This is a genomic window from Martinezella lusitana (assembly GCF_014207095.1).
In the GTDB taxonomy this organism is placed as follows: Bacteria; Pseudomonadota; Alphaproteobacteria; order Rhizobiales; family Rhizobiaceae; genus Rhizobium; species Rhizobium lusitanum_B.
Genome location: NZ_JACHBG010000007.1, coordinates 170968 through 228638, shown reverse-complemented (window position 1 = coordinate 228638; position 57671 = coordinate 170968). Strand labels below are relative to the sequence as shown.

The 57671-nt window shown below is 59.1% G+C and carries 46 protein-coding genes and 1 pseudogene (2 of these 47 only partly in view); 28 read left to right on the top strand and 19 right to left on the bottom strand.

Annotation, left to right across the window (positions count from 1 at the left end):
- The 4 genes from GGD46_RS17250 to GGD46_RS17235 form a co-directional block, all read right to left on the bottom strand.
- Window positions 1-550, bottom strand: the 5' portion of a protein-coding gene (locus GGD46_RS17250) for a sugar transferase (protein WP_184706019.1). Its footprint begins 143 nt before the window's first position; only the first 550 of its 693 coding nucleotides appear in the window; its start codon is at window positions 548-550; the stop codon falls past the left edge of the window.
- A 149-nt stretch (window positions 551-699) separates the two neighbouring features.
- Window positions 700-1989: a glycosyltransferase family 4 protein gene (locus GGD46_RS34410; protein ID WP_313206308.1), complete on the bottom strand. Its 1290-nt coding sequence runs from the start codon at window positions 1987-1989 to the stop codon at window positions 700-702.
- A 4-nt stretch (window positions 1990-1993) separates the two neighbouring features.
- Window positions 1994-5251 (bottom strand): glycosyltransferase, encoded by a 3258-nt coding sequence (locus tag GGD46_RS17240; protein WP_184706017.1) that lies wholly within the window; start codon window positions 5249-5251, stop codon window positions 1994-1996.
- Between the two features lie 30 nt (window positions 5252-5281).
- Window positions 5282-6619, bottom strand: coding sequence for a polysaccharide biosynthesis/export family protein (locus GGD46_RS17235; RefSeq protein WP_184706015.1), 1338 nt, complete (start codon window positions 6617-6619; stop codon window positions 5282-5284).
- Window positions 6620-6928: 309 nt separating this feature from the next.
- On the opposite strand from GGD46_RS17235, the gene GGD46_RS17230 reads away from it, so the two are divergent.
- The 3 genes from GGD46_RS17230 (at window position 6929) to GGD46_RS17220 (ending at window position 11427) form a co-directional block, all read left to right on the top strand.
- Window positions 6929-8125 carry a glycosyltransferase gene (locus GGD46_RS17230; RefSeq protein WP_184706013.1) on the top strand — a complete coding sequence of 399 codons (1197 nt, stop codon included), beginning with the start codon at window positions 6929-6931 and terminating at the stop codon, window positions 8123-8125.
- Window positions 8126-8334: 209 nt separating this feature from the next.
- Complete coding sequence (locus GGD46_RS17225) at window positions 8335-9315, top strand: sugar-binding transcriptional regulator (RefSeq protein ID WP_184706011.1); 981 nt, start codon at window positions 8335-8337, stop codon at window positions 9313-9315.
- 57 nt (window positions 9316-9372) lie between these two features.
- Window positions 9373-11427, top strand: a complete 2055-nt coding sequence (locus GGD46_RS17220; RefSeq protein ID WP_184706009.1) for a bifunctional aldolase/short-chain dehydrogenase — start codon at window positions 9373-9375, stop codon at window positions 11425-11427.
- 154 nt (window positions 11428-11581) lie between these two features.
- Here the strand turns inward: GGD46_RS17220 and GGD46_RS17215 are convergent, their stop codons facing one another.
- From GGD46_RS17215 to GGD46_RS17195, 5 genes and pseudogenes are all read right to left on the bottom strand, one after another.
- Complete coding sequence (locus GGD46_RS17215; protein ID WP_184706007.1) at window positions 11582-11938, bottom strand: type II toxin-antitoxin system RelE/ParE family toxin; 357 nt, start codon at window positions 11936-11938, stop codon at window positions 11582-11584.
- Between the two features lie 2 nt (window positions 11939-11940).
- Window positions 11941-12192, bottom strand: a pseudogene (locus GGD46_RS17210) (type II toxin-antitoxin system ParD family antitoxin).
- 239 nt (window positions 12193-12431) lie between these two features.
- Window positions 12432-13484, bottom strand: a complete 1053-nt coding sequence (locus tag GGD46_RS17205) for a substrate-binding domain-containing protein (protein WP_184706005.1) — start codon at window positions 13482-13484, stop codon at window positions 12432-12434.
- A gap of 52 nt (window positions 13485-13536) precedes the next feature.
- On the bottom strand, window positions 13537-14586 hold the full coding sequence (locus GGD46_RS17200; RefSeq protein WP_184706003.1) for an ABC transporter permease: 1050 nt from the start codon (window positions 14584-14586) through the stop codon (window positions 13537-13539).
- Window positions 14583-16100: a sugar ABC transporter ATP-binding protein gene (locus GGD46_RS17195; RefSeq protein ID WP_184706001.1), complete on the bottom strand. Its 1518-nt coding sequence runs from the start codon at window positions 16098-16100 to the stop codon at window positions 14583-14585. The genes GGD46_RS17200 and GGD46_RS17195 overlap by 4 nt, the downstream gene beginning before the upstream one ends.
- 145 nt (window positions 16101-16245) lie before the next feature.
- Here GGD46_RS17195 and mtnK point away from each other — a divergent pair, with 145 nt between their 5' ends.
- The 6 genes from mtnK to GGD46_RS17165 all read left to right on the top strand — a co-directional run bounded on the left by mtnK (window position 16246) and on the right by GGD46_RS17165 (window position 23433).
- Entirely contained in the window at window positions 16246-17517 is a 1272-nt protein-coding gene (gene mtnK / locus GGD46_RS17190) for an S-methyl-5-thioribose kinase (RefSeq protein ID WP_184705999.1), read from the top strand.
- On the top strand, window positions 17514-18608 hold the full coding sequence (gene mtnA / locus GGD46_RS17185) for an S-methyl-5-thioribose-1-phosphate isomerase (RefSeq protein ID WP_184705997.1): 1095 nt from the start codon (window positions 17514-17516) through the stop codon (window positions 18606-18608). The genes mtnK and mtnA overlap by 4 nt, the downstream gene beginning before the upstream one ends.
- A 4-nt stretch (window positions 18609-18612) precedes the next feature.
- Window positions 18613-19548, top strand: coding sequence for a transketolase (locus GGD46_RS17180; protein ID WP_184705995.1), 936 nt, complete (start codon window positions 18613-18615; stop codon window positions 19546-19548).
- A gap of 2 nt (window positions 19549-19550) precedes the next feature.
- Window positions 19551-20552, top strand: a complete 1002-nt coding sequence (locus GGD46_RS17175) for a transketolase family protein (protein ID WP_184705993.1) — start codon at window positions 19551-19553, stop codon at window positions 20550-20552.
- Window positions 20552-21670, top strand: a complete 1119-nt coding sequence (locus tag GGD46_RS17170) for a RuBisCO large subunit C-terminal-like domain-containing protein (RefSeq protein WP_184705991.1) — start codon at window positions 20552-20554, stop codon at window positions 21668-21670. The genes GGD46_RS17175 and GGD46_RS17170 overlap by 1 nt, the downstream gene beginning before the upstream one ends.
- Before the next feature lie 470 nt (window positions 21671-22140).
- Window positions 22141-23433, top strand: a complete 1293-nt coding sequence (locus tag GGD46_RS17165) for an NCS2 family permease (protein ID WP_184705988.1) — start codon at window positions 22141-22143, stop codon at window positions 23431-23433.
- A 578-nt stretch (window positions 23434-24011) separates the two neighbouring features.
- On the opposite strand, the gene GGD46_RS17160 is transcribed toward GGD46_RS17165, so the two are convergent.
- From GGD46_RS17160 to puuE, 3 genes are all read right to left on the bottom strand, one after another.
- The gene (locus GGD46_RS17160) at window positions 24012-24665 is read right to left on the bottom strand and encodes a hypothetical protein (RefSeq protein ID WP_184705986.1); all 654 of its coding nucleotides are present in this window, start codon (window positions 24663-24665) and stop codon (window positions 24012-24014) included.
- A gap of 359 nt (window positions 24666-25024) precedes the next feature.
- Window positions 25025-25510: an ureidoglycolate lyase gene (locus GGD46_RS17155; RefSeq protein WP_184705984.1), complete on the bottom strand. Its 486-nt coding sequence runs from the start codon at window positions 25508-25510 to the stop codon at window positions 25025-25027.
- A gap of 45 nt (window positions 25511-25555) precedes the next feature.
- Window positions 25556-27013, bottom strand: coding sequence for an allantoinase PuuE (gene puuE / locus GGD46_RS17150; RefSeq protein ID WP_184705982.1), 1458 nt, complete (start codon window positions 27011-27013; stop codon window positions 25556-25558).
- A 160-nt stretch (window positions 27014-27173) separates the two neighbouring features.
- Here puuE and uraH point away from each other — a divergent pair, with 160 nt between their 5' ends.
- Genes uraH through xdhC form a run of 4 tightly spaced genes read left to right on the top strand, consistent with a single transcriptional unit; the run spans window position 27174 to window position 32239 of the window.
- Window positions 27174-27539, top strand: a complete 366-nt coding sequence (gene uraH / locus GGD46_RS17145) for a hydroxyisourate hydrolase (protein WP_184705980.1) — start codon at window positions 27174-27176, stop codon at window positions 27537-27539.
- A gap of 6 nt (window positions 27540-27545) precedes the next feature.
- Window positions 27546-29027 carry a xanthine dehydrogenase small subunit gene (xdhA, locus tag GGD46_RS17140; protein WP_184705978.1) on the top strand — a complete coding sequence of 494 codons (1482 nt, stop codon included), beginning with the start codon at window positions 27546-27548 and terminating at the stop codon, window positions 29025-29027.
- Between the two features lie 4 nt (window positions 29028-29031).
- Window positions 29032-31386 (top strand): xanthine dehydrogenase molybdopterin binding subunit, encoded by a 2355-nt coding sequence (xdhB, locus tag GGD46_RS17135; RefSeq protein WP_184705976.1) that lies wholly within the window; start codon window positions 29032-29034, stop codon window positions 31384-31386.
- A gap of 4 nt (window positions 31387-31390) precedes the next feature.
- Window positions 31391-32239 carry a xanthine dehydrogenase accessory protein XdhC gene (xdhC, locus tag GGD46_RS17130; RefSeq protein ID WP_184705974.1) on the top strand — a complete coding sequence of 283 codons (849 nt, stop codon included), beginning with the start codon at window positions 31391-31393 and terminating at the stop codon, window positions 32237-32239.
- 103 nt (window positions 32240-32342) lie between these two features.
- Here xdhC and GGD46_RS17125 read toward each other — a convergent pair whose 3' ends face one another.
- The 3 genes from GGD46_RS17125 to GGD46_RS17115 all read right to left on the bottom strand — a co-directional run bounded on the left by GGD46_RS17125 (window position 32343) and on the right by GGD46_RS17115 (window position 34116).
- Entirely contained in the window at window positions 32343-32783 is a 441-nt protein-coding gene (locus GGD46_RS17125; protein WP_184705972.1) for a PIN domain-containing protein, read from the bottom strand.
- Window positions 32784-32785: 2 nt separating this feature from the next.
- Window positions 32786-33037 carry a type II toxin-antitoxin system Phd/YefM family antitoxin gene (locus GGD46_RS17120; protein ID WP_184705970.1) on the bottom strand — a complete coding sequence of 84 codons (252 nt, stop codon included), beginning with the start codon at window positions 33035-33037 and terminating at the stop codon, window positions 32786-32788.
- A gap of 140 nt (window positions 33038-33177) precedes the next feature.
- Entirely contained in the window at window positions 33178-34116 is a 939-nt protein-coding gene (locus GGD46_RS17115; protein WP_184705968.1) for a LysR family transcriptional regulator, read from the bottom strand.
- A gap of 140 nt (window positions 34117-34256) precedes the next feature.
- Between GGD46_RS17115 and GGD46_RS17110 the strand changes: the two genes are divergently transcribed.
- Together GGD46_RS17110 and guaD are read left to right on the top strand one after the other, a co-directional pair.
- Window positions 34257-35495 (top strand): urate hydroxylase PuuD, encoded by a 1239-nt coding sequence (locus GGD46_RS17110; RefSeq protein ID WP_184705966.1) that lies wholly within the window; start codon window positions 34257-34259, stop codon window positions 35493-35495.
- Window positions 35492-36835, top strand: coding sequence for a guanine deaminase (guaD, locus tag GGD46_RS17105; protein WP_184705964.1), 1344 nt, complete (start codon window positions 35492-35494; stop codon window positions 36833-36835). The genes GGD46_RS17110 and guaD overlap by 4 nt, the downstream gene beginning before the upstream one ends.
- A 62-nt stretch (window positions 36836-36897) precedes the next feature.
- On the opposite strand, the gene bhcR is transcribed toward guaD, so the two are convergent.
- Entirely contained in the window at window positions 36898-37722 is an 825-nt protein-coding gene (gene bhcR / locus GGD46_RS17100; protein WP_184705962.1) for an HTH-type transcriptional regulator BhcR, read from the bottom strand.
- 197 nt (window positions 37723-37919) lie between these two features.
- Between bhcR and gcl the strand changes: the two genes are divergently transcribed.
- The 5 genes from gcl (at window position 37920) to GGD46_RS17075 (ending at window position 44943) form a co-directional block, all read left to right on the top strand.
- The gene (gene gcl / locus GGD46_RS17095; protein WP_184705960.1) at window positions 37920-39704 is read left to right on the top strand and encodes a glyoxylate carboligase; all 1785 of its coding nucleotides are present in this window, start codon (window positions 37920-37922) and stop codon (window positions 39702-39704) included.
- Window positions 39705-39716: 12 nt separating this feature from the next.
- Window positions 39717-40532 carry a hydroxypyruvate isomerase gene (hyi, locus tag GGD46_RS17090; RefSeq protein WP_184705958.1) on the top strand — a complete coding sequence of 272 codons (816 nt, stop codon included), beginning with the start codon at window positions 39717-39719 and terminating at the stop codon, window positions 40530-40532.
- A gap of 5 nt (window positions 40533-40537) precedes the next feature.
- The gene (gene glxR, locus GGD46_RS17085; protein ID WP_184705957.1) at window positions 40538-41422 is read left to right on the top strand and encodes a 2-hydroxy-3-oxopropionate reductase; all 885 of its coding nucleotides are present in this window, start codon (window positions 40538-40540) and stop codon (window positions 41420-41422) included.
- Between the two features lie 117 nt (window positions 41423-41539).
- A complete protein-coding gene (locus GGD46_RS17080; RefSeq protein WP_184705955.1) occupies window positions 41540-42808 on the top strand; it encodes a glycerate kinase in 1269 nt (422 codons plus the stop codon).
- Between the two features lie 506 nt (window positions 42809-43314).
- Window positions 43315-44943 (top strand): MFS transporter, encoded by a 1629-nt coding sequence (locus GGD46_RS17075; protein ID WP_184705953.1) that lies wholly within the window; start codon window positions 43315-43317, stop codon window positions 44941-44943.
- A gap of 276 nt (window positions 44944-45219) precedes the next feature.
- Here GGD46_RS17075 and GGD46_RS17070 read toward each other — a convergent pair whose 3' ends face one another.
- Window positions 45220-46869 carry a dihydroxyacetone kinase subunit DhaK gene (locus GGD46_RS17070; protein WP_184705951.1) on the bottom strand — a complete coding sequence of 550 codons (1650 nt, stop codon included), beginning with the start codon at window positions 46867-46869 and terminating at the stop codon, window positions 45220-45222.
- Between the two features lie 244 nt (window positions 46870-47113).
- Here GGD46_RS17070 and GGD46_RS17065 point away from each other — a divergent pair, with 244 nt between their 5' ends.
- The 6 genes from GGD46_RS17065 to GGD46_RS17040 all read left to right on the top strand — a co-directional run bounded on the left by GGD46_RS17065 (window position 47114) and on the right by GGD46_RS17040 (window position 52945).
- On the top strand, window positions 47114-47461 hold the full coding sequence (locus GGD46_RS17065) for a VOC family protein (protein ID WP_184705949.1): 348 nt from the start codon (window positions 47114-47116) through the stop codon (window positions 47459-47461).
- Window positions 47462-47488: 27 nt separating this feature from the next.
- Window positions 47489-47932 (top strand): VOC family protein, encoded by a 444-nt coding sequence (locus tag GGD46_RS17060; protein ID WP_184705947.1) that lies wholly within the window; start codon window positions 47489-47491, stop codon window positions 47930-47932.
- A 170-nt stretch (window positions 47933-48102) separates the two neighbouring features.
- Window positions 48103-48918, top strand: coding sequence for a transporter substrate-binding domain-containing protein (locus tag GGD46_RS17055; RefSeq protein ID WP_184705945.1), 816 nt, complete (start codon window positions 48103-48105; stop codon window positions 48916-48918).
- Between the two features lie 135 nt (window positions 48919-49053).
- Complete coding sequence (locus GGD46_RS17050; RefSeq protein ID WP_184705943.1) at window positions 49054-49722, top strand: amino acid ABC transporter permease; 669 nt, start codon at window positions 49054-49056, stop codon at window positions 49720-49722.
- Complete coding sequence (locus tag GGD46_RS17045; protein ID WP_184705941.1) at window positions 49709-50431, top strand: amino acid ABC transporter ATP-binding protein; 723 nt, start codon at window positions 49709-49711, stop codon at window positions 50429-50431. The genes GGD46_RS17050 and GGD46_RS17045 overlap by 14 nt, the downstream gene beginning before the upstream one ends.
- Before the next feature lie 468 nt (window positions 50432-50899).
- Entirely contained in the window at window positions 50900-52945 is a 2046-nt protein-coding gene (locus tag GGD46_RS17040) for an SPFH domain-containing protein (protein ID WP_184705939.1), read from the top strand.
- A 324-nt stretch (window positions 52946-53269) separates the two neighbouring features.
- Here the strand turns inward: GGD46_RS17040 and GGD46_RS17035 are convergent, their stop codons facing one another.
- Complete coding sequence (locus GGD46_RS17035; protein WP_184705937.1) at window positions 53270-54361, bottom strand: porin; 1092 nt, start codon at window positions 54359-54361, stop codon at window positions 53270-53272.
- Window positions 54362-54792: 431 nt separating this feature from the next.
- Window positions 54793-54966, bottom strand: a complete 174-nt coding sequence (locus tag GGD46_RS17030) for a hypothetical protein (RefSeq protein ID WP_184705935.1) — start codon at window positions 54964-54966, stop codon at window positions 54793-54795.
- A gap of 349 nt (window positions 54967-55315) precedes the next feature.
- On the opposite strand from GGD46_RS17030, the gene GGD46_RS17025 reads away from it, so the two are divergent.
- Both GGD46_RS17025 and GGD46_RS17020 read left to right on the top strand, forming a co-directional pair.
- On the top strand, window positions 55316-55675 hold the full coding sequence (locus GGD46_RS17025; RefSeq protein ID WP_210325614.1) for an NIPSNAP family protein: 360 nt from the start codon (window positions 55316-55318) through the stop codon (window positions 55673-55675).
- 205 nt (window positions 55676-55880) lie between these two features.
- On the top strand, window positions 55881-57671 hold the 5' portion of the coding sequence (locus GGD46_RS17020; RefSeq protein WP_210325613.1) for a right-handed parallel beta-helix repeat-containing protein. It continues 390 nt past the right edge of the window; 1791 of the gene's 2181 nt are visible here — the first part of the coding sequence; its start codon is at window positions 55881-55883; the stop codon falls past the right edge of the window.

Genomic DNA, 57671 nt, shown 5'->3' with positions numbered 1-57671 from the left:
CGCAGCGGCTGACTTGCCAGAGGCCGGTAATGCCCGGCCGCAGCCCGAGATAGCAATAAAGGTTGGGGCCATAGCGATCGAGTTCCGAGACGACAACGGGCCGCGGCCCCACCATGCTCATCTCGCCGCGCTGAACGTTAAACAGTTGCGGCAATTCGTCGGCGCTGCTCATGCGCAGATATTTTCCCAGCCAGTGGACGCGAGGATCGTTGGTCAATTTCTGCGTCGATAGCCACTCGGATTTTCGCGTGTCGTCGCGCGCAAGCAGCTCCGTCAACTGCTGATCGGCATCCTTGCGCATTGTGCGGAACTTCAGGCACTCGAAGAGGCGGCCGTCGCGACCGACGCGTGTATGGCGATAAATAATGGGGCGGCCATCAACCAGAAGCAATGCGATGGCGATGACGAGCAACGCCGGTGCCAGAAGCAACAGGCCTGCACCGGAGAGAAGAAGGTCGACAAGGCGTTTGGAGCGGCCCAGGCGCTCGGCCTGCTTGAGGTCGAGACGCGGTCGCTCGCGATGGGCAACGCCGTCAACAGTTGATAACATATCCTGGATCCCTCAACGCTTCCATGCTTTGCTCAAAGGCTGCCAGCTACCCTCCTGCTTGACAATTGACCCTGCGGGCATCGGCCTAGTCCCAATGGCGTAGGGGGCCGGGCACAGAGCTAACCACAAGCCTCATCCGGTCTCATCGATCAGCCGATGGGAGGTTGAAAAACGCCGGGCACGGTCGATTTCGAGCTCGTACCGGCACTATTTGCACGGTCGAGAACGCGGCCGTACAGCGCCAGCAATGCTTCGAGCCATGATGCGGGCGTATGGGCCATTTCGCTGGACCGTCGGAGGCAATTCACACTCATCAAACGGAGTAGCATGTCATCGGAGGCAAGGCGGCGAATTCCGCTGGCAAGCGTCTCGACCTTGCCGCTTTGGAACGTCAATCCGCATCCCATAGCTGCCAGTTCCTCACCGAGGAGCGCCGCATCCGGCAAGATCACTGGAATACCGCTTGTCACCGCCTCGAGCGCAGCCAGGCCGAACGGCTCGGGCACGCGCGACGAAACGATCAGCGCACGGGCATCGCACAGAATGTCCCGCATCTCGTCCTTGGATTTCCATCCATGGATGACAACCTCCGGGAAGTCTCGCTCCAGGCGTATCCGACCGGCACCATCGCCGATGACATGCAGTTTCGCGCCGGCAAGCCGCGCTGCAATCGCTGCGTCCTCAAATCCCTTCTCCGGCTCCAACCGCCCGACAAAGAAGAAATTGCGCTTTTTCCACGGATCTGCCGCTCGATCGAGGAAAGGCTCAACCGGATTGCGGATCGTCTCGATATTGGCGAGCTGGACCTGCCCGCGCAGGAAGTAGTCGCGCATGCGCTGATGCACGACGATGATATTGGCGGCAACCTCTTGAATGGGATAGTAGCGCTCCCGCATGAGATGCCTGACCGACCGCCAGAGTTTCTCGTGATAGCCGCGCTTGTCGCAGTTGGTCGTCAGGCAGCTCATCGACATAGGCGTCAAAGGGCAAACCTGATTTCTGCGATAGTTGGCGAATCCCCCGTTCGGGCAGGACAGAAAATAGTCATGCGCGTGCAAGACGACACGCGAACGAACAGGCCATAGGGCGCGAAAAATCGAGGGAGACAGGATCTTCGACCAGCCATGAAGGTGATAGATCGTACCCGGCGTATCGACGCGCGAAATGACGGCATTAAGGCCATCATGCGCATGGCTGTTGTAGAGACCGCTTGTCAGTGCGCTGAGGCGAGGCTGCTGCATCAGCGGTCGCGCGGCGAGATTGATGGTATCAGGCACCGGCTGATCGGCACCGGCGACATCGCCGGCGAAGAAGGTGACGGCGACACCCGCGTCCTGGAGCAGCCTGGCTGACAGGATTGCCAGGTTGGACGCTCCGCCCACCCGCGCAGAACGATCGTTGATGACGACGACGCGATCGATGCCGGATGGGTTTGCCACTGAACTATTCCAATGCTTCGATGTTCTGGGGTGCCAATCTGCCTTTGAGAAGATCGCGCAATGCAATGAAATTGCCTCTGAGGCGCCCCTTGCGATCAACCCAGGGCTCCGGCCGCCAGACCTTGATGAGATTGGCTGTGAGATTGCGACCGATCTGCATCGTCGCTTGCCGCACACTCATGGTACGCTTGCGCATCAGATAGAGCGGGTTTGCAACCTGCGAATAGCCCAGACGGATACCACTTGATCGGCCGCCCTTCGTGCCAAGATGAACGCCTTCGAGATGCTTGACGCTGACGACCTGACCATAATGGGAAACGAGCCTGCTGAAATCGACATCCTCGAGCCAGCCATAGAACGGCAGGTTCTCGTCGAAGCGCAAGCCGGCGGCTTTGACGATAGCCATTCGGATCGCCATGTTGCAGCCATAGGCGTTATAGACCTGGCGGAACTGCAAGGTTGGCTCGGATCGACGACGGCGCTTGCCCTCCACCAAACGCAGACCGTCACGAACGGAAATGCCCGGTCCGGTGACGCCGTCGGCCAGAACCGTGCCGGTGCATATCGCCACATCCGGCTGAAGCTGAAACAGCCGCTCCGCCTCTTCGATGTAAGTTGACGTCATCAGGAAATCGTCATCGAGAAAAAGGACGATGTCAGCATCCTGTATGCTGTCGAGAATACGATTGCGCTGGCGGCACAGCCCACGTTCGCAAATAAGCACGCGTACCGGAAAGTCGAGATTTCGCAGGCAGCTGGGATCGATATCCTCGGGCGATGATAGACAGACGACGATCTCGTCGGGCTTGCGAGTTTGATTGGCGATGTGCGGGAGAATGGACGACAGGATATCGCGACGTCCCGCGCTCGCAATGCCAACGGTAATCTTCAAGGGGCGCCCCGAAACCTGGCCTGTCAGCCGCCTTGCGGACGCACGCAGCTGGCGCTCCTGCGGCTTGCGACGCCAGGGACGCGAGTGGCGGTTCTGCCGTCTTTCATAGCTGCGATTAGCGATGATGCCGAGGATGTTGATCGTAGTGGTGCCGAAGCTTGCCAGTGCGTCGGACAATCTTTCCACGGTCATCTTGTTCGTCTGGCCGACGACAACGACGATGCCCTCAAGGTAAGTGCAGATCACACGCGTATCGGCGGAATCCTCAAACGCGGACATGTCGACGATAACGACCTTATATTGCCGCCGCAGCAAATCGATCTCGGCCTTGAGCGCCGGAAGATGGCCGTAGCGTTGGGAGGCTGCGACCGACTTCTCGGTCTCGTCGACCGTTACCACCGGCACGCTTCCAGGGGCATGCATGAGTTCCGCTTCCGGCTGATGATCGGCCTTGGCAACCAGCACACCGGCTTCGTGGGCAACGGAATAACGCCGCGGGACCTCGTTGATACTCAAGGCCTCCATGCCGAATTCCGTCCCGGATTCCGTGACGACGCAGCTCAATCTCGCGTTTAGGAAATCGGCATCGATCAAGACGACCGAGGCACCTTCATGCTGGTAAAGTTGCGCGAGATTGGTCGCAATGGTGGTCTTACCCTCACCGGTGCCGACGGATGTGATGCCGATCACCATAGGCGCGTTAGGTGGAAAGGCGGAATCGATCGAGTGCTTGACGCCGCGCAACGCTTCGGAAAATTGCGAGTATGGCGTATCGAGCACGGACCTCAGCGGCAGCATTGTTCGTCGCCAGCTCGAGTTGGCCGTTGCCAGGCTTCCCGGCAGGAATGAGGGGCTTGCATAGACGGGAACATGGCCGAGCGAAGTGATACCCAGTTCCCGCCGCAGCTTTTCGCTGGAGCTGACCCGCCGATCGAGGCCATCCCGCAGCAGCGCGGCCATGACGCCAGCGGCAAGGCCAAGCATCGCCGAGAACGGCAGGACGAAGGAGGATTTCGGCCATGTCTTTGCCAAGGGTATGGCTGCCGCCGTCACCACGCGGACGCTTCCGAGCGGGAAGGATTCCTTTTGCAGCGCGCCGATAAGCTGCTGCAGAATGCTCTCATACATCCGGCGATATGTGGTCGCCCTGCTCTCCATTTCCGACAGCTCGACTTTCGCCAGGTTCTTATCCGTTCCGGCGTCCTTCAGCGAGGCTACCTCGTCGCTCAAGAGCTTTTCTCGCGTTTGGGCGACCTCCAGATTTGCCTTATAGACGGCCTGAATGCGCTCAAACTCCTTGCGCATGTCCGCCTTTACCCGGTCGATTTCCTGCTGTGCGGCAAGGATGGCAGGATTATCGGCATCGTATCTGCTGGTAAGGCTGTTCAGCTTGGCCGTGGCAGCCCCCAGGTCCTCCTGAAGTTTCTGTATGCGCGGGTTGTTCATCGTCTCATCGACGTCACCCTCGACCCTACCCCCAGCCATCAGTTGATTGAGGGTTGCAAGCTTGGCTGTTTCGGCGGCTGTCTGCGCCTTGGCCGCGACGGCCTGGCTGCTGATCTCGGACAATTGCTGCTGATCGAGGGACGAGGAGGTACTGATCTCCATGATACCGTTCTTGGCGCGGAATTCCTCGACGCTCATGGCCGCCTCGCGCGCCTGTCGTCCAACTTCGATCAAGCGCGTTTCCAGCCAATTGGCGCCGCTTTGTGCCGCCGACGCCCGCTCCGAAAGGCCGGTGCTGATATAGGCCTCGGCAATGGCGTTGGCTGCGATGGCCGCCTTCTGCGGATCGACTGAACTGTAGCCAATCTCGAGGATGTAGGACTGGCCAACGCGATTGACCTCTACCCGTGACAGAAAGGAGGCCATGGTCCGGCGCATGATGTCGTCCTCAGAGACCTCCGTTTTGGCACTGCCATCGTCGCCTCGCTTGAAAAAGCTGAAAATGCCGCGCAACTTGTCGTGCAGCATGGCCTGCCATGACACGCCGCCTGTGATTTCCGGGTCTTCTGTCAGGTTCAGTTTCTGCACGACGGCACGCGCGATCGCCTCGGACTTGACGATCTCAACCTGGCTCGCGATTTCGGCGGCTTCGATGATGACAGTCCCGGTGAATGCATCCTGGGAAACAATACGCCCCTGATCAGGGTCCATGACGAGGCGTGTGCTTGCAAGATAGATCGGTTGGGTCGTCGCCATATATATGCCGCCGATCCCCAGCCCTACTCCCGTAAACAATGCAAAGATCAGCCAGTGCCGCTGCAGAAAGCGCCAAACGTCGCGAAACGAAATAAATTCGCCATTTCCGGCACCGTTGGCCTCCGATGGAGTGCCGGAAAAACCTTTGCCGATCTCGTGAACTACCATGACTGTCGCCCCATCATCATTTGCGTAGCACTATTGGGATTGTCCAACGTCGACAGACGAAACCGTCGTGCCGTCCAGACTTCCGGAAATGTTATAGCGTACATCCAACACGTCTCCGGGCTGCAGCTCGGTTGCCTCGGTGACCTTGACGGCATCGGCCTGATCGCCCTTTCGGGTGATCCAATATTCCAGCGGCTGAAGATCGAGCGCCTTCATGCTCTGGCTTCTTGACAGTGACGCGCCGGAGATCTGTAAAAGCTGCAGCGTCGTGTTGCGCTTGAGCTTGGTATCCTCGATTTCGCTCTCGGTAACCTGCAACTGTTGGCCCGCTTCGGTTTTTCGCTGGCCCTTGAGATTGAGCGCATCGCGTTCGGTCTCGCTCAGCTTCTGCTTTGCCTGCATCGAGGCGACGACGAGATCCAGTTTGCCCGCCTGCATTTCGGCGACGATCCGCTCCAGGGAGGTCTTGCGCGATGTCGTCAGGATTTTCGTGTCGACCAGTTTGGAAATGTCGCTCAATTCGTCCTGCGCGATCTTCACCTGTTCATCCTGCGAGGACATTTTTTCATCGAGGATATTGATTTCATTGTGCAACAGCGCCTCCAGATCGGCAGCGGCGGCCAGTTGTTGGCGCAAGGCGTCGGCCCTTGCGTTGAAGAGATCGACTTCGCTCTTCGTGATTTGCCAGACCGCCGAGCCCTGGGGGGCAGCCTTGATCTCCGGCGGGAAGGTGATTGCCGGTTGATCGTCGAGTTCGGCGAGCAGGCGGGCCTGCCGAGCGCTCAGCTGCTTCAGCTGCAGCTCCATCCGACTGATCTCACCTGCGTAGCTGATCTGCTGTGCTTCCGTATAGTCGCCCGTCTGACTGGAGCGGCGCTCGCGCCCGCCTGCCATTGCCATCGCCTGCTTGACGGTCAGGCCAGGCCTGAATTCTAGCTCGCTTGGCTTTTCGACTGCACCCGACACATAGATCATCGGATACTTGACGACTTCAACCGACGCCGTCGGAGCCACCGCCAAACCGGTGATCTGCTTCAATTTCACGCCGATGTCGGCGCTGATCTCCTCGACTGTCTTGTCGCCGACCTGCATTTGGCCGATCATTGGAATGGAGATCGAACCGGATTGCGAGACGAGGTATTCACCGTTCAAGGCGGTCCACTCCTTATATTCGCCGGTGCCGCTGATCCACTCGACGATGGCAATCTTCAGCCTGGCTTGTGGCCCGACCTGGTAGATGTCGCTGGCTGCAGCGTTCGCGATTCCATAGGAGCTTGCCCCGGAGAGGATCATTGCAAGCAGCCAGGGCGCCATGACCCTGTGCGAGCCGGACGCCGAACGACGAATCAAAGCGGAAACTCTGGACATGGGCTGAACTCTCGCTTGCATATTGCTCGTGCCACCGCTCAGTCGAAGGCACAGGTAACGAGATCAGCAGCAGGACACGCAGAGGTAAATCCCCTGCCGCAGCAACAGGCCTTATCACTTCTGACAGGGAGCTGGACAATCCTGCCCCCTCTTGGTCGAGAGGCCATATCCTTGTGTAGAGGCTACAACCACCGGCTAAATCTTTTGGATACTACCTTCGCCCATTTGGATGCTTCGCTGAACCGATATAGGCCCTGTCGCAAAAGTTGCTGCCTGCCCAATGTGGTTTCGGCCGACGGAGGGACGAAAATGCGCGTGGCGATCGTACATTATTGGCTGGTGGCGATGCGGGGTGGAGAAAAAGTCGTCGAGGCGCTCTGCGATATGTATCCGGATGCCGATATATTCACTCTTGTCTGCGATGAAAGCAGGCTCTCGGACAAGATACGAAAACACAAGATTATCACATCGTTCCTGCAGCGCATTCCAGGCGCGGTCCGGGCCTATCAATCGCTTCTCCCCCTGATGCCATTTGCGCTGGAAAGCTTCGACCTCACGGATTACGATCTCATCATTTCCAGTGAGTCCGGCCCGGCCAAGGGCATTATTCCACCGCCGCAGGCAACGCATGTCTGCTACTGCCATTCGCCCATGCGCTATCTTTGGGACCACTATCATTTCTACCGATCCCATGCTGGCCTCGGCTCGCGGCTCATGATGCCGATGCTGGCGCCTTTGCTGCGCTCCTGGGACGTCAGCACCAGCCTGCGCGTCGATCGCTTCGTCGCCAACTCCCATCACGTTTGCGATCGCATCGGCAAATACTATCGGCGGCCGGCGGCCGTCGTCTATCCGCCCGTCAATGTCGATGATTTCACCCCGGCATCATCGACGGAAGACTTCTATCTCTGCGCCGGTCAGCTGGTTTCCTATAAGCGGGTCGACCTCGCGATAGAGGCGTTTACCAGGATGAAGCGCAACCTCGTGGTCATCGGCGAAGGCCGGCAACTGGAGGAGTTGAAGCGCAACGCCGGCCCTTCCATCACTTTCCTTGGACATACATCCTTCGCGGTGCTGAAGGAGAAGCTTGCGCGTTGCCGCGCATTGGTCTTTCCAGGCGAAGAAGATTTCGGCATCGTTCCGGTCGAGGCGATGGCGAGCGGCCGGCCCGTCATTGCCTATGGGCGCGGCGGGGCATTGGAAACCGTCATTCCGGGAGTAAGCGGTGTTCTGTTCGAACAGCAATCCGCTGATGCGCTCATCGATGCCGTGCATGAATTCGAGGCCATCGAGCATCAGTTTCATCCCGCGACGCTTCTCGCACATGCTGAACAATTCAGTCGGCATCGGTTCATTGCCGGCATGCAGGCCATCATCAATGAGGAGCTGCTGACCCGCAGGGCCGACAGGCTGCGCAATCATCGCCCCGTCGCGGCGATGCAGCTTGGCTTGGAAGCACAATTGCCGATCCTTGCGGCAAAGCCGCATGAGACCACGCTACAATAGATCTCATTGGCATCAAGACCGGAACACGCCCTTGATTGCTGTTTAGCGATCGGACAGGCGCCTCGTCATGGTGCGCCAGCTCGTGCCTTGAATGGCGTGCCTGATCCGCCGCCTTGCAAGATGCGGACTGCTGTCATATCAGATCGGTGGATTGACTTTTGTCAGCTATGATGAATTATGTCAGTATCCATGATTTCTGAGAGAGCAGCATGCCGATCCGCTCCAATGACCAAATTATCCACAAGGCCGCCTGGCTGTACTATAACCACGGTATGCGCCAGGACGAGGTTGCCCAGCGCCTGGAGATTTCGCGCGCGTCGATTGCGATGTATCTGCGCAGGGCGCGCGAAATGGGGATCGTCACGATCACCACCTCTTCGGAACTCTTCTCCGACGATGTTCTCGCGCGAGAGCTGGAAGATGCAATAGGCCTGACGGCGGTCTGGATCGTGCCGGAAGACCGGCAGGCTATGGATCCGGCTGCCGAAATGCCGGTTGTGGCAGCCTCCGTCTTCCTCGAGCTTATCAATAAGGGCGACCGGATCGGCGTTGCCTGGGGGCGAACCGTCTATCATATCGCCGACGTCATGCCTTTCGCCGACCTGCGCGGCGTTACCGTCGTTCAGCTCTGTGGCAATCTTGGCGCCCCCTATTCCTATCGTCCCGACCAATGCACGACGGAAATCGCCCGGCGCCTCAATGCCGAGGGCATCAACCTCTATGCGCCCCTTGTTCTCTCCTCGGAGCGGCTTGCAGAAGAGCTGCGATCCGAGCCGGTCATTCGCGAACAGCTCGCTACGATTGCCGATTGCCAGCTCGCGCTTTATTCGGTGGGCGGCATCGAGGAAGACAGCCACCTCGTCAAGTGCGGCGCTCTTTCGGCGGAGGAAATGCATGCGATGGGCGATCAGGGCGCGGCAGGCGTCATCGCCGGACAACTCATCGACCACGACGGCCAGTGGATGGATTGCGCCCATAATCGGCGCTGCATGTCGGCGGACCTAGCCTCTATCCGGGCGATCAAGAAGCGCATGCTCGTCGTGCAGGAAGATAGCAAATTCGACCCCCTGCTTGCCGCGCTGAAAGGCGGCTTTGCCTCGCATCTCGTCGTCACCGCATCGATGGCGCGACGGCTCCTGGATCGTTGGCAGACAGAGGGGCTCGACAGGAACAGCTCGGGCAAGCCCTGAGCCTGTCACATGGCCCGCCGATCCGGAAGGGGCCGTTTCATTGGGAGGCAAACTGACATGGAAAATCTGTGGCGCGACGATGTCGCGGAAAAAGTCGTGGCCGATTATCAGGCCAAGGGTGTCACTCGCGATCTTGCATTGCGCACCTATACGACACGACTCTTGGGCGGCGAGCCCCGGCTGGTCTTGCATGGGGGTGGCAACACTTCCGTGAAGACGGAGATGACAGATCTCGTCGGCGATACCCATGCGGTCCTCTGCGTCAAGGGCAGCGGCTGGGACATGGGTGTCATTGAGCCGCCGGGCCTGCCCGCCGTTCGGATCGAGCCGCTTTTGAAGAGCCGCAAGCTCGCGAAGCTGTCGGACGAAGACATGGTGACATTGTTGCGCGCCAATCTCATCGATCCCCTGGCACCAAATCCCTCCGTGGAGGCGCTGCTGCACGCCTTCCTTCCGCACAAATTCGTCGATCACACCCATTCGACCGCCATCCTTGCCATAGCCGACCAGGCTAAAAGCAGGGAGATGAGCACCGAGCTGTTCGGTAGAAAGATGGGTTTTGTGCCTTATATCATGCCGGGATTTGCGCTCGCCAAGGCCGCGGCGGAAGTCTTCGAGCAGGATCCAACGGTCGAGGGCTTGATCCTCGACAAGCACGGCATCTTCACGTTCGGCGCGACGGCAAAAGAAGCCTATGACCGGATGATCCATTACGTGTCACTGGCGGAAGACCATGTGAAGCGGAATGGCCGCCATCCGTTCACGGCAGCCGCCCTGCCTGCAGATCTCGCAGGTCCGGGCGATATCGCATCCATGCTGCGCGGTGCCGTTGCAGTCGATAAAAGCGAAGGTCGCTTCGACCGCATGATCAGCGTATTCCGCACCTCGCCTGATATCCTCGACTTCGTGAATTCAGCCGAAGTCACTGATATGGCGGCACGTGGCGTTTCCACGCCGGATCTTTCCATCCGCATCAAGACCGGCCCGATGGTGCTGCCGGCACCGACCAAGGAAAATCTAGGGACCTATCGTGGCGTGATCGATGAGCGCGTCGCCGCCTTTGTCGCCGACTATACCGAGTATTTCCGCAGCAACGATGCCCGCGACGATGTCAAGCGCACCATGCTCGATCCGATGCCGCGCCTGACCCTGGTTCCGGGTCTCGGCATTTATGGCCACGGCCGAACCCACAAGGATGCGATGATCGCCGTTGATGTCGGAGAAATGTGGATCGAGGCGGCGCGCGATGCGGAATCGGTCGGCCGCTTCGAACCAGTCAGCAGGCCGGATCTCTTCGACCTTGAATATTGGTCGCTGGAGCAGGCAAAGCTCGCCGGCGCCAAGCCAAAACCGTTCACCGGCCAGGTCGTGCTGGTGACGGGTGGTGCCGGCGCCATCGGTGCCGCCATCGTCAAGGCATTCGTAGTGGAAGGCGCTCACGCCGTCGTCGTCGACCTCGATGGTGAAAGGGCGCAGGCAGTCGCTAAATCCGTTGGCAACAGCTCGATCGGTCTTGCATGCGACATAACCGACCCGACCTCGGTTCGCGGCGCCTTCGATGCCGCCGTTGCCACATTCGGCGGTGTCGACATTGTCGTCTCCAACGCCGGCGCCGCCTGGGAAAGTCCGATCGCCACGATGGACGACGCTTTGCTGCGCAAGAGTTTTGAGCTGAACTTCTTCGCCCATCAGAGCGTCGCGCAAAACGCCGTACGCATCATGAAAGCGCAGAAGACCGGCGGCGCGCTCCTCTTCAACGCGTCAAAGCAAGCGGTCAATCCCGGTGCCAAATTCGGCGCCTATGGCCTTCCGAAAGCGGCAACGCTCTTCCTGTCCCGACAATATGCGCTGGAGCATGGTGCCGACCGTATCAGGGTCAACGCCGTCAATGCCGACCGCATCCGATCTGGCCTACTCAACGATGAGATGATCGCCAATCGTGCGGCCGCGCGCGGCCTTTCCGTTTCGGAATATATGGGCGGGAATCTTCTTGGCCTCGAAGTGACGGCAGACGACGTCGCCCGCGCCTTCGTTCACCACGCCCTGGCGGAAAGAACAACGGCAGATGTGACGACGGTTGATGGCGGCAATATCGCCGCTGCGCTTCGCTAAGGCATGTCCGCACTGAAGGACCTTGAGCGCTTCTGCTTTTCCTTAAATCGCAGAAGCGTGCCATCATGCCTGCCTTGGTGCATTCCGAACCAAGGCAGGCATCCGTTGATGCCGTTTAAGAGAGGCTGGTGATGATCGCTCGGCTCGCTACCGACTAATTGGTCGGTTTCCTACTTTCCAATGCTACCAGATCTTCTTTAAGCCGCACCGCCATGTCCATGCGCTCGTGCAGAATGCTCATGACGCCAAGGTCGTCGTTATTCAGGGTACGGAAGAAAACATAATGATGCTCATACCGGCTGAAATAGGCCTCGCGCTTGACGTCGGCTGGAACGGCCAGTCTCTGCGGACGCCTGCGCCAGAGGTCCCGGTCTTTCGTCAGAAGCTGCAAATGAGTGTGGAGCCCCCGAATACAGGTGACGGCTTGCGCTTCACGCCACTTTTCGACCGTATCACGCCAGATCTCATCGTGTGCAGCATCCGCATGCGGGTAAAAACGATAAGCCGCCATGTTTAGCGGGTCTCGTTCCGCTGGATGACATCATCAGCCGAGACCGCGACAAATTCGCTATCGTACGCCCACAATGCCGGCGATAGTTCTCAGCACAGGGCTTCCCAGGCCTCATCCCTGGTTTGGAGGTCACGGCGAATAAGCGCGCGAATGTATTCACTCGCGTTTTCATAAAGACCGTCCTCGCCGATCTGCTGTTGAAGGTGGTCCTGCAGAGGCCCTTTGACCTTCACGTGGATGCTGTCTGATGCCATTGCTTGCACCTTCGCTACCCAGCTATTGCGGGAAGCGTAGCAAATATTGTCAATATTCTCCATTAGGAAGGATACTCTTCGGGCGGCAAAGCCTAACAGGCTTGCGCTTCGCTGAGGTGAAATCCAAAAGAAAAACTGCCCCAACCGGGGCATTGTTTGCCTGCGCACACGGCTAGACCGTGAAACACAGACAAAAAAGGCGGTGCCGAAGCACCGCCAGTCGTTGGGAAAGAATTTGATTACTTGGCGGCAGCCTTCGGCATCCATGCCGGCATGGCGACATCCGCATGCGCGAACTGTGGAAGCTTCGCGCCGAGTTCCTCCATGTTCTTGATATCCTGCGTATTCAGATCCTTCTGGGTGATGAGCGTCGGCGGAACGACGACCTGGTGGCCCGGATCCTGGCCGGCCAGCAGCATGGCAAGAGCACGAACGGAGACCTGGCCAACAACGGCCGGGTTCGTTGCCGCAGTCGCCGCCCACGCGGACCCGGACTCACGCATCGCAGCGATGTCGGGCGTCGAAATATCGGCAGAATAGATCTTCACGTTGGACGAGAGACCGGCTTCATCGACGGCGATCTTCACGCCCTTGGCGAATTCGTCATAGGGAGCGAACATCACGGTAATATCCGGATTTGCCGAGACCACCGAACGAGCCTGGTTTGCGACCGAGTTGGCGATCGGATTGTCCATTGTGCCGAACTGGGCCGCTTCCTTGATGCCAGCATATTTCTTCTTGAACTCCTTCCAGGTCTCGTCGCGTCGATCGAGCGGCGCGATACCGGCGACATAGACGTAGCCGGCCTTGAAGCTCTGGCCATTGTCCTTGATGGCCTGTTCGAGCGCCAGGCGCGCAAGGTCACGGTCTGACTGTTCGACCTGTGGGATCTTCGGGTTCTCGACGTTGACGTCAAAGGCTACGACCTTGATGCCCGCGTCAACGGCGCGTTTAGCGGCATCCTTCATCGATTCCGTCAGGCCGTGCTGGATGATGATCCCCTGGACGCCAAGCGCGATGGCCTGATCGACCATATCGGCCTGTACCGCCGCATCCTGACGGCTGTCGAATACCTGCAACTGAACGCCTAGTGCCTTGGCCTGTGCTTCGACGCCGGCCAGGTAGGACTGGAAAAAATCACCGGTCGACAGATAGCGCACCAGCGCAATCTTCACATTGCCCGGCTTATCGAACGGCTTGGGCATATCGGCGGCAAAGGATGGCGCACCAAAGGCTGCTGCTCCCATCAGGCCAAGCGCCAAGGCGCCCAGCGTTCTGCGTGTCATCTTCATATCAGTCTCCTCCTCCGGTAAGATTATGATTATCCGCCAAGGACATGCGCCCTTAGCGTTTGCTCCTCTTTGAGAATGCAAAGGTGAAAATCAGAGCGACGACGAGAACCGCGCCCTTGACGAAATCCTGGGTGTAGTAAGGCACATTCATCATGGTCAGCCCCTGCAGCAGGATGCCGACGAATAGGGCGCCGATGGCCGTCCCCAAGGCATTGGGCTTGGCTGCGCCAAGCACCGCAAAACCGATCAATGCGGCTGCGACAGCATCGAGCAAGAGGTTGTTACCCGAGGCAATATCGCCGCGGCCAAGACGGGCTGCGAGCAGAATGCCGCCGATCGAGGCGAAGATGCCCGAGATGATGTAAGCGGAAATCTTGTAGGCATTGACCGGTGCACCGGCGAGGCCGGCCGCGCGTTCATTCGAGCCTACGGCATACATCATGCGTCCGAACCGGGTATATTCGAGAAAGAACCAGATCAGGATCGCCAGCACGATCAGCACCACGACCGAAACCGGGACGAGATTGGGCAGGATGAAATCGAAGCGATGGCGCCCAAGAGCCAGAAAGCCCGGGCTGAAAGTGCCGCTAGCGACAGAGCCATCCGGCAGCGTCATCCCGGTGGCGATAGAGCGGCCCTCTGTCGGAATTCGCTGCAGCCCCAGCAGAAGGAACATCATGCCGAGTGTCGCAAGGAGATCCGGCACACGCATGTAGACGATGATGATGCCATTGATGAGCCCGACCAGCACGCCGACGGCAAGGCAGACGAGCGTTGCCGTAACAGCATCGCCACCCATGACAACCATCACGTATGACGACGCCATCATCGCGCTCGTGGCGACCGACCCGATCGAGAGGTCGAAACCACCGACCACCAGCGTTGCGGTAACACCGAGGGCAAGGATCCCGGTGATCGACACCGACTGCAGGATGAAGACCGCGCTCTGCGGCGAGGCAAAGCCGCCGGTAACCAGCGAAAAATAGATGATCATGCCGAAAAGCAGCACAAGGAAACCATATTTTATCGCCAGATCCCTGACACTCACGCTCGGTTGGGACAAGGGAACCGCGCCTGCGGATTTGCTCTGTTCACTGCTCATATTGCGCTGACCTGTTGAGAGGATTGACCTGCGATCTCAGACAGCAGGCGCTCGACATCAATGCCGGAATTGCGATGCTCACCGACGATCGTCTGCTCCGACATCACAAGAATGCGGTCGGCCACTTCGAAGGCCTCGTCGAGTTCGGTGAGAAATAGGATGGTGGCCCGCCCATTGGCCGAGGAGCGAAGCTTATTGCCGATATCGCGTCTGGCGACGATGTCGACGCCCTGAAACGGCTCATCGAGAACAAGAAGCCGCGACGGCTCAGAAAGCCAGCGGCCGACCATGACCTTCTGCTGGTTGCCGCCCGACAGCGTGTGCATCTCGTCCCGCTCATTGCGGCACACCACACCAAGCGCGGAGATCTGCTGACGCGCCCTCGCCCTTTCGCTTGCACGGTTCGAAACGCCGAGGCGGGATAGACGACGCAGAAACGGTAGGCTGATATTCTCGTAAATATTGAAATCCGGCACGATGCCGCTGATCCCACGATCCTTGGCGACAAGGAAAACGCCGCTTGCGATTGCCTGTCCGGTCGTCTTCGGCACGTAACGCGCGCCATCGAGCGTCATTTGGCCTGACGCCGGCATGCGGGCTCCGGCCAACACTTCGGCAAGCGCAGACTTCCCAACCCCGACAAGGCCGGTCACGGCAACAATCTCTCCATCGCCAAGCTCAAGATCGAACGGTCGCGAATGCTCGGAAAGTTTCAGGCCCTGTGCTCGAAAGACGGGAACGCTTGCCTCGCGTACCGAGACGGCATCGGCAGAGACCTTTCGGCCCAGCATTGCGTTGACGGCACCTTCATAATCGAGATCAGGCCCTTCGAAATGGCCGGTAATACGGCCGTCGCGCAACGACACGATACTGTCTGCGAGACGGCGTATATCTGACATGCGGTGCGAAATATAAAGAATGGCGACGCTCCGCGCCTTCAGGCGATCGACAAGATCGAACAGGCGGTCGGCCTCGGCGCTCGACAGCGACGAGGTCGGTTCGTCGAGGATCAGGACCTTTGGCTCATGCGCCATGGCGCGCGCAATCGCCACCATCTGGCGATCGGCAAGGCTCAAGTCGTTGATGCTGGATTTGAGATCGATGGTCAGGCCCATGCGCGAGGCGACAAGCGCAGCCTCGCGCCGAACCCGGCGTGGATTGAAGAACAGCCGTGCACCACGCCCGTTCAACCGGTCGAGCGTCAGATTGGTCGCCACATCGAGATCGGCGACAACGCCGTCATTGATGTTTTGATGCACCGTCACGACGCCAGCCCGGATCGCCTCCGCGGGCGTCGAGGGCTCGAACGGCGCACCCGAAAGAGTGATCGTGCCGGCATCGCGCGGATAAACGCCGCTCAAGATGCGCACGAGCGTCGATTTTCCGGCGCCATTGGCACCCATCAAGGCTGTGACGGCACCGCCCTTGAGGTCGAGATGCACCCCTTGGAGCACCGCCACCGCACCAAAGGACTTGCGTACACCTTCGATGCGAAACACTGCATGTTCGCTCATTCTCTCCTCCCAATGACAGCAGGTTAGGATAGCTTTTAATCAAATGTCAAGGCCATTGACATTTGACAGAATGCCGACTTAGTTGTGCCCATGACGGCATGTCGAAACACGGTGGAGGCCGCGACATGCGCAGGAGGAGAGCATAATGGACACCCAAGTCTTTGCGGCGCTCAGCGTCGAGACATTGCCGGGCCGACTTGGCGGCAACGCCATTCTTAGGGAAAAAATCGGCGACGATTCCACGCGATGGGCGGTCAAGGAAGTCGGCGACGGCAATCTCAATCTCGTTTTTATTGTCACCGGAGAAAAGGGAGCCGCCATTGTCAAACAGGCGCTGCCTTATGTGCGACTTGTTGGCGAAAGCTGGCCGCTTCCTCTGAAGCGCTCGTTTTTCGAATATCATGCCCTGATACGCCAATCCCAGCGCGATCCTGGCATGGTGCCGGAAATCTTTTTCTTCGACGCCGCCCAGGCCATCATCGTCATGGAATTTCTGACCCCGCATGTCATCTTGCGACGGGCATTGATCGATGGGCACATCCTTCCAAAGATCGGTCGCGACCTCGGGCTTTTTTGCGCACGCACCCTCTTTCGCGGTTCCGATTTCTCCATGGTCACGCGCGACAAGAAGGCAGACGTGGCGCTCTTCGCCGATAATGTCGAGCTCTGCGACATCACAGAGAATCTCGTCTTTTCCGATCCCTATTTCGAAGCGACGCTCAACCGGCATACCTCGCCGCAACTTGATCCGATCGTTGCAGAATTGCGTGGCGATCGAGACCTCAAGGTGGAAGCACAGCGGTTGAAGCATCTCTTCTCCGCCAAGGCAGAGACGCTTTGCCATGGCGACCTTCATACCGGCTCGGTGATGGTCACAGATGACGAAACGCGCGTCATTGATCCGGAATTTGCCTTTTACGGTCCAATCAGTTTCGACGTCGGCATGCTGCTCGCCAATTTCTGGATGAGCTATTTCGCGCAAAGCGGTCATGAAAGCGACGATGCGGGGCGCGATGAGATGCGCACGTATTTGCTCGATACGGTCGAAACCATCTGGGAAACGTTCCGCGCCGAGTTCGCCAATCTCTGGCGCAACGAGCGCAAGGGCATCCTGTACCAGGCCAGTCTCTTCGAAGATCAAGGTGACATGATGGGAGCCGAACAGGCTCTAAACATCGTCCTCGACGAGATCTATCGCGAAATGCTGGGCTTTGCTGGCATCGAGATGCATCGCCGCATTCTTGGCCTTGCCCACAATGCCGATTTCGAAACCATCGCCGATCCCAACCGTCGGGCTGCCTGCGAGAAGAAGGCGCTGAAACTTGGGCGCCACCTCGCCGTCAACCGGCATCGTATCCATAGCCTCAAAGATGTCCGCGCGACAGCAAAACGGCTTCAGAAGGAGACACTCGCTTGAAAGTCGGAGAACGCCATTACCATACGATCTGGCTCAACGAGGACGGCCGCTCGGTCGACATTATCGATCAGCGCTGGCTGCCGCATGAATTCAGAGTCGTCACGCTGAAGACAGTCGATGACGTTGCCGTTGCCATCCGTGACATGTGGGTGCGCGGCGCGCCGTTGATCGGGGTCACGGCCGCTTATGGCGTTGCCATCGCCATGGCAAAGGACCCTTCCAGCGCGCATCTCGACGCCGTCTGGGAAGAGCTCAACGAAACCCGCCCGACCGCCATCAACCTGCGCTGGGCGCTGAACGCCATGCGCGAACACCTGCGGCCGCTGTCGGAAGGCGCACGCGCCGAAGCCGCCTACAAGCGTGCCGCCGAAATTGCCGAGGAAGATGTTCAGCTCAATCGCGCGATCGGCGCGAATGGCTTGAAGGTCATCCGCGAGATCGCCGCGAAAAAGAAGGCGGGCGAACCTGTCCGCATCCTTACCCATTGCAATGCCGGATGGCTTGCGACGGTCGACTACGGCACTGCAACGGCGCCGATCTATATGGCGACGGAGGAAGGCATTCCCGTCCACGTCTATGTCGACGAAACCCGCCCGCGCAACCAGGGCGCCTATCTCACGGCCTGGGAGATGAACGGCCATGGCGTGCCGCACACGCTGATCGTCGACAATGCCGGCGGCCACCTGATGCAGCACGGCGATATCGACATGGTCATCGTCGGAACGGATCGTACAACGGCAAACGGCGATGTCTGCAACAAGATCGGAACCTACCTCAAGGCGCTTGCCGCCCGCGACAATGGCGTGCCCTTCTACGTTGCATTGCCGTCACCGACCATCGACTGGACAGTTCACGACGGCATCAAGGAAATTCCGATCGAGGAGCGATCCGCGGACGAAGTCAGCTTCGTTCAGGGCAAAGCACGGGATGGTTCAATAGCGAGCGTTCGCATCTCGCCTGAAGGAAGTCCTGCGGCAAATCCCGCCTTCGACGTCACGCCTGCCCGCCTGATCACCGGCCTGATAACGGAACGCGGCATCGCGACGCCGTCGCCGGAAGGTCTGAAGGCCCTTTTCCCCGAACGGAGCTGAGACGATGACCCTCTCCAATCAGAAATCCACGGAAGATATTGCGCTTGGAATTCGCCGTCGCGTCTTCTTCCACACGATGAAGAACAATGGTGGCTATCTGAGCCAGGCTTGTTCGGCCGCCGAGAGCCTGGCCCTTCTCTATAATGAGTTCCTGCAGCTCGGCGAACCGACGCTTCCGAAAGTGCCGCTTCCCTTCCGTGGCGTGCCTTCGGCCCACAATCCGGATGCTTTCACGGGCGCGGGCTACCACGGTCCGTTCGCACCCGAGTTCGACCGCTTGTTCATTTCACCTGCACACTACGCGTTGGTGATCTACTCGGCGCTGATCGAGATGGGGCGGATGGACGAACATGCGCTCGACCACTTCAACAAGGATGGCGGCTCGGTCGAGATGATCGGCGCCGAACACAGCCCCGGCATGGAAGTGACGACCGGCTCGCTGGCACAGGGCCTTTCCATGGCGTCGGGCGTTGCCTGGGCACGACAGAAGAAAGGCGAGCCGGGCAAGGTCTGGGTCTATATGTCGGATGGAGAATTCCAAGAGGGCCAGACCTGGGAATGCCTTGCGGCCATGGCCTATCACCGGATAGACAACATCCGCGTCATCGTCGACGTCAACCGCCAGCAATGCGATGGCGCCATGTCTTCGGTGCTTGACCTTGGCGATCTTGCCGCGCGCATCGGCGCCTTTGGCGTGACATGCCGCTCGGTCGATGGTCACGATCTCGGCGCCATGCGCCAGGCCGCCGAAAGCGCGGAAGCCGGCAAGCCACTGGTGATCCTCGCCAATACCTCGCCCTATCAGGGTATGAACTTCCTCAAGAAGCGCTTCCCGCGACTGCACTATGTTCGCTTCAAGAGCGCGGACGAACGGCTGGAAATGCAGGCGGCACTGGCCGCCGAGCTTGGCATCGACATGAACGCAGCGGAAAGGACCTGAACATGGTCGAGATCGTCAACCGTCCCTATGCCAAGGCGTTCGAAACCTTTGCGGTCGCACGGCCGGAAGTGCTCTGCCTTTCGGCGGATCTCACCTCCTCCTGCGAGGTCGACGGCTTCCGTGACCGGCATCCGGAGCAGTTTCTGACACTCGGCATGGCCGAGCAGAATATGCTGTCCTTTGCCGGCGGCCTTGCGATGCAGGGCTATCGCCCGTTCCTTCACACGTTCTCGGTGTTTCTGTATCGCCGCCCCTACGATCAGCTGATCAATTCCATCGCCTATTCCAACCGCAAGGTCCGGCTCATGGGCTTTCTGCCTGGCATTACGACGCCGGGCGGCATCACCCATCAGGCGATCGAAGACATTGCCGTCATGCGTGCGGTGCCGAACATGACCGTGCTTGAAACCGGCGATGCAACGGAAGTCGAAACCGTCCTCGAAGTCGCGGACGCCATTGATGGCCCCGTCTACGTCCGCGTCCTGCGCGGCGAGGTGCCGCGCCTCTTTTCGACGCCTTTCGAATTCAACCGGCTGCGCACGCTCTCCGAAGGCGACGACATCCTCGTTGTCAGTTCCGGTGTTTGCACAGAGGAAGCACTGCGCGCGAGCGGGCCGCTCAAGGCGCGCGGGGTTGGCGTTCATCACCTGCACGCCTCAACGCTGAAGCCATTCGACCGTGATGGCCTGCTGAAGGCCGCTCGCGGCAAGAAAGGCGTCGTCACGCTCGAAAACCACACGATCGTCGGCGGCCTCGGCTCGCTGGTTGCGGAGATCCTGGCCGAAGAAGGCATCGGCATCAAGCTGAAGCGCCTCGGCCTCAACGATACCTTTGCGCATGGCGCTTCCAAACCATATTTGATGAAGAAATACGGACTTGATGCCAGCGCGCTGGTCGGAGCCATCGAACAGCTCCTCGGCAAACCGCTTGCCATTGGGGAAGATGAACTGGCAGAGGTCCGTCTCGATCACGTTCATTCCGCGCAGAAAGCCGAGGCACTCTGATGTCCCCGCGCTTTACCGTCACCTATTTCATCCGGACGGAGGATGCTGAAGAGGCACGCAAGCGTGCCCTCGACATCGCGCTCGAACAGACGGTCGAAATTCCACGCCACGTCGTGCCGAAGGGTTATGTCGAAGACGAAATCCTCGGCAGGTTGGAGGCGCTCGATAAGGATAGAGATGGGCGACAGGGCTTCCTTGCAACCATCTCTTATTCCGAAGACGATATTGGCGGCGATTTCCCGCAATTTCTCAATATTGTCTTCGGCAACAGCTCCATCAAACCTGGTTTGAAGGTGGAGGATATCGGTCTTTCGCCCGGTATCCTCGATCTCTGCAAAGGCCCACGGCATGGCATCGCCGGACTGCGTGCCCGCGCTGGCGTTGGCGAAACGCCCTTGCTGATGTCGGCGATCAAGCCGGTCGGCCTCTCGACGAAGGAACTCGCCCGTCTGGCCCATGATTTCGCGCTTGGCGGCATGCATTACGTCAAGGATGATCACGGCCTCGTCGATCAGAAGACGTCGCCGTTTGGCGAACGGTTGCGGGCCTGTGTGGACGCCGTCGGCGAAGCCAACGCCAAGAGCGGCGGAAAAACGAGCTTCGTGCCCAATGTCACTGGTCCGGCCAATGCGATCATCGGCCGAGCCATGCAGGCTCAGGAAGCCGGAGCCGGCGGCGTCATGATTGCACCGGCGCTGGCAGGCTACGATGTCATTCGCACCCTCGCGGCCGATCCGGATTTCAGCCTGCCTCTTATCTCGCATCCAGCCTTTGCGGGTGCCAATGTGGTTTCGCCCGACTGCGGATTTACCCATCGCACTTTCTTCGGAACCCTTCATCGGCTGATGGGCGCAGATGCCGTCATCTATCCGAATTTCGGTGGCCGCTTCGGCTTCACCCGCGAGGAATGCCTATCCATCGCCGGTGCTTGCGCCGTTGAACTGGGTGGACTGAAAGCCATCGTACCAGCACCCGGCGGCGGCATGACGTTGAACAGAGTGGGCGAGATGCGTGCGGCCTATGGCAACGACATCATGTATCTGGTCGGAGGCGCCCTGCTGGAGACTGGTAATCTGGTGGAGGCCTGCCAGCGCCTGTTCGATGCCGTTTATGCCTGATCGACGGTGACCACCGGATCTGCCTGACACGAGCCTCGACGCTGCGGATGCCGAACATTCGCAGCAGCGAGATGAATAAGCGTTATCTCTTGCCGTTCCCACGCGGCAACGAGCGATCACGGTTTCGCCATGCGACGCGAAATAGGTTGGCTTTGTCACAGTCCCGCTATAGATATGACTGATAACAGTCTAGCCCGACCGCGTAATTGGGCGATATCGCCTGCAAGGACAACGGCCTTGCAGTGATCGATCGACCTCAGATCGAACGCAATACCCGCGGAAATAGTGCGAAAAATTAGAATGTCTTTCGCGAATTGCGGGGAAATCCGGCTCTAGCTTCCAAACCCATTAACAGCGCACAATCCATCTTCGCTACGGAGCGTTTATGAGCGCTTCTCGCGGCCGGCATCGGAGGAGATGCAGGCGAGCCCCTTGATTTCACGAGCGTCGGGAACGCTTTGGGAGGAACAATGCTTGAACGGCTTTTCAAACTAAGCGAGCACGGCACGTCCGTCCGCACGGAACTCATCGCAGGCGTGACGACGTTCCTGACGATGTCCTACATCATCTTCGTCAATCCGGATATTCTATCGACCACCGGCATGGATCGGAATGCCATCTTCGTTGCGACCTGTCTTGCCGCAGCCTTGGGTTCGATCATCATGGGTGTCGTCGCCAATTGGCCGATCGGCATGGCGCCCGGCATGGGACTTAATGCCTTCTTCGCCTTCACCGTCGTCGCAGCGCTGGGCTTTACCTGGCAGCAGGCGCTCGGTGCCGTCTTCATCTCCGGCTCCATCTTCGTTCTTTTGACGGTAACCGGCGTGCGCAGCTGGCTAATTGCCGGTATCCCGCGCTCGCTCAGAAGCGCTATCGCCGCCGGTATCGGCCTGTTTCTCGCGATCATCGCACTGAAAAGCGCTGGCATCGTTGTTGCTAACAAGGCCACGCTCATCGGCCTCGGTGATCTGAAGCAGACTGGCCCGCTCCTTGCGATCTTCGGCTTCTTCGTCATCGCCGTTCTCGATGCGATGAAGGTGAAGGGCTCGATCCTGATCGGCATTCTCGCCGTCACCGTCCTTTCCTGGATCTTCGGCGTCAGCCAGTTCCACGGCATCGTTTCGGCACCGCCCTCGATGCTGCCGACCTTCCTGCAGCTCGACATCGTCGGTGCTCTGCATGGTGGCCTCGTCCATATCATTCTCGTCTTCGTCCTCGTCGAAGTCTTCGATGCCACGGGCACGCTGATCGGCGTCGCCAAGCGCGCCAAGCTGCTCGAGGAAGGCAAGCCGAGCCGCCTAAGCCGAGCCCTGCTCGCCGACAGCGCAGCGATTGTCGCTGGTTCGCTGATGGGCACCAGCAGCACCACCGCCTATGTCGAAAGCGCCTCGGGCGTTCAAGCTGGCGGCCGCACGGGCCTGACGGCGCTGACGATTGCCGTGCTCTTCATCGCGGCCCTGTTCTTCTCGCCGCTCGCCGCTTCGGTTCCGGCCTATGCGACTGCCCCGGCGCTGCTGTACGTCGCCGGTCTGATGATGCGCGAGCTCACCGAAATCGAATGGGATGATCTGACGGAGGCAGCACCTGCAGCCCTCACCGCGCTTGCGATGCCCTTCACCTACTCGATCGCCAACGGTCTTGCCTTTGGCTTCATCAGCTATGTGGTGCTGAAAGTTTGCACTGGCCGTTGGTCGACGCTGCATCTGGCAACGCAGATCGTCGCGGCCTTGTTCATCGTCCGCTTCGCCTTCTTTGCAGACTAAAGGCATCGAGCTGAAAAGGAGCCGGAACGCCCAATGGGGTTCCGGCTGTTTGTGTATCCTATGACCGGGCTAGCAACCGTCACCGGCAGCGAAAACCGGCTTGATGGAAGCTGGTTCACATTGCGCTTGTGTGTGACGCATCCGATATCTCGTCTAGAAATTCAGTCGTCACAACCTCCTCAGGAAGTGGGGTCATGCCGGTCCGGATACCCTCCGTATGCCACCACATTGCGTCACGAGGCATTCGCGCTCGACGGAGAGGCTCCATCTCCGTGAAAATGAACCGGCGCCTGTAAGCGCTGGGGCTCTCCACGAGAAAGAAGGGCTTCATGCGTTCTGGACCAAGGAACCATGGCCTTTTCAGGAAGCGTTCAGGCTCCTCTGTCCAGAGCGGAGGCGGGCCTACCCTCCATCGACGGCAGAGATGCTCGCCAATCGCGCCTACAAGCGCATCAAAACGCTCGTCTCCCGTCAAACCGGGTGGATCAACAAGCCTATCTCGTCTTCGTCGACTGGAGGGGTCCAGATAGAAACCGTCAAGAAAGCTGGCAAGGTGGTAGCGAAACTCGCTACCCGCTTCAAGGTGCGAGCGGACGGCCGCGGCCAGCGATCCAGGTCGGATTTGCTGCATTGGCGCCATTGTATTCATCGACCAGACCCTTGATCTTCGCGCTCATTCGCGTGGACACGGTTGGAACTACGACTCCCGGAATGTTAGGATAACATTGCTCCATGAGTTCAACAATCTTCTCAAAAGTATTGATCCCGGTCAGCTTCATGAGCGCAACAGCGTCCGTCATATCCGTAAGATTCTTATCATCATCGGGTGCTCGATTGGCCAGCACCTTCATCGCAAGCAAATATTCTGGCGTGGGTGTGAAGATCCGAAGCCCCAGCGCCGATCCATCTCTCGGATAGTCTCTGAATTCCAGAAGATGAGGGGCGGGGTTTCCTCGGGGAGGAGCGAATTGCTTTGCCGCCTGGTTCATCCACCCTTCAGGGAGACGGTTTCTCCGAGTAATGGTGTCTACGATCTTTCTCGCCTGTTCCTCATGATTAAGATAGACGGCATCAACGTCTTCCGACGCCATGCGAATATCGGAGGCCAGAACTAGGCATGATCCGCCATAAACCGCCATGTCCAACACGATGCCGCGTTGTGAAGCCAGTTTCGCGATCGCGTCGAAGGCATCCTCAATCGTCAGCTTATCAAGTTTCCTGTCGGCAACCATGCTTGATCTCCGGATACGTGCAGTTTGAATTCACCTACTCTTGGCGGTGAACTATCTGATTTTCCCTAATATTATCCTTGAGTCAGCTATGATCAAAGATCCCGATTTGGGGGCTGAGACCACCGCTTGTTCACACTTTACATACAATGAAGGCTACAGCTACCACCAGCAAACTCTTTGGAGAGACGAGAGGCGCATCTTCGCGGCTGAAGCTGAGCTTCCCGCTGGATCCAAATTCAGATTTGGCCGCTGCCCCGGATGGGCGTAAGGCCGTCACTTTTGAAGAGCCTAACTATTCGGAGAGGGGGCGCCGCTGCCACGATGCCCCCTTTTATCCTTCGAATTCTCCCTAGTATCGCTCAGCGGATCAGGAACGGCTCGTCAAAGAAATGCTCTTCGAGGTTTACACCTTCGCCGCCTCGATCCACCACGGCAAAATCCGAGGGACCATCGAGCGGCGTCAGGATACCGTGCCAGACATTGCGACCGATATTGACGCCCTGCCCTGGCTTCGTCCGGAAGGCCAATGGTTCGGCCGGTCCGTTCGCCGTCTCCTTGGCGACGACGACCAGGAACGGGTAGTCCGTCAGCGGTATGAAGGCCTGGCTGCCGAGGGGGTGCCGCTCGACCATTTTTAGCTCTAGCGGCAGCTCATACGGTTCGCCGCGCAAGAGGCTGATCATCGCCCGTGCCTTTTCGCCCGTTGTCTCGATCTTCGCCAGATCGTGATAGCGCACGCATTTTCCGGCATTGATGGGGTAATTATATGCCCCTTCCATCTCGATGACGTCGCCAAACGGAAAGAAGGCTGCGTTGGTCAACGGCTGAATTTCGATCACTTTCATTCACGCTCTCCTCGTCTCTGTTGCTCCCATGCATGCATCCGTCGTTCATGCCGCAGGCCGCTGCTCGCGCGGTCTCTCGCCCTCCTCATTGGGAAGCATGGCGGCAAGCCGCAGGCGTGCGATTCGCTCCACCTGACCGCAGGCAGTGGCGAATTCGGCGGCGCGGTCATTCTCTATCCTGGTCTCGAACGCAGCGAGGATCCCGGTTTTCGTATGGTCGCGGACGGCAATGATGAACGGGAAACCGAATTTTCCGACATAACAGTCGTTAAGCTCGGTGAAACGCTTGCGCTCCTCATCCGTCAGCGCATCGAGGCCAGCGGATGCCTGTTCCTCGGTCGAACTTGCCGTCAGGCGCTTGGCCTGCGCCAATTTGCCGGCGAGATCCGGGTGAGCGACGAGCACACCGAGCCGCTCGTCTTCGCTCGCTGCACGAAACTGGAAAGTGAGTGCCGCGTGGAGGCCTATGGCTGTGTCGTTTGCCGGGGAAAGCTCGCCGGCATAGGCCCGCTTTGCGATCCAGGGCGAATGTTCGAAAACGCTGCCGAAGCGTTCGACAAATTCGGCTTCAGGCATCTGCGAGGGCCGCTCGGCAACCGGCTTCGGCGGGTGGGTCCTGGCCCAATGTTCGGCTATATCGATGCGCCGCGCGATCCAGACTTTGTCATGGCTTTGGATGTAGTCGATGAAGCGGGCAAGCGCCATGACGCGACCCGGTCGCCCGATCAGCCGGCAGTGCAGGCCGATACTCATCATCTTCGGGCTGCCTGCGGCACCCTCTGCATAGAGAGCGTCGAAAGAGTCCTTCAGATAGCTGAAGAACTGGTCGCCGCTGTTGAAACCCTGCGGCGTTGCGAAACGCATGTCGTTGGCATCGAGCGTATAGGGAATGATCAGCTGGTGGCGATCACCATGCTCATACCAATATGGAAGATCGTCGGCGTAGGTGTCGGAAATATAGTCGAAGCCGCCCGCTTCCGTCACAAGAGCGACGGTGTTGACGGAACAGCGCCCCGTATACCAGCCACACGGCCGCTCTCCGGTGACAAGCGTGTGCAGGCGCACGGCTTCCGCAATCGCCGCCCGCTCCTCTTCCGGTCCCATATCCTTGTGTTCGACCCATTTGAGGCCGTGCGAAGCAACTTCCCAACCGGCTTCCAGCATGGCGGCGACCTGTGCCGGTGATCGTTGCAGAGCCGTCGCAACGCCATACACGGTGACTGGGACCTGCTTTTCGGTAAACAGCCGATGGAGGCGCCAGAAGCCGGCGCGAGCGCCGTATTCGTAGATCGATTCCACGTTCCAGTGGCGCTGGCCGGGCCATTGGGCGGCACCAACGATTTCCGACAGAAAGGCTTCCGATGCCGCGTCGCCATGCAGCACGCAGTTCTCGCCACCCTCTTCGTAATTCAGGACGAATTGTACGGCGACGCGTGCGTCGCCTGGCCACTGTGCAGCCGGTGGCGTCTGGCCATACCCGTGCATGTCACGGCAATATCGCATGAAACACTCCTCCAAATGTCTTCGATGACAAATTTCTAACCGCAAAATGCGCGCATTATTCCCCTTGGAAATTTTGAAAGTCTCGAACGATACCGCTGCTTTTCAGTGGAATAGGCCTGGCGGATAGTGGATGCAGGAGCGCTACGTTCGGGAGAAGAAAATGCAGCCTCATTCGCAAGGAGCCGGTCGGCTCACGACCCATGTTCTGGACACGGCGCTCGGCAAGCCGGCGCAGGATCTGCGCATCGATCTCTACCGGTTGGACGGAGAAACGCTGCATCTTCTGAAATCCACGCGGACGAATGACGATGGCCGATGCGACGCGCCGCTGCTGGCGGGCGACGAAGTGAAGTCAGGCGTCTACGAGCTGCACTTCCACGCCGGCGACTACCTTGGCCGTTCGAGTGAAGGCCCGATGTTCCTCGACATCATTCCGATCCGCTTTGGCCTTGGCGATGAGGGCGCGCATTACCATGTGCCGCTGCTTCTCTCGCCCTACAGCTACTCCACCTATCGCGGGAGCTAGACGATCATGCCGATGACAATCCGCTCCGAATTGCGCTTCATCCTCAACGGCCAGAATGTTGCACTTCATGACGTCGCGCCGGACCAGACCTTGCTCGACTGGCTTCGACTGTCACGCTCGCTGAAGGGTACGAAGGAGGGCTGCGCCGAGGGTGATTGCGGCGCCTGCACCGTGCTTGTCGGACGGCTGACGCCTTCAGACAGACTTGTCTATGAGGGGGTCAATGCCTGCATTCGCTTCCTTGGCTCGCTTGACGGCTGCCACGTCGTCACTATCGAACATCTGGCCCCCAGCGATAACCATCTGCATCCCGTGCAGCAGGCCATGGTCGATTTTCACGGTTCGCAATGTGGCTTTTGCACGCCGGGCTTCGTGATGTCGCTCTATGGGCTCTGGATGCAGACGCCGAACCCGACGGACCAGCAGATCGAAACCGCTTTGCAGGGCAATCTCTGTCGCTGCACCGGCTATGAACCGATCCTGCGCGCCGCTCGCTCCATTTCCAGCTATGGCGGAACACAAAACGATCCGCTGCTTGTCGAGCGCGAAACCATGATTGCGCGCCTCAAGGCCCTACAGGATGGCGCGCGGGTGGAAATCGGCGAAGGCCGTGGTCGGCTAGTCGTCCCGGCAAACCTCGACGATTTCGCCGTTTTTCTTGAGGCCACTCCAACTGCGACTGTGGTGGCCGGCTCCACCGATGTCGGCCTGTGGGTCACCAAGCACATGCGCGACATCACGCCGGTCGTTTTCATCGCGGGACTGCAGGAACTGAAGTCGCTTACCGTGAAAGATGGCAGCATCTCCATCGGTGCTGGCGTCACCTATTCGGAAGCGATTGAAACAGTCTCGCAGCATATTCCGGAGTTCGGTCCGCTCATTGCGCGCATCGGTGGCCAGCAGGTCCGCAACATGGGCACGATCGGCGGCAATATCGCCAACGGCTCCCCGATCGGCGATACGCCACCGGCCCTTATTGCGCTCGGCGCATCGTTGACCTTGCGCAAAGGTGCCATCCGGCGCACCATCGCGCTTGAAGACTTCTTCATCGCTTACGGTAAGCAGGATCGCCAACCCGGTGAATTTGTTGAAACCGTGCATATTCCGATCCCGGCATCAGGCGAAAAATTCGCCGTCTACAAGGTGACGAAGCGCCGGGACGAAGACATCACGGCCACACTGGGCGCTTTTCGCATGACCCTTGCCGACGATGGCACGGTGACGGAAATCCACATCGCCTATGGCGGTATGGCCGCAACGCCGAAACGGGCCTTCGCCGTCGAAAAAGCGCTGCTCGGCCAGAGCTGGAGCGAGGAGACGGTAGAGGTCGCCATGGAGAAATATGCCGAGGATTATTCGCCGCTGACCGATATGCGCGCTACTGCGGACTATCGTGCGCTCGCCGCGAAGAACCTTCTGTTGCGCTTCTACCTGGAAACCACCTCCCATGCGACACCGGCACAGGTGTCCAGATACGAGGCCGCGTGAACCCATGAACAAGCATACAACGGATCTCAAACCTGAAGCCATTGTCGGCGGTGTCCATTCGAGCCCGAGGCATGATTCAGCGCATAAGCATGTCTCCGGCGCGGCCGTCTATATCGATGACATCGCAGAACCCGCCGGGACGTTGCATGCCGGTCTCGGCCTGTCCACCGTCGCACACGCTATTTTGAAATCGGTCGATCTCTCGGCAGTACGCGCGGCCCCCGGCGTCGTCACGGTCCTGACCCATGAGGACGTACCCGGCGTCAATGATATCTCGCCTTCCTACATGCATGACGATCCCGTGCTCGCCGCCGGCAAGGTCGAGTTTCACGGCCAGCCGATCTTCTGCGTCATTGCGGAAACGCGCGAGCAGGCCCGGCGCGCTGCCCGGCTTGCCAAGATCGACTATGAGGAACTGCCGGCCGATATCGACATCTGGGATCTCGACGTTTCGACCCATCGGCAAGTGGTGACACCATTGACGCTGAAACGCGGCGATGCTGCCACTGCTCTTGCAAGCGCACCGCGACGCGTCACCGGTCGCATGCGGCTCGGCGGACAGGATCATTTCTACCTGGAGGGCCAAATCTCGCTTGCCATCCCCGGTGAGGACGATGAAGTCGTCGTCTATTGCTCGACGCAGGGCCCAAGCGAGACGCAGCACATGGTCGCCCACGCGCTCGGCGTGCCGAGCAATGCCGTGACGATCGAAGTGCGCCGTATGGGCGGCGGCTTCGGCGGCAAGGAAACCCAGGCAAACCAGTGCGCCGCAATCGCGGCGATCGCCGCCAAGAAGCTGAAACGCGCCGTCAAGATCCGCCTCGACCGTGACGAAGATATGGCCGCCACCGGCAAGCGGCATGATTTTGCTATCGACTACGACGTCGGCTTCGATGACGAAGGCCGCATCCTTGCCGTCGACTATACCTTCGCGCTTCGGGCCGGATTTTCCGCCGACCTTTCCGGCCCGGTCGGTGACCGCGCGCTGTTTCACTGCGACAATGCCTATTTCTTCCCACATGTTCATGCAAAGTCGGCACCGCTTTACACCAATACCGTCTCCAACACCGCCTTTCGTGGTTTCGGCGGACCGCAGGGGATGGTGGGCGCCGAGCGCGTCATCGACGAAGTCGCCTTTGCGGTCGGCAAGGATCCGCTCGAGATCCGCAAACTGAATTTCTATGACGCGATGGGCGTCGAGGGCGAGCGCAATCTCACCCCCTATCACCAGAGGGTCGAGGATTGCATTATCCAGCGTATCGTCGCGGAACTGGAGGAAAGCGCCAACTATGCCGGACGCCGCAAGGCCATTGCCGAGTTCAACGCAAAGAGCCGCATCGTCAAGCGCGGCATCGCGCTCACTCCAGTGAAATTCGGCATCTCTTTCACCAAGACAGAGTCGAACCAGGCCGGAGCACTGGTCCACGTCTATAGCGACGGTTCCGTGCACATGAACCATGGCGGCACGGAGATGGGGCAAGGTCTGCATCTGAAGGTGGCTCAGGTCGTGGCGGAGGAGTTCCAGATCGATCTCGATCGGGTGAAAATCACCGCGACGACGACGGCCAAGGTGCCGAACACGTCGCCGACCGCCGCTTCTTCGGGTGCGGATTTGAACGGCATGGCGGCACAAGACGCCGCGCGCCAGATCAAGGAGAGATTGATCGCCTTTGCGGCTGAAAGCCATCAGGTGACGCGCGACCAGGTCAAATTCCTGCCGAACCGGGTGCGGATCGGCGATATCGAAATCCCGTTCGATGACCTCGTTAAAAAGGCCTATATGGCCCGCGTCCAGCTTTCGGCTGCGGGTTTCTACAAGACGCCGAAGATCCATTGGGACCGCAAGGCCGGGCGCGGCCACGCGTTCTATTATTACGCCTATGGTGCGGCCTGCTCGGAAGTCTCCATCGACACGCTGACCGGTGAGTACGTCGTCGAGCGCACGGATATTCTGCACGATACCGGCCGTTCGCTGAACAAGGCCATCGATATCGGCCAGATCGAGGGTGGCTTCATCCAGGGCATGGGTTGGCTGACGACAGAAGAGCTCTGGTGGGATGGCAAGGGCCGACTGCGCACGCATGCACCGTCGACCTACAAGATCCCTCTTGCATCCGACCGCCCGAAGATTTTCAATGTGGCGCTGACCGACTGGTCCGAGGCCTATGAGCCAACGATCCATCGGTCGAAGGCGGTCGGCGAACCGCCGCTGCCGCTTGGCCTTGCCGTCTTGCACGCGCTTTCGGATGCGGTCGCAAGCGTTGCCGATCACAAGATCTGCCCGCGTCTCGACGCGCCGGCAACACCGGAACGGGTGCTGATGGCGATCGAGCGTCTCAAGGCGGCGAACAAGGAGTGAGGTCATGTCTGCCGCCCGCGAAGATATCCGGGATTTCCTGCGCCGCGAACCGGCATCGATCCTTGTCGAAGTGACCGGAGTTGCCGGCTCGGCGCCGCGCGATACCGATGCCTGGATGCTGGTGTCGGAACATGCGATTTTCGCGACGATTGGCGGTGGGCAGCTGGAATATATGGCCATCGACCAGGCCCGTAGGGCGTTGCGCTCCGGCCTTGCGGCAGAACCGATGAGCGTTCCGCTCGGCCCGGAGATCGGCCAGTGCTGCGGCGGTCGGGTGGGACTTGCCTTCACCGCGCTCAATCCGCAGCTTGCCAACGATCTTGTCGCTCGCAGCGACCGGGAAATGGCCGCGCGCCCACATGTCTACGTCTTTGGAGCAGGCCATGTCGGCGATGCGCTCGCCATGGCGCTTTCGCTGGCGCCGCTGCGCGTGGTGCTGGTGGATACGCGCGAGGATGAGCTGACCGCCTGCACCGTGCCGCGCATTGAAACTTGCCTGACGGCCATGCCGGAGGCGGTCGTGCGCGACGCGCCAGCCGGCAGCAGCTTCGTGATCCTAACCCATGACCACGCACTCGATTTTCTGATCACAGCCGAAGCGCTGAAACGCTCCGATGCCGCCTATGTCGGCATGATAGGGTCGAAAACCAAGCGCGCCACCTTCCGCAACTGGCTGGCACGGGAAATCGGTCACGCGGATCTTTTCGATCGCCTCATCTGCCCGATCGGTGGAACCGCGATAAAGGACAAGCGCCCGACCGTTATCGCAACCCTTGCCGCTGCCGAAATCATGACAGCCGCGCTGAGTTGGGCGGCCGAGCGGATCAAACTTGTGGGCGCCGCCAATCGCTAGCCTTTCGGCAATGAGCTGAATACCCTTGCCGTATCATCGTCCCGCGAAAGCCGTCGCAAGATCTCGGCTGGCTGCAGCAGGCAGCCGGTCTCACTAAAACCTGTCACTGGATAATAGGTAACTGCTTTAGGGGATTTGCGAGCGGCACGCCAAGCGGCTCGAAATGACGCTCGTTGGCCGTCAGGACAGTAAGACCATGCGCAGCCGCAGTCGCGGCGATGGCAATGTCCTCGAAGCCAGGATCGTGAGCGCGTGCTCTGTCAAGCATCAGGCCAACGTGTCTCGTTTCCTCCATTCCGAATGGCAGAATTCGACCCGCGTAAAAATGTGCGACCGCCGCGAGCCAGCGACGCAACAGCGCTGCTTTGGTCGTTGCCCCGATCCTTACTGCACGCGCAATTCCTGCCTCAATCTCGGCAATGGAGATTGCTGATAGACAAAGCCGGTCGCTATTCGCACGCATCCAGGCTGCAAATGCATCGATACCGACGTTCCGCTTGGTCGGGGCATCGGCCGACACAATATTGGTGTCCAGAAGATACAAGGTCAAAGGCCGTTTTCACGCAATGCGCGGGCAGGCTTTCGCGATCGTTCTGGAATATCCGACGTTTCTCCAGGAAAAGCCAAAAGCAGATCTGCAAAGTCCGGCACTCTGGAAATTCGTTCCCATTCTTCGAAGGAAACCAGCACGGCCTCTTTACGGCCATGGCGAGTGATAGTGGTCGGCTCGCCGGCCACGGCTTGGTCGACGACGGCGGAAAGCGTCGCTTTGGCATCCTTGAGCTGGATTTCCTTCATGTCAATTCTCTATATGACCATCAGTAGTCATATAAGAACTTCCTGATTCTGAAACGTCATCACCACTCTCCTCACGCTCGCATGCGATGTCCTGAATCCGTCTGGTCAAGGAGACAGTATTGTGAGGCAAGGCCTTCGGATCATGGTGCTACGGCTGCAGGCTCATCGGCAAGTAACTTGCCGATGAGCCGCTGACAGCGCTCAGCCATGAAATCGATCATCAGGCGCACCTTGGGATCTTGAAAACGCTTGTGCGGATAGATGGCGGCGAGTTGCACCGGCGCCGGCGGGCTTTCCTTCAGGATCTCCACCAATCGGCCCTCCCGAAGGTAGGCCTTCACTTCAAACAGAGGCTTGTTGATGATGCCACGGTCCTCCAGCGCCCATTGAGTGAGGACATCGCCATCGTCGCTGTCATAGGGTCCCGCAACCTCGAACTTGCGCACACCTTCCGCCGTCATCAGCGTCCAGTAATATTCCTTCGAGCCCGGATAGCGCAACAGAAGGCAGTCATGCTTGTCGGCGATCAATGCGTCAGCCGTCAAGGGAACGCCGCGACGCTCGAGATAGCTGGGCGAAGCACACAGCACGCGTTCGCAGTTGAGGATGCCGCGCATGCGCAGATTGGAATCCTCAAGCACGCCGAGCTTAAAGGCGACGTCGACACCTTCGGCCAGAATATCGACATTGTGGTCCGAGAGGCGAACACGCACCTCGATATCCGGGTATTTGTCGTGAAACTCCGGAATGCCCGAGGCCACAAGCCGGCGGCCGATGCCGAGCGGCGCGGTGATCCTGAGCGAACCCTTCGGATTGCGGGACAGATCGGCAATCGCCGCTTCGGCCTCATTGACCGCCTCGATGATCTTTACCGCCTTCTCATAGAAAACGCGTCCATGTTCGGTCGGCGAGAGCTTACGCGTCGTGCGGTTGAACAGACGCACGCCGAGATGCCGCTCGAGTTCCTTTATGCGATTGCTGGCAACCGCCGGCGTGACGCGCTGATCGCGCCCTGCCGCCGAGAGGGTACCGAGTTCGACCACGCGAACGAAGACACGGACGTTATCAAGATAGGACATAACTCTTTCTACCACATCGCAAAGCAGAACAAAGCGGGGGGCATCTTATAGATTTTTTTGAAAGTGTTGCGGATTCCCCGGGATTTTCGTGAAAATCGAGCGATGGCAAACAATCCCATGGAAATCGGGAGGGAGTTCCCATGTACGAATATGCCATCGCCTGGGACTGGCTGACCTTTGCCGTCCGTTGGCTGCACGTTATCACAGCAATCGCCTGGATCGGCTCGTCATTCTATTTCGTGGCGCTCGACCTTGGCCTGAAGAAGCACCCTGCCCTGCCGCCAGGCGCCTACGGCGAAGAATGGCAGGTTCATGGCGGCGGCTTCTACCATATCCAGAAGTATCTGGTGGCGCCGGCCAATATGCCGAGCCACCTCGTCTGGTTCAAATGGGAAAGCTACGTCACCTGGATGTCCGGTTTCGGCATGCTCTGTCTCGTCTATTATGCCGGGGCGGACCTCTATATGATCGACCCGGCTGTACTCGATGTATCGAAGCCGGTCGCCATCGCCATTTCGCTGGCATCGATCGCCGGCGGTTGGATCATGTATGACCTGATCTGCAAGTCGCCCTTCGGCAATGACAATACGCGGCTGATGGTGGCGCTCTACTTCATTCTGGTGGCGGTAGCCTGGGGCTATACGCACTTGTTCACCGGTCGCGCCGCCTTTCTGCATCTTGGCGCGTTTACCGCGACCATCATGTCCGCCAACGTGTTCTTCATCATCATTCCGAACCAGAAGATCGTGGTCGCTGACCTCATTGCCGACCGCAAACCAGATCCGAAATATGGCCGAATCGCTAAGCAGCGCTCGACCCACAACAATTATCTGACGCTGCCGGTCCTGTTCCTGATGCTGTCGAACCACTATCCGCTGGCTTTCGGCACGCAGTTCAACTGGATCATCGCCTCGCTTGTCTTCCTGATGGGCGTGACGATCCGACACTGGTTCAACACCCGTCATGCCGACGCCGGCAAGCCGACCTGGACATGGATCGTCACCGTCATCCTCTTCATCGCTATCATGTGGCTTTCGACCGTTCCGAAAATTCTGACCGGCGAGCCGGTCACGAAGCTTTCGGCGATCCAGCAGCCCTTCGTCGAGGCTCAGGCCTTCCCGAAAGTTCGCGACACCATCATGGGGCGCTGCTCTATGTGTCATGCGAAGGAGCCGAGCTGGGAGGGCATCATCGCCCCTCCGAAGGGCGTCGTCTTCGAGACCGACCGCGATATCGCAGCCCATGCCCGCGAAATCTATCTGCAGGCGGGCCGAAGCCACGCCATGCCGCCGGCCAATGCCTCGCACATTACCGACGAGGAGCGCCGCCTGCTCGTTTCCTGGTATGAAAATGCCGTCAATGGGGAGAAAACCCAATGAATGAAGTTCTGATCCGTGGCCGCGTCCTGACCTTCCTTGCCGAACCGCAAGGCATCGATGACACCGCATCCTATCGCTATATCGAGGATGGCGCCGTTTTTGTCCGCGGCGGAAAGATCGTTGAGATCGGCCCCTATGGCGACATAAGCAAGCTTACCGGCGCCGATATCAAGATCTTGGATCATCGACCGAACCTCATCCTTCCCGGCTTTATCGACACGCATTTGCATTTCCCGCAGACGCAGGCGATTGCGTCTTATGGCGCGCAGCTGCTTGAATGGCTGAACACCTACATTTTCGTCGAGGAGCAGAAATTCGCCCGCGCCGCGCATGCGGCCGAGGTGGCCGACCGTTTCATGGACGAACTCCTGTCGAACGGCACGACGACGGCGGTTGCCTATTGCTCGGTGCATCCGGAAAGTGTTGACGCCTATTTTACGGCGGCCGAAGCACGCGGCATGTGCATGATCGGCGGCAAGGTGATGATGGATCGCAATGCGCCGGACGCGCTGCGTGACACGCCGCAGCGCGGATATGACGAGACAAAGCGGCTTATCGAGAAATGGCACGGCCGCGGTCGGGCGCATTATGCGATCAGCCCGCGCTTTGCCATCACCTCGACGCCGGAGCAGATGGAGATGAGCAAGGCGCTCGTCGCCGAGCATCCCGACTGCTACGTCCAAACGCATCTTTCAGAAAATCGGGATGAGATCGCCTTTACGACCTCCCTTTACCCCGAGGCGAAAGACTATACGGACATCTATGCCCGCTATGGTCTGCTCAACGAGCGCATGCTGCTCGGCCATTGTATCCATATGAGCGAGCGGGAAGTTGCCGTTCTGGCCGAAACCGGCGCGGTCGGCGTGTTCTGCCCAACATCGAACCTCTTCCTCGGCTCCGGTCTCTTCAATGCCGCACAGTTCGACAAGCTCGGTGCGCGCTGGTCGGTCGCGACGGATGTCGGCGCCGGCACCAGCTTCTCGATGCTCGAAACCATGGACGAAGCCTATAAGGTTCTGCATCTGCAGGGCCAGCGACTGACGCCGTTCAATTCCTTCTACCGCATGACGCGCGGCAATGCGCTCGCGCTCGGACTGGAACGACAGATCGGCTCGCTGCAGGCGGGCGCGGATGCCGATATCGTCGTGCTCGATTCCGGCGCGAAGTCGGCGATGGAATTCCGTATGCGCACCGTAACCTCGCTCGCCGAGGAGCTCTTCATTCTTCAAACCATGGGCGACGACCGTTGCATCGCCGAAGTCTATGTTGCCGGAAAAGCGATGAAGACCAAAAACAACAAGCCGGCAACAATGGCTCAAGCGTCACTTCAGCTTGCCTGACAATTGATGCGGCGGCCCACCAACACCGTCGTCTCCGTCATCGGAGGCGACGGTGAAGGCATTCAGGCGCGTTTCGAACGTCCACCCATGGCCTTCGTCAACCCTTCGGCCGCAGCCCGCACGATCGGACCGAGCGCATGGACCTTCTCGTCCGGCAAGCGCACAGCCGGCCCCGAAACGGAGATTCCTGCAACGGCGTCGCCATATTCGTCGAAGATCGGCGCCGCCACACAGCGCATGCCGAGCGTGTGTTCCTCGTCATCGATCGACCAGCCGCGCGAGCGGATCTCGGTGAGGTCCTTTAGCAGAGCAGGGAGCGTATCGCGGGTTTTCTCCGTGAAATGCTGGAGCGTGCCTTCGCCAAGTGCAGCCTCGATCCGGCTGTCCGGCCAGGTCGAAATGATCGCCTTGCCAATACCGGAGGCATGGATTGGCCCGCGCCGGCCGGGTCGGAAAAAGGCGCGCATCGGCGCATGGCTTTCCGCCTGAGAGATGAAAACGACGTCGCCATCCTCTTCGATGGCGATATTGGCCGTCTCACCGGTTTCCTCCATGAGTTGCTTCAGGAATGGCCTGCTGATCGTGCTGAGCTTGCGGAAGCGCAAGTAAGCTGTTCCAATCTCGAAGGCTTTGACCCCGATGGTCCACGCGCCGGTTTCGCTGTCATGCGCCACCATGCCGTGCTGGGCGAGAGATGTCAGCAGCCGATGCACCGTAGACGGCGCCATGGCCGATTGATCGGCAAGGTCGGTCAAAACAGCGCCGTCCGCTTCAGCCACAAGCTCCAGAAGCTTCAAACTGCGATCCAGCACCTGGACGGACGAAGCCGCCGCATTCTCGGCTGGTTTTCGACCCGGCCTGCCCCTGGTCTTTTCCCGATGTTCCATCACGATTCCCATTCCCGATCGAACCCGCGCTGCGCCTCTTGGCGCAGTCTGCTTCGGTTTCATGACATATCCGCTAAGTCTCGATTGTTCCAGATTTGTTGAAAATGTTTATTTCCATATAATGGGATTTATTTCCATTTTATGATTGCGCTAGCTGGCATATGCGCTACCTTCGATACAGAAACGGAGGAATTCCCATGGCAAAGATGCGAGCAGTCGATGCTGCAGTGTTGGTTCTGGAGAAGGAGGGCATCCATTGCGCTTTCGGCGTTCCCGGTGCTGCGATCAACCCCTTCTATTCGGCGATGAAAGCCCGCGGCTCGATCCGCCATGTGCTTGCCCGCCATGTTGAAGGCGCAAGCCACATGGCCGAGGGTTATACCCGCGCGCGCGCCGGCAATATCGGTGTCTGCATCGGAACGTCCGGCCCGGCCGGTACCGACATGATCACCGGCCTTTATTCGGCTTCGGCCGATTCAATTCCGATTCTTTGCATTACGGGTCAGGCGCCGCGCGCGCGCCTCGACAAGGAGGATTTTCAGGCCGTCGACATCGCCAAGATCGCAGCACCGGTCACCAAATGGGCCGTAACCGTCATGGAGCCGGCACTCGTTCCCTTTGTCTTTCAGAAGGCATTTCATACGATGCGCTCCGGCCGTCCAGGCCCTGTCCTGATCGATCTGCCGGTTGACGTCCAGCTCGCTGAAATCGAGTTCGACATCGACACCTATGCCCCTCTTGAACCCTATAAGCCGTCGGCGACGCGGGCGCAGGCAGAAAAGGCACTCGCCATGCTCAATGCAGCCGAGCGGCCCTTGATCGTTGCCGGCGGTGGCATCATCAATGCCGACGCTTCCGATCTTCTGGTCGAGCTCGCCGAGATCACCGGTGTTCCGGTCATCCCGACATTGATGGGCTGGGGCACAATCCCCGACGATCATCCGCTGATGGTCGGCATGTGCGGGCTGCAGACATCGCATCGCTACGGCAATGCCACGCTGCTCGCCTCGGACTTCGTCCTTGGCATCGGCAATCGCTGGGCAAACCGTCATACAGGAAATGTCTCGACCTATACCGAGGGCCGGACCTTCGTGCATGTCGACATCGAACCGACCCAGATCGGCCGTGTGTTCGCGCCAGATTTCGGTATCGTCTCGGATGCCGGCGCTGCGCTGAAGCTCCTCCTCGACGTCGCCACCGAATGGAAGACCGCCGGCAAGCTGCGCGACTGGTCGGCCTGGGCTGAGGAGTGCCGCGACCGCAAGCGCACAATGCTGCGCAAGACGCATTTCGACCAGACACCGCTGAAGCCGCAGCGCGTCTACGAGGAGATGAACAAGGCTTTTGATCGCGACACCTGCTATGTCTCGACCATCGGGCTCAGCCAGATCGCTGGCGCGCAGTTCCTGCATGTCTACAAGCCGCGCAACTGGATCAATTGCGGCCAGGCCGGCCCGCTCGGCTGGACGCTGCCGGCAGCGCTCGGCGTGCGTGCTGCAGATCCGGACCGTCCGATCGTGGCTCTGTCCGGCGATTACGACTTCCAGTTCCTCATCGAGGAATTGGCCGTTGGTGCCCAGCATAAGTTGCCCTATCTGCATGTCGTCGTGAACAATTCCTACCTCGGCCTCATTCGCCAGGCCCAGCGCGGCTTCAACATGGATTTCGAGGTCAGCCTCGCCTTCGACAATATCAACGCCACGGACGGCGCAGAGCCGGGTTACGGCGTCGACCATGTCGCGGTTGCCGAGGGTCTCGGTTGCAAGGCCATCCGCGTGCGCAGCCCGAACGAATTCCAGGAGGCATTCACGACAGCCAAAAAGCTCATGGCGGAACATCAGGTTCCTGTCGTCATCGAGTTCATTCTGGAGCGTGTCACCAACATCGCCATGGGCGCCGACATCAATGCCGTCGTCGAATTCGAGGAACTTGCCGAGCGGGGCGAGGACGCCCCGACCGCGACCCTTGCCTTGCTGGACTAAAGGAGACATCCCATGCCGAAATTTGCGGCCAATCTGACCATGCTTTTCAACGAGGCCCCCTTCCTCGAGCGCTTCGCACTCGCAGCCAAGGCCGGTTTCGAGGGCGTCGAGTATCTCTTCCCCTATGAGTTCGAGAGGGATGCGCTTCGCGCCGAGCTCGATCGTCATGGCCTTACCCAGGTGCTGCACAACCTGCCGGCCGGCAATTGGGCTGGCGGCGAGCGCGGGATCGCAATCTTCCCCGATCGTATCGACGAGTTCCGCCGCGGTGTCGCCTCTGCGATCGACTATGCAACGGCGCTTGGCTGCAGGCAGGTCAACTGCCTCTCAGGCATCGCTCCGTCTGGCATGTCCAACGAGATCTTGCGCACGACCTTCGTCGCCAACCTCAGCTATGCCGCAGCCGAATTGGGCAAGTACGGAATTCGCCTGCTGATCGAGCCGATCAACCACTTCGACATTCCGGGTTTCTATCTGAACACGCCCGATCAGGCCGCTTCGATCATAGCGGAGGTCGGCAGCGACAACCTGTTCATTCAATATGACCTCTATCATCAGCAGCGCACCGAGGGTGAGCTGATCGGCACGTTCAAGAAGCATCAGGCCCAGATCGCCCATGTGCAGCTTGCCGACAATCCCGGTCGCAACGAACCGGGTACCGGCGAGATCGCCTATCCCTTCGTCTTCAACGCACTCGATGCGCTCGGCTATGACGGCTGGATCGGCTGTGAATACAAGCCACGCACCACGACCGAGGCAGGGCTCGGCTGGTTTGCGACCGCCGGCCGCCAGGCCGAAAGCGCTGCTATTCTCACTATCAGGAGCTAAGAACCATGGCACATATCGGATTTATCGGCCTCGGCATCATGGGAACGCCCATGGCTCGTCACCTGCAGGATGCCGGCCACACCGTCATCACCTCCAAGTTCGCGATTGCGCCGCGTCAGGAATTGCTCGACCACGGCCTGCAGGTCGTCGAGACACCAAAAGCGCTCGCCGAAACCGTCGACACCATCATCCTGATGCTGCCGGATACGCCCGAGGTCAAGGATGTCCTCTTCGGCGAAAACGGTGTCGCCTATGGTCTATCGAAAGGCAAGCTCGTCATCGACATGAGCTCAATCTCACCGATCGAGACCAAGGAATTCGCCAGGAAGGTTCGCGAAACCGGTGCCGAATATATCGACGCGCCTGTTTCCGGTGGAGAGGTCGGCGCGAAAAATGCCTCGCTCTCGATCATGGCCGGTGGCTCCGAGGCAAGCTTCGAACGGGCGCTGCCGCTCCTTCAACTGATGGGCAAGAACATTACGCTCGTCGGCGATTGCGGCGACGGCCAGGTCACCAAGGTCGCCAACCAGATCATCGTCGCACTGACGATCGAGGCGGTATCCGAGGCTCTCGTCTTCGCTTCCAAGGCCGGAGCCGATCCGGCGCGTGTGCGCGCCGCGCTGATGGGTGGCTTTGCTTCGTCGCGCATCCTCGAAGTGCATGGCGAGCGCATGATCAAGCGCACCTTTGAGCCCGGATTCCGCATCTCGTTGCATCAGAAGGACCTGAACCTCGCGCTGCAGGGTGCAAAGGCGCTTGGCATCTCGCTACCCAACACTGCCTTGACGCAGGAGCTTTTCAACCAATGCGCCGCCAATGGCGATAGCGGGCTCGACCACTCCGGCCTGGTCAAGGCGCTGGAGCGCATGGCGAACCATCCCGTCGCCTAAAGCACCATCAGGAAAATTGCTGAGCGGTTTTCCGACCTGAATGCGTACCGAAACTGAAATAGAGCGTTTTCGCGCTTCGCCGGAAAGGCGAAGACGCTCTGGAATGTGAGAAGCTCGATGCCGCCCATTTCCAACCCTCGCGCCTTTCTGGAAAAGTTGTTTTATGCAGCAGTGGCTGCGGCCGATCCGGACAAGGCGCTTGTTGCCCATCTGCCGGAAAAGCCGAAGGGTCGTACGGTGGTCGTCGGCGCGGGTAAAGGGGCGGCGCAAATGGCGCGCGCCTTCGAGCGTCTTTGGGATGCGCCACTTTCCGGTGTCGTCGTGACGCGCTACGGCTATGCCGTCCGATGCGAGCGTATCGAGGTTCTTGAAGCCGCGCATCCTGTGCCGGACGAAAGCGGTCTGCTCGCAGCGGAGCGGCTGATGGCGGCGGTGAGCGGCCTCACCGAAGACGATCTGGTCGTCGCCCTCATCTGCGGCGGTGGCTCGGCATTGCTGCCGGCTCCGGCCGGCGATCTCACGCTTGCCGACGAGGTCGCCGTCAACCGCGCGCTGCTTGCCTCCGGTGCGCCGATCAGCGCCATGAACGCCGTGCGCAAGCAGGTCTCGCGTATCAAGGGCGGCCGTCTGGCCGCTCTTGCCTATCCCGCCCGCGTAGTCTCTCTCGTCGTTTCCGATATTCCGGGCGACAATCCGGCGCTGGTCGCCTCCGGCCCCACCATTGCCGATACGGCCACGCGTGCCGAAGCGCTCGAGATCATAGACCGCTACCGGCTCGACTTGCCGGAAGCCGTCACACGCCATATCGCAAATGGCATTGGCGAACCACCTTTACCATCAGATCCCCGCTTTGTGCGAAACGAGGTCAAGCTGGTCGCTTCGGCCGCCATCGCTCTTGAGGCCGCCGCCGGCGTCGCACGCAATGCCGGCGTAGAACCCATCATCCTTTCGGACGCCATCGAAGGCGAAGCATCCGAAGTCGGCCGCCAACATGCAGCGATCGTGGCCAAAATCTCAAAGCGAGGCCTGGCGCCGCAAAGCCCTGTCCTCGTCCTGTCGGGCGGCGAGACTACGGTGACAATCAAGGGCAAGGGCAAGGGCGGCCGCAACAGCGAGTTCCTGCTGTCTCTGGCTTGCGCCATATCCGGCCAGGATGGAGTTTCGGCACTTGCAGCCGACACCGACGGTATCGACGGTTCGGAGGACAATGCCGGCGCCTTTGCCGACGGCACCACCGTCTCGCGACTTGCAGCTCAAGGAAAGGACGCCGTCGACTTTCTTGATCGCAACGACAGTTGGTCGGCCTTTGACGCGCTTGGTGACCTTTTCGTAAGCGGCCCGACTGGCACGAACGTCAACGATTTCCGCGCAATCCTTTTGCAATAGGCTGTCGACCTCCAAGGTCGTGGCGACATGCGAGCTACTTCAGGCTGCCCCCTCTCCCGCCGATCACAACATATCGGGCGAGGAGAGAACAGCTGGCAGGTCTAGATCGCCCGACAGGGCGACGAACACATTCCTTGATCAGATTACGAACTCGCGGTCGGTGATGTTCCTGTCGCCAGGACGCCTCCAGCGCCGTTCGCCGCCGCTCATGAGTAGCCCATCAAGCATTTGCATCACGCAGAAGAGGCGTAGGAGAGCCATGAGGCTCGTCCGGCTTCAGGGCGCTGACGGCTTTGATAGGGCAGGCTCCGCCCTCACCCATGACTGAAACGTGCCGGATGCTACTCGGCGTCGCATGATTTCGCCATCTTCGCCGAGAATATTATTCCAAAATCGTTTCGGAATTTAGCAAATCACTATAGGCTTCGTGTCGACTCGGCTGCGCTTGCCCTTGAGCGACTTTGCTGCGCCCGCCGAGCAAGACAATCCTGTGAAGAAAAGTCGACATGCCCAAAAGAACTTCGCCGCTCGTCGCGTTTCAGTCCAAGACTTTCCGCTCACTCTGGTCTGCAACGCTCATCTCCAATCTTGGCGGGCTGGTCGAAGGTGTCGGCGCGGCGTGGCTCATGACCAGTCTCGCCACCTCCCATGGCATGGTCGCACTGGTCCAATCCTCCACGACCCTGCCTGTGATGATCTTTTCGCTTGCCGCAGGGGCCCTTGCCGATAACTACGACCGGCGGCGGATTATGCTGATCGCACAGATGCTGATGCTCAGCGTGTCGGCAACGCTGGCCGTGCTGTCCTATACCAATGCCCTGACGCCCTGGCTGTTGCTCTGTTTCACCTTTCTGATCGGCTGCGGCGGCGCCCTCCACAATCCCTCTTGGCAGGCTTCGATGGGCGATGTCGTGCCACGCGACCATCTGCCGGGCGCTGTCGCGCTCAACAGCATGAGCTATAATCTCATGCGCAGCATCGGACCGGCCATCGGCGGCGTCATCGTCGCGGCCGCAGGTGCCGCCTTCGCGTTTCTCTTCAACGTCTTCTGTTATTTCGCTCTTATCATAACGCTCTGGCGCTGGAAGAAGACACCCGCGCGCAATGCGCTGCCGCGCGAGCCCTTCGGCAGTGCGATGTCCGCCGGGTTCCGCTATGTCCTGATGTCGCCCAATCTTCTCAAGGTTATGTGCCGCAGCTTCGTCTTTGGTTTGACGGCCATCGTGATCTTGGCGCTGTTGCCTCTGGTCGCGCGCGATCATGTGCACGGAACGGCCATCACCTACGGCATTATGCTCGGCTTCTTTGGCTTCGGCGCCATCTGCGGCGCGCTCCTGATCGGCCGCATTCGCGACCTATTGAGCAACGAATGGGTGATCCGCTGCGCGTTCTTCACGCTGGCGGTCAGCTGCTTCCTCCTCGCTCTTAGCCATCAGGTATGGTTGAGCTGTCTTCTTCTCATGCCGGCCGGCGTCGCCTGGGTACAGGCCTTTTCCCTGTTCAACGTCACGGTTCAGCTGTCGACGCCGCGTTGGGTGGTCGGCCGCGCGCTCTCGCTTTACCAGACTGCCACGTTCGGCGGCATGGCAATGGGAAGCTGGCTCTGGGGCCAGATCGCCGATAGCCATGGCGTCACCGGCGCGCTTGTCATCGCAAGCGTTACGCTGGCCATAGGCGGCCTGCTTGGCCTTGCCCTGCGTCAGCCGGATTTCGAGTCGCTTAATCTCGACCCGACAAACACCTTCAGCGAACCGCAATTGCAACTGGATCTCCGCTCAAGGAGCGGCCCGATCCTTGTCATGGTGGACTACAGCATCGACCAGGACGACGTGCCTGAATTCCTTGCCGTCATGGCCCAGCGCCGCAGGATGCGGATCCGGGATGGCGCAAAGCAATGGTCGTTGCTGCGCGATCTGGAAAAGCCCAACACCTGGACCGAAAGCTATCATCTGCCGACCTGGATCGACTATGTCCGGCACAGCCAGCGTCAGACGCATGCCGATGTCGACGTTTCGGAGCGCCTCGAAGCGCTGCATCGTGGCAGCGAACCGCCTGTTATCCATCACATGATCGAACGGCAGACGGTGCCAAGACATGACGACATGCCACTAAAGCCTTATCTCGACGCGACATGAGGGCCGGAGCCGGCGCAACTTCACGACCAGTTCAGGCGTGATCACCCGCTGAACATCACGACATTCTTTGAATGAGAAGTGGTCGCACTTGGCACCGATCACGAATTAATGGCGGCACTCCAATTGCCCCGTACTGCGATGCAAGAAAGATGGTCCGACTTTTGTCCGTTTTTTCCGCCTCGTAGAGCGCGACCGCCCTTTGATTATCGGCATAGAAGCAAGGGAGAGCTTCGTCGAAGCCATGCTTTGTCCACACCGGCGGCAACGAGCAAGAGATTATCGATCCAAATCCCCTGCAGAGGCAGCAAGCGCCTCGAAGATGCGCGCGATCGCCTCAGCACCCGGATCGGCAATTCCCTCAAGGGACCGTGCCTCCAGATAGGATGAGCGGCCGGCGTTGGCGTGTGTCATGGCTGCGGTGGCATCCGCTCCGCGCCGCGCGGCGCTGGCGGCCGACGCCGAGCCCTCTCCCTTTGCGAGGGCAGCAAGGGCCGGCGAAAGCGCGTCAACCATCGTGCGATCTCCCGGCTTGGCCCCACCATATTGCTGAATTGCCTGCAAGCCTTCTGAAAGAGCCGCGACCCAGTCCTTCGATTGCCGATAGGCATCTGCGCTGCGCGCCATCATGATGGCGAACAGGACGCCACTCGAGCCGCCCATGGCCTTGCGCTTGAGGTCGCTGAGGGCAGAGAACAATGCGGCTCCGTCGGCAAAGGGGAGCCTGTCGATTGCAGCCTTTACCGCTCTTGCGGCTCCGGCAAAGGTACTGCCGGTATCCCCATCGCCAACCTTGGCGTCAAGCGCGTTGATATCCGCCTCCATGGCAAGGCAGGTTTCAATGATCGTCTCGACAACGGCGCGCACAGGGGCATCGGCAGACGCCACAAAAACTTCCCCTGCGTCGACTTTTGGTGCGGCAACCGGCTCGACTTTGTGAAGCCTTTCAAACCTTGGAAAATAGGGGGAAGCCGTCGGCGACGTCAGGAACGTCTCGCGCTCACTCGTCAATTCGAGCAGCGAGATCGAAAAGCCGGGCATTTCGAGCGCCGTCATGACGGGAGCCGGCCCTGCGACATAGCGAAGCTTCGGGCGCAGCGTCGATTTCATCAGATCCGAGAAAAGCACCAGGCATTCTAGATTGGAAAGGCCGCCGAGATTGTTGAAAATTACCGCATAGTCGACATCAGGCTTCAGCCGCGGCGTAAGGCGCAATACCAGATCGTCGATCAACACGCTTGAGCTTTTGGGTGCCGCGATCTCCACGCCAGGCTCGCCGTGAATCCCCAACCCAATCTCGACCTCGTCTACTCCTATCCGCTCGACCTTCGGACTGCCCGGTACGGTGCAGGTATCGCGCGCCGCACCGATCGTGACGATCCCGCGATTTGCCTGCTCGACAATGGCGACAATCTCCTCCAGGCCAGCGCCGGCCCGTGCCAGATGTCCGGCAATCTTGTGAACGAACAGGGTGCCGGCAATGCCGCGTGGCTGCCGCGACTGAGATGTCGCCAGATCATCGGCAACGATGATCATCTGCACCTTGAGCCCAAGCGCTTTGGCCTTTTCGGCAGCAAGACCGAAATTCAGCCGGTCACCGGTGTAATTCTTGACGACGAGCAGGCAGCCGGCATCCCCGGTTACCGCAACGATACCTGCGAGGACGGCATCCACGCTCGGAGAGGCAAAGACTTCGCCGCAAACCGCAGCCGTCAACAGGCCATCCGCCACCAATCCGGCATGGGAAGGTTCATGACCGGAGCCGCCGCCGGAAACAATGGCAACATCCGATTTCTGCCAGTCTGCCCGCAGGACCACCCTTGCGCTGCTGTCCGGTGAGAACCGCACCAGCCGCCCGCCACTTGCCGCAATCAACCCATCGATCGCTTCAGAAACGAGATCTTCCTTACGGTTTAAAAAGCTGCGCACGTCCACTCTCCCAGTTCGATGCCGTAGCAATGACGACACATAATGCAACCATCATCAGCCTAGCACGGGTGTTTCTACCTGGTCGACCCGCAGGAGCCGGCGCCGCGCTGCCCGCCCCGCTCTAACCGAAGCAGAAGCGCCGATGCCTCCTTCGCTACGCTGTTTCATCATCGCCAGTCACGCGTAATCCTTCTGCAATTTACAGGCGATAGTGGACAGAAAACCCGGTTCGGTGGAGTCGAAATTGATCACGCGCTCTATTGGTGCAGTCTTCATTCCTGTCCGCGAAATTATCTCGGCACGAGCATGGTATGCCCGCCTCCTCGAGATCGCCCCCATCGGCGAGATCGCCCATGGCCATCTCTGGCGCGTGCCCATGGTCGGCGAAACGAATCTCGTGCTGGACAGCAAGGCGTTTGTCGGCCCGCAGGATGCCAAGCCGATCTTCTATTTCAAGACCGCAAATCTGAAAGGCGCGCATGATCATTGCCGAGCGCTGCCGGTTCTTGCTCTCTCCGCAATCCGCGACGACGTCTTCTTCACACTCAAGGATCTCGACGGGAACCCCCTGATGATAGCTGACGTCATCTAGCCTTAATTCGCCAAGGAACAATCCTTCATGTCACTGCGCCCCGCCGAAGCCTGCCTTATTTTCCAAGTCCTCGATCTCGACCGGACGGAGGCATTCTATCACGCTCTGTTCGGCCTTACGTTCGAACGGCATCAGGCGGTGAACCAGAATTTCATCTTCACCCGCCTGTCGGCTGACTTCAGCATGAGCTTCATGCTCGGTGAACCTTGCCCGGGCCGTCATCCATTTCCGACTTTCACTTTATCCAGCAAGCAGATGCATGCCGTCATCGAAGAGCTGGGGCGACAAGGCGGACATCTGCTCGATCCTGTTTCACCTGCACCTTACGGCCTTGGAGCCGTCCTTGCCGATCCGGACGGCTATCGCATCGGGCTCTACCAGCCGACAACCTTACCATCACCATTGCAAAATCATACCGCGTTAGGATCGGCAGAGCAGCGCCAGCGTGACTGCTTTACGGCTGCGCCTTGAGCGAGATGATCACATTCGCCCACGCTAATAAATTGTTTCTGCTTGCTCTTGACCCCGCAAACAATGTCGTTGAATATTTCCCAGGGAGAGGCTTGCAGTCTAATTTTACGCGCCTTCTGAATTGGCGCGCAGGCGCAAGGGCATGATCTCCCACCAAAAGGAGAGCCCCCTTGAAAAGCAAATCGTCTATCGTTTTGGTCGCTACAGTGGCTTCCGCTCTTGCCGCAATATTCGGTGGAACGTCCGTTGCCATCGCTCAGGACGCGGCTACAAGCATCGTGGTCGGTGCCGATACGACTTTTCCGCCCTTCGAAACGGAGAAGGATGGTGTTGTCACCGGATTTGATATTGACATGATCAATGCAATCGCCAAAGCGGAGAACTTGACCGTCTCCCTGAAAACGCTACCGTTCAACGGGCTCGTTCCGAGCCTGCAGGCTGGCTCGATCGACGCGGCAGTCGCAGGCATCACAATCAAGACCAGCCGACTGAAGAATGCCAATTTCAGCGATGCCTACTACAAATCCGGCCTTTCGGTCCTGGTAAAAAAAGGATCTGATATCAAGAGCTTTGACGACCTCAAGGGCCATGTCGTCGCAACCAAGAAGGCAACCTCTTCAGTCGACTATCTGACCGGCCACGGCTTTTCATCCGATTACATCAAGCAGTTCCAGAATATCGACGCCGCCTATCAGGCGCTTGCAACCGGCGGCGCGGATGCCGTCATCTTCGATAATCCCGTCAATGTCGATTTCAAATCCAAGCACGACAATGTCGAGACTGTCGGACCGCTGCTGACAGGCGAATATTACGGCATCGCCCTCAGCAAGTCGAAGCCGGAACTCGTCGACAAGATCAATGATGGGCTCGCCAAAATCCGCAAGAGCGGTGAATATCATCAGCTCTTCGTGAAGTATTTCGGCGGCGATACGAGCGGCGAGGTCAATGATGTCGTTAAGCCAGACAAAGTCGCACTTTCGGAATAAAATCGGCTGGCAGGATGCCGGCCAAAGATACCTCTACTCTCGAAAGTCCTATGATTGATCCGCAAGCCGCGTGGCATTTAATGCGTGCCGCGCGACTGACCTGTCGTTGATAAATACAAAAACAAGGCACGGTTCATGGACGCCATCTGGCAAAATCTACCTGTCATCCTCAGCGGTCTGCTGCTGACGATCGAATATGCGATTGTCGCAATCATCCTCATGGTTATCATCGGGCTGATCGCGGCGCTCATGCGGCTTTCCAAGGTTGCGCCGCTTAGATGGATCGCCACAGCCTATGTGGAGATCTTCCGATCGACACCATTGCTGGTCCAACTCTTCTTCATCGTATTGGGATTGCCGGCAATCCTGCCCGTCAATGCCTGGTTCGGACAGCTGACCTATCCAATTCTTGCCGCGGCCTTCACCCTCAGCCTGAATGAAGGCGCTTATGTCACCGAGATTGTCCGCGCCGGCATCCTGGGTGTCGACCGCGGACAGAAAGAGGCGGCGGCAAGCATTGCCATGAACGGCTTTCAGACGATGCGCTACATCGTCCTGCCGCAGGCCTTCAAGCGCATGATCCCGCCCCTGGTCAACCAGGCCGCCCAGACGATCAAGGACACCTCCCTTCTGGCGCCGGTCGGCATTGCGGAGCTGGTCTATAAGGGCGAGATCGTTATCTCCGAAACCTTCGCATCCTTCACGATATGGGGCTTCGTCGCGATGCTTTATTTCGTCATGATCTTCTCCCTGTCGAAGTTCTCATCCTACATTGAGAGGAGGCTTCAAGTTGATAAGCGTTAAAGACCTTCACAAGTCCTTCGGGCAGCATGAGATCCTGAAAGGCATTACCACGCATGTGGAGAATAATGAGGTCGTCGTCGTCATCGGGCCATCCGGAAGCGGCAAGAGCACATTCCTGCGCTGCCTGAATGGGTTGGAGACGCCAACCAGCGGCGATATCGAAGTCGCCGGAATGATGCTGACCGACCCCAAAACCAATATCCACAAGCTGCGCCAGCATGTCGGCATGGTGTTTCAGCAATTCAATCTGTTCAAGCATCTGACGATCCTGGAAAACATCACGATCGGACCGCGCAAGGTCAAGAAAGTCGCGCCCGAGGAGGCCGACCGCGTGGCACATGAATTGCTGGCAAAAGTCGGCCTGCGTGGAAAGGAGGCCAACTATCCTGATGAGCTTTCAGGCGGTCAGCAGCAACGCGTGGCCATCGCACGCGCGCTGGCGATGGGACCCGATGTGATGCTCTTTGACGAGCCCACCTCCGCACTCGATCCGGAAATGGTGGGTGAAGTGCTTCAGGTCATGAACGGCCTGGCGCGCGAAGGCATGACGATGGTCGTCGTGACCCATGAAATGGGGTTTGCCCGCGAGGTCGGTCATCGGGTGATCTTCATGGATCACGGCCAGATCCTCGAAGAGGGCGCGCCTCAGGAGCTGTTCTCCAATCCCCAGATGGATCGCACGAAGAACTTCCTGGCAAAGATACTCTAGGAAAGGCCCGCCTCACGGCGGGCTTTCACCACAGGCTACTGACGTGGGGAACATCCGGGGAAATCCGACGCGGGACTGACGTCGAGCGCGCGTTGCAAATGCGCCCCACAGGTCGTCGGTTGCGCCAACAGGCAGCCTGATAGAATTCGATACTCGAAATTGCCTGGACATTGGAAGTACTTATGCGATTTCGCCCCGGGAACATCTTTAAACCTATAGGCGCAATCACTACGTGGTCTACCGTTATGTCTATCAAGGCAACACCGATGTGAGAGTGCATCACGACCACGCCTTCCCTCAGTGGGGACTGAGGGCGTGCGGTCATTTTTCCAGACAATGAGCAACCCAAGTCTTCGGCACGCCTTTGGTGCGCCGACGGAATAGGCGCGAATACTCCCCGCTTTAGCAACGAATATCAACCGGGCGGTTGTCGGGTGGACGAACCCGTGCGCCCATAGGAGCGAAAAGATGGAAGCCCTACCCAATCTCAGTCCGATCGAATGGCTGGCAATCGAAGTCGCCGTGACGATCATCGTGCTTGCGATCCTGCTTCGATGGAGCGGGTTCATTCGCTATATCCCCAATGACAGGCTCGGCATTCTCGAAAAGCTCTGGAGCTTTCGCGGCTCCGTCACGAATGGCTTCATAGCGCTCAATGGCGAGGCCGGCTTCCAGCCCGATGTCGTCCGCGGCGGCCTGCATTTTTTCATGCCGTTCCAGTATTCAATGCATCGCGCCAATCTCGTGACCATCCCCCAGGGGCAGATCGGTTATGTTTTCGCCCGCGACGGCAAGCCGCTGCCGCCAACCCAGACGCTCGCCTCGAACATCGAAGCCGATGATTTTCAGGATGTGCGCGCCTTTCTTCTCAAGGGCGGACAGAAGGGGCCGCAACGCAAGATTCTTCGTGAAGGCACCTATGCCATCAATCTCGCGCAGTTCATCGTACTGACCGCGCAATCGACCCATGCCGTCAACTTAAGTTCTTCGGAGCAAAGCCTGTTTGCCGACATGTCCACGCTGATATCAGAGCGAAATGGCTTCGAGCCGGTCGTCATCCACGACGCAGAGGACATGATCGGCATTGTCACCGTCCATGACGGTCCGTCGCTGCCGGATGGCGAGATCATCGCACCGACCGTTGCCAACGATCCGAGGAGCGAAAACTTTCACAACAACTTCCAGGATCCGGAGAAGTTCCTCAACGCCGGTGGCCATCGCGGCCGTCAGTTGCAGGTGCTTGCCGACGGCAGTTACTTCCTCAACCGCATCTTCGCGACGGTCGAACTGGTGGACAAAACGATCATCGACGTCGGCACGGTCGGTGTCGTCGTCTCCTATACCGGCCGACGCGGCGCGGACATTTCCGGTCAATCTTACCGCCACGGCGAGTTGGTTGAAGCCGGCGCGCGCGGTGTCTGGTCGACACCGCTGCTGCCAGGCAAATATGCGTTCAATACCTATGCCGGTAACATCGTCATCGTACCGACGACCAACTTCGTGCTCAAATGGACAAAGGAACAGTTCGGCGAGCACAGGCTGGATGAAAATCTCTCCGAAGTCTCGCTGATCACCAAGGATGCGTTCGAACCGATATTGCCGCTCTCGGTCGTCGTGCATATCGACTACATGAAGGCGCCGCTGGTGGTGCAGCGTTTCGGGGATATCAAGCGACTGGTCGAGCAGACACTCGATCCGATGGTCTCTGCCTACTTCAAGAACATCGCCCAGACCAAGACGCTGATCGAACTCTTGCAGGAACGCAGCGAAATCCAGCGCAAGTCCGGTGAGGAAATGCGCGAGAAGTTCGCCTCCTACAGCCTCGAACTTCAGGAGGTGCTGATCGGCACGCCACGGGCCAGTACCGGCCAGAACAGTATCGAGCAGATCCTGATCCAGTTGCGTGAACGCCAGATCGCCGTCGAAAAGGTCGAGACCTACAAATTGCAGGAGGCAGCTGCCATTCAGGAGCGCACATTGCGCGAGAAAGAAGCACTTGCCGAGCAGCAAGCCAAGATCACGACTTCCGCACTCACCATCGAGATCAGTGAGAACGAAGGCAAGGCGCAACTTGCCCGCACCCGCCAGCAGGCCGAGACCATTCAGGTCACCGCGAAGGCAGAGGCAGAAAAAGTGCGGCTCGCAGGTCTTGGTGAGGCTGACCGGATCAAGGCAATCGCGCTTGCTGATGCCGAGCGCATCAAGGCAACCGGTTTTGCCGACGCCGAGAAGGTGCGCGCCGTCGGTCTGGCTGAGGCCGAAGCCACGGAAAGAAAGGTCGCAGCCTTCGGTGGGCCTGACTATCAGCTCAACTCGCAGGTTCTGATGCGCTTCGCCGAGGCGATCGAGAACGGCAGATTGCCGCTCGTCCCGCAAATCCAGGTCGGTGGTGCCGGCGGCGAAAAGGGTGCCAGCAACGGGCTAGTCGAGATGATGCTGTCGATGCTGGTCGCCGACAGAATTGAACGGCCGGCTCAGCCGATCGCCGCTCCTGCTACGGTTGAGCAGGGTTGAGTGGCAACGGGCCGGTTATCCCGGCCCGTTGAACATTCAGTCAATGACGGACTGCCGGTATACACCCCTTGCGGAATGGATCCGACTGCAAGCACGCGGCGGTTAGCCGCTTCGAATTACAAGTGTCCCTATCCGTCACGCAGATCACATCGAGATTGGAGAGCATCTCTGAATCGGTGGCGATTCATCGCCGTTTCAGAAGGATCCGGAGGGAAACCGGATCCTTCCGTCTTTGATCGGAGGTCAACCGATCACGATGAGAAGCCCGATGGATCGGTACATAGGGCTTCTCGTACCCGGCCCCAGGCAGGCCGGGTAGCAGGATTAGAAGCTACGCTGGAAGCGCAGGATACCAGCCCACTGATCCTGGTTCACAGAATCGAAGTTGGTGTAGGATACTTCCGGCTCGATGAGCAGGTTCTTGACCGGGTTCCACTTCAGGTTCGTGGTCGCGGCAAAGATCTTCGAGTCGGTGTAGGCGAGCTGCAGGTTCCACTTCAGCTTGTCGTTGACCGGAACGCCAATGCCACCCCAGACAGCCCAGTCACCCCAGCCGCACTTCGATGCATCCGTAACGGGGCAAGCCGAACGGTCGAGGTTGGTGCCGGCATACTTGTTGAGGTTCTTGCCGTCGGTGTTCCAGCCACCCATCAAGAAGGCCGAGAATACGCCGAAGTCAGCGTCTACACGAGCCTTGATCGCGCCTTCAGACTTGATCGAGTCGTAACCGCCAACAACCTTGAAGCCCCATGCGCCGGACTTGAAGCCAGCACCGGCAACAACGTCAGGAGCATAGTGGTTGGCCTTGTCGTCCGTTGCCCACTTCGCGCCATAACCAGCGCCAGAACCGCTGGAGTTGCTGTCTTCGAGCGAGATCACAGCCGTGAAGCCGTTGCCGGCATCGTAGTTGTAGGTCAACTGGTTCAGTTCGTACGGGCCGTCATAGACCACGTCGTCGTTGATGACATCGCCGGCGTAGCCGATGTAGGAGTTGTACTGCGAGTCAGCCTTACCGACGAGGAAGCCACCGAGGCTGATGTTGGCGAACAGCAGCTTGGTGCTGGTGGAGTTGCCTTCCTGCCAGTCCCAACGGATGACAGTGTTGGTCTTCAGCGGGCCGTATTCGGTGTCGGTCGCGGTGTCGAGCGCCAACTGAGCACGGGTGTGCCAGAGCGTGCCGTTGTGGGTGTTCGGGTTGTAAGCATCGTACCACTTGCCTTCGGTACGAACCAAGCCGCCAATCTTAAGGCAGGTTTCGGTGCCCGGAATGAAGAAGTAGCCTGCACCGTATGCGTCGCAGATGCGAACGTATTCCAGCGGCTCCGGCTCAGCGGCAACGATGGCGTCGGCCGCATGGGCACCGGATACTGCTGCCAGCGCAGCAGCGGAGCCGAGAAGAAGGCTCTTGATGTTCATTGGAAACTCCTGGTTTGTCTTTACCTATTCACATTCCAAGGAGCGAGTAGATTACGTCGTCCGGCACCAACCATCCTGCAAACGGAAGGCAAACCAGTCGCGGCATCCACAAAGTCTGCCGGCATCATCCCCACCCCTATGGAACCTCACTGGCCTACGCTGGAATTTCACCCCACCAGATCGCAAGCCAATTTCGGATCCTGATACTTGGCTATATACATTCTGGTTGTTTGTAAATATTGCTCCAGCCGGCTGCACATCAAGGAAAATGCGACTGTTGATTTAGTGCAACATATGTCCTCAACGGCTGGATTGAATTCTCGTCCCTTTCGGGATGCCGCCGAACACATGAACCTCGCCGGCTGCCAGTCCTTGCCCTTGCGAATTGCAACCCGGACCGCATTGCCAAAACCGCCAAATCAGTTCACCCTTCAGTCATGGCCGATATTGCGCGACCATTCGTGACCGATGACGATCCCGACCGGTACATCCGCTGTCAGGACGCGCTTCATGCGGCCTTTCGCGATCTGGTCGGCGCGGCGATAGCCGCCGGATGGTCGAAGCGCGAAGTGCTTTCGGCAATTGCCGATTTGGCGGATGATCACCTGCTTTCCATGGACGCCAACGACAACACGAGCGCCCTGATCGCGCTCCTCAAGAGAATGACATAGCTCCTTTTCGAATCATGAACCGTACCCTCGCCTTCATGGCTGTCTTTGCATGGCCGGATTGACCGGCCCGAATCGGCAAAAGATGTGGCGCGGCGGCGCTCACCCTCCTCGGATCGTTCCCAGGGGTCGTGTTGATTGCCGGCTCCATAAAATGGGCTTCATCTGCTCACTCCAAAGGCAGCCATCATATGGTCAAAGAGCACCCTGCATGGGACTTCAGACCCACGCCCGATGGACTTGCCTGGGCCGCCATGCGATCAACCTATTTTTCTGAGGAATTCCCATGTCGCTTGCTCCCGTCATCTGCGAGGTTCGGTATCGTATCGACAAAATGGCGATCGATGAGTTCAAGGCCTATGCCAAAACGTGGATGACGCTGATCGAACGATATGGCGGAATGCACTACGGATACTTCATCTCCCGCGAGGCTCCGGCCGGTGCAGCGGTTAGCTTTCCGCGCGCAGGAGTGGATGAAACCGCCGATATCGCCGTGGCCTTGTTCTCCTTTCCCGATGATAGCGCCTATCTGCGGTATCGCGACGAGGTTGCCAAAGATGCAGAGGGCATCGAGGCGAATTCGCGATTTAATGCCAGCCCGCCTTTCATAAGCTACCAGCGTGTCTTCCTTGAGCGCCTCTCGTGAACGGTCATCACGCGAGGTAAGCAGGGGAATGCGGTTTGGACCGGATTTCCATGTTGCCGCGAGAAGGCTAAAGGCGACAGCTGCGGCGGTCCCCGAACCTGGTCAGACATGTGGATCGAAACCTCTTCGCTTATAAATTGACTCTTTTTATCATGTATACTACGCCATGCCGTCCGCTTCGCGGGCACAGTGAAACGGGGATATGATGAAAAATTTAGTGGTCCTGACCGCGCCGGTGACGGCCGCGGCGGTGTTGAGTATTGCGCATGCCCAAGCATCCGAAATGCCGGCATTCGTTGAGTTCGAGAGCCGCTGGAACAGCGAAAACTCGCAGGCAGGGTTCAGTATAATGCAGCCGTTCCGACTGGATGCCGGCCGGCTGTTCCTTATCGATGCGAATGGATCGATCATAGAGGGGGACGTTCAGAAGGGGTCGGTCGGCGTTGGTTATCGCTTCCAGACGACGCACGGCTTCACCATCGGCTTCAATGGGTATTACGACTATCTGAACTCCAGGCTTGGCAACGGTTTTCACCAGCTTTCGCTCGGTGCCGAACTTCTCGGCCCGATCATCGAAGCCAGAGCCAACCTTTATTTGCCATTCGGCGGCGATGTGGCCGTTCAGGGCGCCGGACGCGGTGTGATCGATAACGGAACCCTTCGCTTCCGCGAGGGACGCGAGCAGGCACGGCCGGGCGCCGATGCCGAGATCGGGTTCAAGGTTCCGCAAATATCCGACGACGGCAACGCTGAACTAAAGTTCTTCGGTGGAAGCTATTGGTATGGCGGCAAGAATATCAGCGACATGTTCGGCGGCAAGCTGCGCGCAGAACTCGCCGTTGCAAACCTGCCCGGTCTTCCGGCGGGTTCGACGGTCTCGTTCGGAGCCGCCGCGACATATGATAACGAGGACAAGCTCGGCGGGGAGATCCTGGCGAGGCTGCGCATTCCCTTCGGTGGAACCGGCAACGGCAAGCCTCTCGATCCCTTCGATCCCGAGATGCAGGGCGTAAGGCGCGCGCTGGCGATCAAGACCCATGTCGGCGCCACCGGAGAGCTGGAAGATGCCATTCTCGACATCAACGGCCGGACCGCCGGTAAGATCGTCACCATCTCGGCGGCCGACAAGGATGCGGCAACCGTTAATGCGCGGCTTGCGGCAGCGGGCACCAACGCGCTCGCGCTTGCGGACGGCGATATTGGACTGAACGGGTCGTTGCTGCTCGGGGATGGCCAGGTGCTTCTCGGCGGGGGCGGCGCTCTGGCACTGCATGGCGCCGCAAGTGGCGGTAGAGCGACCTTCTTCAATTCAGGCATCAGCGGAAGGCTGACGAGTAGCAATGCCACGCAGAACGTGGTGACGATGGCGTCGAACAGCATCGTCTCTTCCATTTCTCTCTCAGGTGGCCTCGCAGGGATCGGCAGCACCGGCGCGTCGAACCTCCTCATCGACAATGTCGATATTTCCGGCACCGCCCACGACGGCATACGGCTGGCGGGCGTCGACGGCGCAACCATTCGCAACAGCAGGATTCACGATCTCTTCGTCTGCGAAAGCAGCACGCTTTGCGAATTCTCCATCATGGATCCGAACAAGGCGCCCTATGCGGCGGTAAGCGCGCACGGCACGAAGAATCTTACCGTTCGCGACACGCAGATCGACAGCGTCACCTATGGCGTGTTCGCGGGAAGCGCGATCCACGACGGTGGATGGCCCCCGGCGATCACGGACCTCGCCAGCAACATTCGCTTGGACAACGTCGCCATCTCGCGCTCGCGCCGCGAGGGCGTGCTGCTGGTCGCTGCCGATAAGGTCGAGATGAACAAGGTGACGGTCGATAACTCCGAGCAGGGGCTGGACATGGATCTTGTCGTGCTGCAGGGCAGTTCGAATGTCTCGATTACCGACATGGTGCTGAAGGGCGGCATTAACGGCCTGATGCTCGTCAGTTCCACTACGCTGCCGCATGAAGCAAAGACGACGAACACCAACGTC

Coding starts and splice junctions, on each gene's coding strand:
- GGD46_RS17240 (WP_184706017.1), bottom strand. CDS start 5,251: ATGGTAGTTCACGAGATCGGCAAAGGTTTTTCCGGCACTCCATCGGAG.
- GGD46_RS17235 (WP_184706015.1), bottom strand. CDS start 6,619: ATGTCCAGAGTTTCCGCTTTGATTCGTCGTTCGGCGTCCGGCTCGCAC.
- GGD46_RS17230 (WP_184706013.1), top strand. CDS start 6,929: ATGCGCGTGGCGATCGTACATTATTGGCTGGTGGCGATGCGGGGTGGA.
- GGD46_RS17225 (WP_184706011.1), top strand. CDS start 8,335: ATGCCGATCCGCTCCAATGACCAAATTATCCACAAGGCCGCCTGGCTG.
- GGD46_RS17220 (WP_184706009.1), top strand. CDS start 9,373: ATGGAAAATCTGTGGCGCGACGATGTCGCGGAAAAAGTCGTGGCCGAT.
- GGD46_RS17215 (WP_184706007.1), bottom strand. CDS start 11,938: ATGGCGGCTTATCGTTTTTACCCGCATGCGGATGCTGCACACGATGAG.
- GGD46_RS17205 (WP_184706005.1), bottom strand. CDS start 13,484: ATGAAGATGACACGCAGAACGCTGGGCGCCTTGGCGCTTGGCCTGATG.
- GGD46_RS17200 (WP_184706003.1), bottom strand. CDS start 14,586: ATGAGCAGTGAACAGAGCAAATCCGCAGGCGCGGTTCCCTTGTCCCAA.
- GGD46_RS17195 (WP_184706001.1), bottom strand. CDS start 16,100: ATGAGCGAACATGCAGTGTTTCGCATCGAAGGTGTACGCAAGTCCTTT.
- mtnK (WP_184705999.1), top strand. CDS start 16,246: ATGGACACCCAAGTCTTTGCGGCGCTCAGCGTCGAGACATTGCCGGGC.
- GGD46_RS17180 (WP_184705995.1), top strand. CDS start 18,613: ATGACCCTCTCCAATCAGAAATCCACGGAAGATATTGCGCTTGGAATT.
- GGD46_RS17175 (WP_184705993.1), top strand. CDS start 19,551: ATGGTCGAGATCGTCAACCGTCCCTATGCCAAGGCGTTCGAAACCTTT.
- GGD46_RS17170 (WP_184705991.1), top strand. CDS start 20,552: ATGTCCCCGCGCTTTACCGTCACCTATTTCATCCGGACGGAGGATGCT.
- GGD46_RS17165 (WP_184705988.1), top strand. CDS start 22,141: ATGCTTGAACGGCTTTTCAAACTAAGCGAGCACGGCACGTCCGTCCGC.
- GGD46_RS17160 (WP_184705986.1), bottom strand. CDS start 24,665: ATGGTTGCCGACAGGAAACTTGATAAGCTGACGATTGAGGATGCCTTC.
- GGD46_RS17155 (WP_184705984.1), bottom strand. CDS start 25,510: ATGAAAGTGATCGAAATTCAGCCGTTGACCAACGCAGCCTTCTTTCCG.
- puuE (WP_184705982.1), bottom strand. CDS start 27,013: ATGCGATATTGCCGTGACATGCACGGGTATGGCCAGACGCCACCGGCT.
- uraH (WP_184705980.1), top strand. CDS start 27,174: ATGCAGCCTCATTCGCAAGGAGCCGGTCGGCTCACGACCCATGTTCTG.
- xdhA (WP_184705978.1), top strand. CDS start 27,546: ATGCCGATGACAATCCGCTCCGAATTGCGCTTCATCCTCAACGGCCAG.
- xdhB (WP_184705976.1), top strand. CDS start 29,032: ATGAACAAGCATACAACGGATCTCAAACCTGAAGCCATTGTCGGCGGT.
- xdhC (WP_184705974.1), top strand. CDS start 31,391: ATGTCTGCCGCCCGCGAAGATATCCGGGATTTCCTGCGCCGCGAACCG.
- GGD46_RS17120 (WP_184705970.1), bottom strand. CDS start 33,037: ATGAAGGAAATCCAGCTCAAGGATGCCAAAGCGACGCTTTCCGCCGTC.
- GGD46_RS17115 (WP_184705968.1), bottom strand. CDS start 34,116: ATGTCCTATCTTGATAACGTCCGTGTCTTCGTTCGCGTGGTCGAACTC.
- GGD46_RS17110 (WP_184705966.1), top strand. CDS start 34,257: ATGTACGAATATGCCATCGCCTGGGACTGGCTGACCTTTGCCGTCCGT.
- guaD (WP_184705964.1), top strand. CDS start 35,492: ATGAATGAAGTTCTGATCCGTGGCCGCGTCCTGACCTTCCTTGCCGAA.
- bhcR (WP_184705962.1), bottom strand. CDS start 37,722: ATGGAACATCGGGAAAAGACCAGGGGCAGGCCGGGTCGAAAACCAGCC.
- gcl (WP_184705960.1), top strand. CDS start 37,920: ATGGCAAAGATGCGAGCAGTCGATGCTGCAGTGTTGGTTCTGGAGAAG.
- hyi (WP_184705958.1), top strand. CDS start 39,717: ATGCCGAAATTTGCGGCCAATCTGACCATGCTTTTCAACGAGGCCCCC.
- glxR (WP_184705957.1), top strand. CDS start 40,538: ATGGCACATATCGGATTTATCGGCCTCGGCATCATGGGAACGCCCATG.
- GGD46_RS17080 (WP_184705955.1), top strand. CDS start 41,540: ATGCCGCCCATTTCCAACCCTCGCGCCTTTCTGGAAAAGTTGTTTTAT.
- GGD46_RS17075 (WP_184705953.1), top strand. CDS start 43,315: ATGCCCAAAAGAACTTCGCCGCTCGTCGCGTTTCAGTCCAAGACTTTC.
- GGD46_RS17060 (WP_184705947.1), top strand. CDS start 47,489: ATGTCACTGCGCCCCGCCGAAGCCTGCCTTATTTTCCAAGTCCTCGAT.
- GGD46_RS17050 (WP_184705943.1), top strand. CDS start 49,054: ATGGACGCCATCTGGCAAAATCTACCTGTCATCCTCAGCGGTCTGCTG.
- GGD46_RS17040 (WP_184705939.1), top strand. CDS start 50,900: ATGGAAGCCCTACCCAATCTCAGTCCGATCGAATGGCTGGCAATCGAA.
- GGD46_RS17035 (WP_184705937.1), bottom strand. CDS start 54,361: ATGAACATCAAGAGCCTTCTTCTCGGCTCCGCTGCTGCGCTGGCAGCA.
- GGD46_RS17025 (WP_210325614.1), top strand. CDS start 55,316: ATGTCGCTTGCTCCCGTCATCTGCGAGGTTCGGTATCGTATCGACAAA.